General features: G+C 66.8%; 51 protein-coding genes (2 of these 51 cut by a window edge). 25 read left to right on the top strand and 26 right to left on the bottom strand.

The window, feature by feature from the left end:
- Window positions 1-1,786 carry the final stretch of a non-ribosomal peptide synthetase/type I polyketide synthase gene (locus tag GGQ64_RS11070; RefSeq protein ID WP_183803704.1) on the top strand. The gene continues 7,445 nt to the left of window position 1, outside the view, so only the last 1,786 of its 9,231 coding nucleotides appear in the window; the start codon falls outside the window, past its left edge; the stop codon is at window positions 1,784-1,786.
- Between the two features lie 25 nt (window positions 1,787-1,811).
- Here GGQ64_RS11070 and GGQ64_RS11065 read toward each other — a convergent pair whose 3' ends face one another.
- From GGQ64_RS11065 to GGQ64_RS11050, 4 genes are all read right to left on the bottom strand, one after another.
- Window positions 1,812-2,645 (bottom strand): alpha/beta hydrolase, encoded by an 834-nt coding sequence (locus GGQ64_RS11065; RefSeq protein ID WP_210300223.1) that lies wholly within the window; start codon window positions 2,643-2,645, stop codon window positions 1,812-1,814.
- Window positions 2,646-2,842: 197 nt separating this feature from the next.
- Window positions 2,843-4,189 carry an ATP-binding protein gene (locus GGQ64_RS28190; protein ID WP_183803699.1) on the bottom strand — a complete coding sequence of 449 codons (1,347 nt, stop codon included), beginning with the start codon at window positions 4,187-4,189 and terminating at the stop codon, window positions 2,843-2,845.
- Window positions 4,186-4,848: a response regulator gene (locus GGQ64_RS11055; RefSeq protein ID WP_183803694.1), complete on the bottom strand. Its 663-nt coding sequence runs from the start codon at window positions 4,846-4,848 to the stop codon at window positions 4,186-4,188. Before GGQ64_RS11055 ends, GGQ64_RS28190 begins: the two co-directional genes overlap by 4 nt.
- Window positions 4,845-5,204, bottom strand: coding sequence for a PepSY domain-containing protein (locus GGQ64_RS11050; RefSeq protein ID WP_183803690.1), 360 nt, complete (start codon window positions 5,202-5,204; stop codon window positions 4,845-4,847). Before GGQ64_RS11050 ends, GGQ64_RS11055 begins: the two co-directional genes overlap by 4 nt.
- Window positions 5,205-5,354: 150 nt before the next feature.
- On the opposite strand from GGQ64_RS11050, the gene GGQ64_RS11045 reads away from it, so the two are divergent.
- The 5 genes from GGQ64_RS11045 to GGQ64_RS11025 all read left to right on the top strand — a co-directional run bounded on the left by GGQ64_RS11045 (window position 5,355) and on the right by GGQ64_RS11025 (window position 10,846).
- Window positions 5,355-6,395 carry a calcium-binding protein gene (locus GGQ64_RS11045; protein ID WP_183803686.1) on the top strand — a complete coding sequence of 347 codons (1,041 nt, stop codon included), beginning with the start codon at window positions 5,355-5,357 and terminating at the stop codon, window positions 6,393-6,395.
- Window positions 6,396-6,582: 187 nt separating this feature from the next.
- Window positions 6,583-7,527 (top strand): AraC family transcriptional regulator, encoded by a 945-nt coding sequence (locus GGQ64_RS11040; RefSeq protein ID WP_183804258.1) that lies wholly within the window; start codon window positions 6,583-6,585, stop codon window positions 7,525-7,527.
- A gap of 222 nt (window positions 7,528-7,749) precedes the next feature.
- Window positions 7,750-8,208, top strand: a complete 459-nt coding sequence (locus tag GGQ64_RS11035) for a (2Fe-2S)-binding protein (protein ID WP_183803684.1) — start codon at window positions 7,750-7,752, stop codon at window positions 8,206-8,208.
- A 3-nt stretch (window positions 8,209-8,211) separates the two neighbouring features.
- Window positions 8,212-10,428, top strand: a complete 2,217-nt coding sequence (locus tag GGQ64_RS11030) for a xanthine dehydrogenase family protein molybdopterin-binding subunit (RefSeq protein ID WP_183803681.1) — start codon at window positions 8,212-8,214, stop codon at window positions 10,426-10,428.
- Between the two features lie 253 nt (window positions 10,429-10,681).
- Window positions 10,682-10,846 carry a hypothetical protein gene (locus GGQ64_RS11025; protein ID WP_183803678.1) on the top strand — a complete coding sequence of 55 codons (165 nt, stop codon included), beginning with the start codon at window positions 10,682-10,684 and terminating at the stop codon, window positions 10,844-10,846.
- Between the two features lie 45 nt (window positions 10,847-10,891).
- Here the strand turns inward: GGQ64_RS11025 and GGQ64_RS11020 are convergent, their stop codons facing one another.
- The 10 genes from GGQ64_RS11020 to GGQ64_RS10975 form a co-directional block, all read right to left on the bottom strand.
- A complete protein-coding gene (locus GGQ64_RS11020; protein WP_183803675.1) occupies window positions 10,892-11,662 on the bottom strand; it encodes an enoyl-CoA hydratase in 771 nt (256 codons plus the stop codon).
- Window positions 11,663-11,694: 32 nt separating this feature from the next.
- On the bottom strand, window positions 11,695-12,588 hold the full coding sequence (gene mmsB, locus GGQ64_RS11015; RefSeq protein ID WP_183803672.1) for a 3-hydroxyisobutyrate dehydrogenase: 894 nt from the start codon (window positions 12,586-12,588) through the stop codon (window positions 11,695-11,697).
- A complete protein-coding gene (locus GGQ64_RS11010; protein ID WP_183803670.1) occupies window positions 12,585-13,703 on the bottom strand; it encodes an enoyl-CoA hydratase/isomerase family protein in 1,119 nt (372 codons plus the stop codon). The genes mmsB and GGQ64_RS11010 overlap by 4 nt, the downstream gene beginning before the upstream one ends.
- Window positions 13,687-15,084, bottom strand: a complete 1,398-nt coding sequence (lpdA, locus tag GGQ64_RS11005; RefSeq protein ID WP_183803666.1) for a dihydrolipoyl dehydrogenase — start codon at window positions 15,082-15,084, stop codon at window positions 13,687-13,689. The genes GGQ64_RS11010 and lpdA overlap by 17 nt, the downstream gene beginning before the upstream one ends.
- A 4-nt stretch (window positions 15,085-15,088) precedes the next feature.
- Window positions 15,089-16,396 (bottom strand): dihydrolipoamide acetyltransferase family protein, encoded by a 1,308-nt coding sequence (locus GGQ64_RS11000; protein ID WP_183803663.1) that lies wholly within the window; start codon window positions 16,394-16,396, stop codon window positions 15,089-15,091.
- 3 nt (window positions 16,397-16,399) lie between these two features.
- Window positions 16,400-17,413, bottom strand: coding sequence for an alpha-ketoacid dehydrogenase subunit beta (locus GGQ64_RS10995; protein ID WP_183803660.1), 1,014 nt, complete (start codon window positions 17,411-17,413; stop codon window positions 16,400-16,402).
- Between the two features lies 1 nt (window position 17,414).
- Window positions 17,415-18,647 carry a 3-methyl-2-oxobutanoate dehydrogenase (2-methylpropanoyl-transferring) subunit alpha gene (locus GGQ64_RS10990; RefSeq protein WP_183803655.1) on the bottom strand — a complete coding sequence of 411 codons (1,233 nt, stop codon included), beginning with the start codon at window positions 18,645-18,647 and terminating at the stop codon, window positions 17,415-17,417.
- Window positions 18,648-18,890: 243 nt separating this feature from the next.
- A complete protein-coding gene (locus GGQ64_RS10985; protein WP_183803652.1) occupies window positions 18,891-20,018 on the bottom strand; it encodes an acyl-CoA dehydrogenase family protein in 1,128 nt (375 codons plus the stop codon).
- A gap of 38 nt (window positions 20,019-20,056) precedes the next feature.
- Window positions 20,057-21,244 carry an acetyl-CoA C-acyltransferase gene (locus GGQ64_RS10980; protein WP_183803649.1) on the bottom strand — a complete coding sequence of 396 codons (1,188 nt, stop codon included), beginning with the start codon at window positions 21,242-21,244 and terminating at the stop codon, window positions 20,057-20,059.
- Between the two features lie 45 nt (window positions 21,245-21,289).
- On the bottom strand, window positions 21,290-22,057 hold the full coding sequence (locus GGQ64_RS10975) for an SDR family NAD(P)-dependent oxidoreductase (protein ID WP_183803645.1): 768 nt from the start codon (window positions 22,055-22,057) through the stop codon (window positions 21,290-21,292).
- A gap of 192 nt (window positions 22,058-22,249) precedes the next feature.
- Between GGQ64_RS10975 and GGQ64_RS10970 the strand changes: the two genes are divergently transcribed.
- Window positions 22,250-23,293: an AraC family transcriptional regulator gene (locus tag GGQ64_RS10970; RefSeq protein ID WP_183804255.1), complete on the top strand. Its 1,044-nt coding sequence runs from the start codon at window positions 22,250-22,252 to the stop codon at window positions 23,291-23,293.
- Between the two features lie 23 nt (window positions 23,294-23,316).
- Here the strand turns inward: GGQ64_RS10970 and GGQ64_RS10965 are convergent, their stop codons facing one another.
- Window positions 23,317-23,904, bottom strand: a complete 588-nt coding sequence (locus tag GGQ64_RS10965) for a YigZ family protein (protein WP_183803642.1) — start codon at window positions 23,902-23,904, stop codon at window positions 23,317-23,319.
- 243 nt (window positions 23,905-24,147) lie between these two features.
- Here GGQ64_RS10965 and purU point away from each other — a divergent pair, with 243 nt between their 5' ends.
- Window positions 24,148-25,032: a formyltetrahydrofolate deformylase gene (gene purU, locus GGQ64_RS10960; protein ID WP_183803639.1), complete on the top strand. Its 885-nt coding sequence runs from the start codon at window positions 24,148-24,150 to the stop codon at window positions 25,030-25,032.
- A 97-nt stretch (window positions 25,033-25,129) separates the two neighbouring features.
- On the opposite strand, the gene GGQ64_RS10955 is transcribed toward purU, so the two are convergent.
- On the bottom strand, window positions 25,130-26,452 hold the full coding sequence (locus GGQ64_RS10955) for an NAD(P)/FAD-dependent oxidoreductase (protein ID WP_210300222.1): 1,323 nt from the start codon (window positions 26,450-26,452) through the stop codon (window positions 25,130-25,132).
- Window positions 26,452-27,801: a glutamine synthetase family protein gene (locus GGQ64_RS10950; protein ID WP_183803636.1), complete on the bottom strand. Its 1,350-nt coding sequence runs from the start codon at window positions 27,799-27,801 to the stop codon at window positions 26,452-26,454. Before GGQ64_RS10950 ends, GGQ64_RS10955 begins: the two co-directional genes overlap by 1 nt.
- Window positions 27,802-28,009: 208 nt before the next feature.
- Between GGQ64_RS10950 and GGQ64_RS10945 the strand changes: the two genes are divergently transcribed.
- Entirely contained in the window at window positions 28,010-28,663 is a 654-nt protein-coding gene (locus tag GGQ64_RS10945) for a GntR family transcriptional regulator (protein WP_183804249.1), read from the top strand.
- Between the two features lie 18 nt (window positions 28,664-28,681).
- On the opposite strand, the gene GGQ64_RS10940 is transcribed toward GGQ64_RS10945, so the two are convergent.
- Complete coding sequence (locus GGQ64_RS10940) at window positions 28,682-29,398, bottom strand: MOSC domain-containing protein (protein ID WP_183803633.1); 717 nt, start codon at window positions 29,396-29,398, stop codon at window positions 28,682-28,684.
- 158 nt (window positions 29,399-29,556) lie between these two features.
- On the opposite strand from GGQ64_RS10940, the gene GGQ64_RS10935 reads away from it, so the two are divergent.
- Complete coding sequence (locus tag GGQ64_RS10935) at window positions 29,557-30,324, top strand: SDR family oxidoreductase (protein WP_183803630.1); 768 nt, start codon at window positions 29,557-29,559, stop codon at window positions 30,322-30,324.
- Window positions 30,325-30,405: 81 nt separating this feature from the next.
- Window positions 30,406-31,659: an NAD(P)/FAD-dependent oxidoreductase gene (locus GGQ64_RS10930; RefSeq protein ID WP_183803627.1), complete on the top strand. Its 1,254-nt coding sequence runs from the start codon at window positions 30,406-30,408 to the stop codon at window positions 31,657-31,659.
- Window positions 31,660-31,689: 30 nt separating this feature from the next.
- Here the strand turns inward: GGQ64_RS10930 and GGQ64_RS10925 are convergent, their stop codons facing one another.
- The gene (locus GGQ64_RS10925) at window positions 31,690-32,130 is read right to left on the bottom strand and encodes an Lrp/AsnC family transcriptional regulator (RefSeq protein ID WP_246422573.1); all 441 of its coding nucleotides are present in this window, start codon (window positions 32,128-32,130) and stop codon (window positions 31,690-31,692) included.
- Window positions 32,131-32,244: 114 nt separating this feature from the next.
- Here GGQ64_RS10925 and GGQ64_RS10920 point away from each other — a divergent pair, with 114 nt between their 5' ends.
- The 4 genes from GGQ64_RS10920 to GGQ64_RS10905 all read left to right on the top strand — a co-directional run bounded on the left by GGQ64_RS10920 (window position 32,245) and on the right by GGQ64_RS10905 (window position 34,665).
- On the top strand, window positions 32,245-33,348 hold the full coding sequence (locus GGQ64_RS10920; protein WP_183803620.1) for a saccharopine dehydrogenase family protein: 1,104 nt from the start codon (window positions 32,245-32,247) through the stop codon (window positions 33,346-33,348).
- A 333-nt stretch (window positions 33,349-33,681) separates the two neighbouring features.
- The gene (locus GGQ64_RS10915) at window positions 33,682-33,891 is read left to right on the top strand and encodes a cold-shock protein (protein WP_183803617.1); all 210 of its coding nucleotides are present in this window, start codon (window positions 33,682-33,684) and stop codon (window positions 33,889-33,891) included.
- Window positions 33,892-34,023: 132 nt separating this feature from the next.
- Window positions 34,024-34,245 (top strand): hypothetical protein, encoded by a 222-nt coding sequence (locus tag GGQ64_RS10910; protein WP_183803614.1) that lies wholly within the window; start codon window positions 34,024-34,026, stop codon window positions 34,243-34,245.
- Between the two features lie 36 nt (window positions 34,246-34,281).
- Complete coding sequence (locus tag GGQ64_RS10905; RefSeq protein WP_183803611.1) at window positions 34,282-34,665, top strand: DUF6481 family protein; 384 nt, start codon at window positions 34,282-34,284, stop codon at window positions 34,663-34,665.
- A gap of 252 nt (window positions 34,666-34,917) precedes the next feature.
- On the opposite strand, the gene GGQ64_RS10900 is transcribed toward GGQ64_RS10905, so the two are convergent.
- The 4 genes from GGQ64_RS10900 to hglS are packed head-to-tail and all read right to left on the bottom strand — an operon-like array spanning window position 34,918 to window position 40,585.
- A complete protein-coding gene (locus GGQ64_RS10900) occupies window positions 34,918-36,150 on the bottom strand; it encodes a pyridoxal phosphate-dependent aminotransferase (protein WP_183803608.1) in 1,233 nt (410 codons plus the stop codon).
- Between the two features lie 18 nt (window positions 36,151-36,168).
- A complete protein-coding gene (gene amaB, locus GGQ64_RS10895) occupies window positions 36,169-37,707 on the bottom strand; it encodes an L-piperidine-6-carboxylate dehydrogenase (RefSeq protein WP_183803604.1) in 1,539 nt (512 codons plus the stop codon).
- Between the two features lie 39 nt (window positions 37,708-37,746).
- Window positions 37,747-39,165 (bottom strand): FAD-binding oxidoreductase, encoded by a 1,419-nt coding sequence (locus GGQ64_RS10890; protein WP_183803601.1) that lies wholly within the window; start codon window positions 39,163-39,165, stop codon window positions 37,747-37,749.
- A gap of 10 nt (window positions 39,166-39,175) precedes the next feature.
- Window positions 39,176-40,585, bottom strand: coding sequence for a 2-oxoadipate dioxygenase/decarboxylase HglS (hglS, locus tag GGQ64_RS10885; RefSeq protein ID WP_183803598.1), 1,410 nt, complete (start codon window positions 40,583-40,585; stop codon window positions 39,176-39,178).
- A gap of 170 nt (window positions 40,586-40,755) precedes the next feature.
- Here hglS and GGQ64_RS10880 point away from each other — a divergent pair, with 170 nt between their 5' ends.
- The gene (locus tag GGQ64_RS10880) at window positions 40,756-41,649 is read left to right on the top strand and encodes a LysR family transcriptional regulator (protein ID WP_183803595.1); all 894 of its coding nucleotides are present in this window, start codon (window positions 40,756-40,758) and stop codon (window positions 41,647-41,649) included.
- A gap of 128 nt (window positions 41,650-41,777) precedes the next feature.
- Entirely contained in the window at window positions 41,778-43,061 is a 1,284-nt protein-coding gene (locus tag GGQ64_RS10875; protein WP_183803592.1) for an NAD(P)/FAD-dependent oxidoreductase, read from the top strand.
- A gap of 180 nt (window positions 43,062-43,241) precedes the next feature.
- Here GGQ64_RS10875 and GGQ64_RS10870 read toward each other — a convergent pair whose 3' ends face one another.
- Window positions 43,242-44,438 carry an MFS transporter gene (locus GGQ64_RS10870; RefSeq protein ID WP_183803589.1) on the bottom strand — a complete coding sequence of 399 codons (1,197 nt, stop codon included), beginning with the start codon at window positions 44,436-44,438 and terminating at the stop codon, window positions 43,242-43,244.
- A gap of 121 nt (window positions 44,439-44,559) precedes the next feature.
- On the opposite strand from GGQ64_RS10870, the gene GGQ64_RS10865 reads away from it, so the two are divergent.
- The 6 genes from GGQ64_RS10865 (at window position 44,560) to GGQ64_RS10840 (ending at window position 49,812) form a co-directional block, all read left to right on the top strand.
- A complete protein-coding gene (locus GGQ64_RS10865) occupies window positions 44,560-45,384 on the top strand; it encodes an AraC family transcriptional regulator (RefSeq protein ID WP_183803586.1) in 825 nt (274 codons plus the stop codon).
- A 133-nt stretch (window positions 45,385-45,517) separates the two neighbouring features.
- Window positions 45,518-46,300, top strand: a complete 783-nt coding sequence (gene cobF, locus GGQ64_RS10860) for a precorrin-6A synthase (deacetylating) (protein ID WP_343059456.1) — start codon at window positions 45,518-45,520, stop codon at window positions 46,298-46,300.
- On the top strand, window positions 46,297-47,688 hold the full coding sequence (gene cobG / locus GGQ64_RS10855) for a precorrin-3B synthase (RefSeq protein ID WP_183803580.1): 1,392 nt from the start codon (window positions 46,297-46,299) through the stop codon (window positions 47,686-47,688). The genes cobF and cobG overlap by 4 nt, the downstream gene beginning before the upstream one ends.
- Window positions 47,685-48,317, top strand: coding sequence for a precorrin-8X methylmutase (locus GGQ64_RS10850; RefSeq protein ID WP_183803577.1), 633 nt, complete (start codon window positions 47,685-47,687; stop codon window positions 48,315-48,317). Before cobG ends, GGQ64_RS10850 begins: the two co-directional genes overlap by 4 nt.
- Window positions 48,314-49,051, top strand: a complete 738-nt coding sequence (locus GGQ64_RS10845; RefSeq protein ID WP_183803574.1) for a precorrin-2 C(20)-methyltransferase — start codon at window positions 48,314-48,316, stop codon at window positions 49,049-49,051. The genes GGQ64_RS10850 and GGQ64_RS10845 overlap by 4 nt, the downstream gene beginning before the upstream one ends.
- A complete protein-coding gene (locus GGQ64_RS10840; protein ID WP_183803571.1) occupies window positions 49,048-49,812 on the top strand; it encodes a precorrin-3B C(17)-methyltransferase in 765 nt (254 codons plus the stop codon). The genes GGQ64_RS10845 and GGQ64_RS10840 overlap by 4 nt, the downstream gene beginning before the upstream one ends.
- Here GGQ64_RS10840 and GGQ64_RS10835 read toward each other — a convergent pair.
- Window positions 49,776-50,546: a cobalt-precorrin-6A reductase gene (locus GGQ64_RS10835; RefSeq protein WP_183803568.1), complete on the bottom strand. Its 771-nt coding sequence runs from the start codon at window positions 50,544-50,546 to the stop codon at window positions 49,776-49,778. The genes GGQ64_RS10840 and GGQ64_RS10835 overlap by 37 nt on opposite strands.
- On the opposite strand from GGQ64_RS10835, the gene cbiE reads away from it, so the two are divergent.
- Window positions 50,530-51,789 (top strand): precorrin-6y C5,15-methyltransferase (decarboxylating) subunit CbiE, encoded by a 1,260-nt coding sequence (gene cbiE, locus GGQ64_RS10830; RefSeq protein WP_183803566.1) that lies wholly within the window; start codon window positions 50,530-50,532, stop codon window positions 51,787-51,789. The two genes, GGQ64_RS10835 and cbiE, sit on opposite strands and share 17 nt — an antisense overlap.
- A gap of 85 nt (window positions 51,790-51,874) precedes the next feature.
- Complete coding sequence (gene cobM / locus GGQ64_RS10825; protein ID WP_183803563.1) at window positions 51,875-52,636, top strand: precorrin-4 C(11)-methyltransferase; 762 nt, start codon at window positions 51,875-51,877, stop codon at window positions 52,634-52,636.
- A 91-nt stretch (window positions 52,637-52,727) separates the two neighbouring features.
- Here cobM and metH read toward each other — a convergent pair whose 3' ends face one another.
- Window positions 52,728-55,659: the 3' portion of a methionine synthase gene (metH, locus tag GGQ64_RS10820; RefSeq protein ID WP_183803560.1), read on the bottom strand. Its footprint extends 860 nt past the window's final position; 2,932 of the gene's 3,792 nt are visible here — the last part of the coding sequence; its start codon lies off the right edge, out of view — the gene reads right to left on this strand; the stop codon is at window positions 52,728-52,730.

Raw genomic sequence — 55,659 nt, 5'->3', positions numbered from 1 at the left:
CGTGGTGTCGCCAACGCATGTGGCGCAAGTGATGACGGCCTGCCCGGGGCTGACGGTGATCAACGGCTACGGGCCGACCGAAAGCAACGTCACCAACGCCCACGCCGTGACGGCGGCCGATCTCGAACGCGGGCTGCCGCTGCCGATCGGCAAGGCCATCCCCGGAACGCAGATCTACATCGTCGATGATGCGCTTCAGCCGGTGCCGACCGGGATGATCGGCGAATTGTGCATCGCCGGCCGCGGCCTGGCGCTCGGCTACTGGAACCGGCCGGAGTTGACCCACCAGAAGTTCGTGACCGCGCCGTGGAATGCGGAGCTGCGGCTCTACCGCTCCGGCGATCTCGCGATGGATCCGGGCGACGGCGTGCTACGCTTCTTCGGGCGCGCCGACACCCAGGTCAAGGTGCGCGGATTCCGCGTCGAGCTGACGGAAATCGAGGGTGCGCTCGAGAGCCATCCCGCGATCCGCCAGGCCGTCGTGGTGGCGAAGGTGCCGGAGGGCCAGGCCGACAAGATCCTCGTGGCCTATTTCATCGCCGACGGAACGGCACCCTCCTCCGACGAACTTTCCGAGCATGTGGCGACGATCCTTCCGGAATTCGCCCGCCCGGCCTTCTTCGTGGCGGTGGACGAGATCCCCCTCAACCAGAACGGCAAGGTCGACCGCGGCCGCCTGCCGGCGGTGCGGATCGAGGCGCTGGCGGACCCGGCGGCGGAAATGCCGCGCGGCGAGGTCGAGACGCGGGTGGCGGAGATCTGGTGCGAGGTGCTGGGCGTCGACCGGATCGGCGCCAATGCGAACTTCTTCGCGCTCGGCGGCCACTCGCTGCTGGCGGTGCGGCTGTTCGATCGCATCCGGCGCGAATTCGGCCACGACCTGCCGATCTCGACGCTGTTCGGCAACCAGACGGTCCGGGAACTCGCGGCACTCCTGGAGCGCGATGCCGCATCCATGGAGGGGCCGGACGCGCCCTGGGACACGAGCACCGTCGTCGATCCCGGTCCGGATGCCGGCGGCATGCCCTTCTTCGTCGTCGGCGGCGTCGGCGGCAACGTCAACAACCTCTTCGAGCTCGGCACCCTTCTCGGGCGCAAGCGCCCGGCGATCGGCTTCCAGACCCGCGGGGTCCAGGGGCATACGCCGCATTCGAGCATCGAGGCGATGGCGGCGGAGAACATCCGCTACCTGCGCCGACACCAGCCGCAAGGGCCCTATATCCTCGCCGGCTATTCCGGCGGCGCCTATACGGCGCTGGAGATGACGCGGCAACTGGAGGCCATGGGCGCCAGGGTGGAGCGGCTGTTCGTGCTCGATACCTATGCCCCTGCCTTCGCCAGGGACTTCCAGCCGCTCGTCCGGCTGACCCCGCGCCAGCGGCTGGACAACGAGATCGCGCTCATGCGCGACGAGGGGCTGACCTACTTCTGGAGGCGGCTGTCGGTGAAGGTGCGCAAGTTCGTCCAGCGCGGCCCCGTGCTGGAGCTGATCCGGCGGACGAACCTGCCGCTCTACCGCCAGCGGCAGGTCGAACGGCTATGGATGGCGGCGGCCCGGCAATATGAGGGTGGCCCCATCGCCGCACCGGTGACGCTGTTCAGGACCCGACCGTTGCACCTCGTCCAGAAGCTGACGCTCGAGGCCGACCCGACGCTCGGATGGAAGGCTTTCGTCGAGCCGGAGCGGCTGGAAATCCCCTGGGTCCCGGGCGACCACCTGACCATGCTGCGGGAAGAGAACGCGCGCAATCTCGCCGCTCTGATCGAGGAAAGGCTGTCGTCGTGAGGGGCTGCTGCAGGATGTCGCCTCGTCACTGAACGGCGAGGCGCAACTGTTCCTTGAGGAAGGTTTCGATTGCCGGAATCAGGCCGTATTCGTGCAGATCGGCGTGGCCGCCGCCCGACAGCTCGACATATTTCTTCGGTTCCGGGGCCTCCTGGAACAGGCGGCGCGCGCGTTCCACCGGCAGGGACCGATCGAGCCTGCCGTGAACCAGGAGCTTCGGCGCCTTGATGTTGCGAAGGTGATCGACGATGTCGTAGCGCTCGGACCACATCAGGCGGCAAAGCGGAATGCCGAAGTAGCGGTCCTCGTAGAAGAGGCAGGTCCTGTAGGGGGCTGCCTCGAAGATCACGGCGCCGAAATTGCGTTCCCCGGCAAGCTGGCTGGCGACGCCCGCGCCCAGGCTGAAGCCGTAGAGCGCCCGGCGATCGGGGTGAATGGCCTGGCCCAGCAGCGTATCTATCTGATCGTAGAGAGCGCGCGCGTCCCGCGCGAAATTTGCGGCACTCGGCTTGCCCGCAGTTCCGCCGGATCCGCGATACTCCATCATGACGATGCCGTAGCCGGCCTCCATCAGGCTGCTGAGCCGTCCCATCGAGCCGCCGATGCTCGATTGGTTGCCGTAGAAGCTGAGGATCACGGGCAATCCGGCCGCGGGGTCGGCGATCCAGGCATGGATGGGGGCTCCGTCCTCCGAGGTGTATGTGACGACCCTCACCGTGGATGGCAGTCCGAATTCGGCGGGGCTGTTTGGCTCGGGGTCGAAACGATACATGCCGTAGTTCTGGAAGGCCCAGATACCGCCGGCGATGGTGACGGCGGCGAAGGCGAGTACGCCAAGGACAATCTGCACCACGCCCATGCAATCTCCCCGCTGCCGGCTGCCATCCTGGCTGCGACCAAGACGAGAGCAAGCCGGCGCAGGTTACCCGCGCCGCGAGCCGCCGCCACTCGCATTACGAGTAGCGTAACGGCTGCTTCTCAAGGCTGCAATCTGGCCAAAGGGGGAAGCCCGGACAGGGTATTGCGCATGGGCGACAGCATTTGCGTTGCCGTCCCCTACGCCTCCGCCATCGGCAGGCGTATCGAGACGCATAGGCCAGGCCCACCGTTTTCGAGCTGGATATCACCGCCCACGGTCTGGATGATGCTTTCGGCTATGGCGAGACCGAGCCCGGCCCCGCCGCTGCTGGTATCGAGCCGCTCGCCCCTTCTGAGCACGTGCCCCAGCTTCTCCTCCGGTATGCCGGGGCCGTCGTCGCGGATTTCCAGCAGGATGGAACTGCCGTCCCGCGCAGCCGTGATCGAGACCTGCGAGCGCCCGTAGCGGACCGCGTTTTCCGTCAGGTTGCCGAGCAGCTCGGAGAGATCGTCCGCATCGATGCGGGCGAACAGGCCGTCGGGTATGTCTATGTTCCACTCGATGGACGCGGCGGCCGGGGTCCGGCAGACGACGGCGACGACGCTCGATGCGACGCGGGCCACCTCCGAGCGCGCCGAAGGTCCCTGGCCGGCAATGCGCGCGCGCGCCATCTCGTGATCCACCAGCCGGCGCATGACGACGATAAGAGCCTCGATTTCGTCGGCGGCGCCGGCCTCGCCGCGCTGCCTGAGCTGCAGGACGTCGCCGGAGAGTGCCTGGAGGGGAGTCTTGAACGCATGCGCCAGTTCGGACGCGCGCTCGCGTGCCTTGCGCAGCTGTTCCTCGCGCGAGGCCAGCAGCGCATCCACCTCCATCGTCAGCGGCTGCACCTCGTCGGGGAAGGCGACGCCCAGGCGCTGCGCGCCGCCGCTGCGGATCCTTGCGATCCGGGTGCGGAGATCGGCCAGGGGGCGCAGGCCGATGACGATCTGGGCGAAGCTCGCGGCCATCAGCACCGCGGCCAGAAGGGCGAGGAAGGGCGCGAGATCGCGGCGGAAGTTTGCCGTTGCCCTCGTGATGTCGGATCGATCTATGCCGACCGCTGCGACGACCGGCCGATCGCCAAGCTGATGCTTGGTGATGACTTCTCGTGCGAGCACCAGCAGGTCGGCGCCCGCCGGTCCCTTCAGGGAAAATTCGCGGGGAGCCGAGGGCGACAGCCGGGGAAGATCGAGCGCCTCGTCCCACAGCGAACGCGAGCGGCGTTCCAGGCCTTCGCCTTCGATCTGCCAGTAGAGGCCGGAGAGCGGCGTCTGGAACCGCGGATCGACCGGGGGACGGACGACGTCGACGTTTCCCGAACCATCCCGCCCGAGGCCGGCGATCGTCTGGTCGAGATGCAGGCGCAACTCCTCGACCACGCGGCGCTCGACATGCCGCTCGAACAGGAAGGACAGGCCGAAGAAGGCGACGACCAACGCAACGCCGATCGACGCCGCGCCCGCGAGAGCGAGCCTGAGCCGCAGGGAACGCCGCGAGATCACCCGTCCTCGCCCATGAGGTAGCCGAAGCCGCGCCGCGTGGCGATCATGTCGCTGCCGAGCTTCTTGCGCAGGCGGGCGATCATGGCCTCCAGCGCATTTGCGTCCCGCGAGTAGTCGTCGCCATAGACGTGGTCCTGCAGTTCGGATGCGGGCACGACGCGGCCGCGGTGATGGGCGAGATAGCTGACCAGCCGGAATTCGAAGGGTGTGAGGCTGAGCGGCATGCCGTCGACGGCGACCCGCATGGTGCGGGTATCGACGACCAGCCGCCCGATCTCGATGGTGGCCGCGCCGTGGCCGACCGAGCGGCGGATCAGCGCGCGGACGCGGGCGAGCAGTTCCTCGAACTGGAAGGGCTTGGGCAGGTAGTCGTCGGCGCCGGCGTCGATGCCCTCCACCCGCTCGGCCCAGCTTCCGCGCGCCGTCAGGACGAGGACCGGCGTGTGCCGGCCGTTCATGCGCCACTGCTTGAGGATGCTGATACCGTCCATTCCCGGCAGTCCGAGATCGAGGACGATGAGGCCGTAGTCCTCCGTGTCGCCTTTGAACCAGGCCTCCTCGCCATGCTGCACGAGGTCGACGGCATAACCCGCCGAGGCCAGCACGGTTCGGATGTCTTCGGCGATGCGCTTGTCGTCTTCCGCAACGAGCAGCCTCACTCGTCCTCCTCGCGCTCCAGTATCTCGGCCGTCCTGGCGTCGACTTCGACTTCGACGACCCGGCCCGACGGATCGATGATCTCGAGTTCGTACACGTAGCGCCCGTCGTTGCGCTCGAATTCGATCTCGATGATATCGCCCGCGATCTCCTTGCGCACTGCCTCGATGATCTTGTCCAGCGGAAGGATCTGCCCGAGCCTCAGTGCCTCGCGGGCCTCGTAGTGCTCGCGGGCGTCGTTTGCGTCGTCGTTGTCATCATCCTGCGCGGTTTCGCTCAACGCAACCACCGGATAGAGGACGAGACATGCTGCCAGCACCCGAAGGCTGACGCGTGTGGATTTTCGATTTGTGAACATGCTCTTGCATATCCGGGCGAAGCTGACAACTCGCTGACAGCCGCTGTCAGGACGGCAAAAGGTGGTGTCGTCCAGTGTCCGCCCATTCGCCATGGCGCCGGTTGGGTCTTTCCGACGGTGCCGCCACTCAGAACTGAAAGGATGCTGGACATGGCCAGATTGAACGGAACGACGAAAGCCGATCTGCTGAAGGGAACGGGCAGGGACGACGACATTTTCGGACGCGACGGCAACGACAAGCTCTACGGTTATGCCGGCAATGACGACCTCGAAGGCGGCACGGGCAACGACCGGCTGGACGGCGGCGCCGGGCATGACGAGCTCGAGGGCGGCAGCGGCAACGACACGCTGATCGGCGGGGCCGGCAACGACGAGCTCGAGGGCGGCGCGGGCAAGGATCTGTTCGTCTATCATTCCGGCCGCGACGAGATCGACGATTTCAGCATCCGCGACGACAAGATCAGCCTTTCCAGTTCGCTGGGCATCGATTCCTTCGCCGAACTGATGGGCAAGGCACGCCAGGTCGATGACGGCGAGGACGTGCTGTTCAATTTCGGCGGCGGCAACACGCTGCGCCTCGAGGACGTGAAGCTTTCGAGCCTGAAGGCGTCCCATTTCGGCTTCTCCGCCTCCGACCCCTTGGATCCCACGCCTTCCGCGGATGGGCAGCACAGGGGGACCGGGAAGGCCGATACGATCAATGCCGGCGCCGGCAACGACGATATCTGGGGTTATGGGGGTAACGATACGCTCCGGGGTGGCACCGGCAGCGACGACATTCGTGGCGGTGACGGCAAGGACAAGCTGTACGGTGGCACCGGCCACGACGAGCTTGAGGGCGGCAAGGGCAACGACCGGCTCCATGGCGAGGGGGGCAATGACGATCTCGAAGGCGGTGCCGGTAACGACTGGCTCGACGGCGGCAGCGGCCGCAACGAGCTGCACGGCGGCAGCGGCGCCGACACGTTCGTCTTCACCCGCGGTTACACGGAGATCGAGGACTACCGTGCCGGCACCGATACGGTCCGGATCGGCAAGTCCCTCGGTGTGTCGGACTTCGACGACCTGGTGGCGCTGGCGCGTCCAGTCGATGGCGGCGACGACCTGCGCTTCGACTTCGGCGGCGCGCGGCTGACGCTGGAGGACACCACGGTCGCCGAGCTGCGCGAAAGCGACTTCCTCTTCGTCTGATCTTCCCCCGTCCGATGCCTCGCCCTGCAACAAGGGGCGAGGCATCGGCGCACACCGGCTTAGCGCCGGTTCACAGCATTGCCCGATCCTCTCGCGTGCGGAAGCGATCGGCAATTTTCGCGCGACAATCGCCCGCCGATCGTGTAGGTATGGATGCACGATAGCATGGAGACGGCAGCGGTTGAACATGGTGACGGACCTGGACCTGCGCGCGGAAACCGCCGGCATTCGCGAGCGGATTCTGGAGGTCCTGTCGCGGCTGCCGTGGGACGGACGTTCCTTCGAACACGGCGTGCCCGGTCTTTCCCTCTTCCGCGTCGTCGAGCCCGCGGGTCCCTTCTCCACCGTCTACGAGCCGTCCCTTTCGGTGATCATCAAGGGAAGCAAGCGCGTGCATGTGGGCGGGGAGACCTTCGTCTACGACGAGCGGTGCTTCTTCCTGACCGCGATCGGCCTGCCGATGACGGGGCAGATCTGCGAGGCGAGCGAAGGGGAGCCCTACGTTGCGGCGTCGCTCCGGCTCGATCTGGAGAAGCTGCGGCGCCTGATCGCCGACTTCGATCTCAACGGCACGGAGGCGAACGGCCGCGATCTCGACGTTGCGGTGGGGGTGGCGACGCCGGAATTGCTCGATGCTTTCTACAGATTGATTTCGCTTGCGAATTCCCCGGAGGATATCCCGTTCATGGCCGGTCATGTCCATGGAGAGATCCTCTACCGGCTGCTCACGGGCGAGCAGGGCGCGCGGCTGCGGCGGATCGCGCTCAGCGGCACCAGCAGCAATCGCGTGGCCAAGGCTGTGGCCTGGCTGAAGGAGAACTATACGCGGCCGCTGCGCGTCGAGGAACTCGCCGAAGTCGCCAACATGGGCGTTTCCACGCTGCACCATCATTTTCGCGCGATGACGGCCATGAGCCCGCTGCAGTTCCAGAAGCAGCTTCGGCTCCATCACGCGCGCGATCTCATGCTTGCCGAACCGCTGGACGCGGCCACCGTGGCGCTACGCGTCGGCTACGAGAGCCCTACCCAGTTCAGCCGCGAATACCGCAGGATGTTCGGCCATCCGCCGGTCCGGGACATCAAGGTGATCCTCAATTCGGACGATTCCACGCGCCGGGGATCGGTGGGCTAGCACGTCCTCCCGCCGCACCGGGTCGCGGAAATGTTACCGGCCGATCGGCAGCGGCTGGCCCTTCCGACAGGATCGGGCAATAATCCGGCAGGATCGTTTCTATCCCCTGCAGCCGCCTTCTCCTATCGTGCACCCGCTCGCATGGCTCGCTGCCGTGGCGGCTCGTCTGGGCATTTGCATGCCGGCCGCCCCAGCTTCATGCCTCAACGCAAGGAGACAATCATGGTGACTGTAACCATCAACGGCACCGCACACAGCGTGGACGCCGAGCCGGACATGCCCCTGCTCTGGGTCATTCGCGATCTCGTCGGGCTGACGGGAACGAAGTTCGGGTGCGGCATGGCCCAGTGCGGCGCCTGCACGGTTCATGTCGACGGCGTCCCGGTCCGGTCCTGCCAGACCTTCGTCGGCGACATCGAGGGCGCACAGGTGACGACGATCGAAGGCATCAGCGGCAAGGTCGCCGAAACGGTGCAGGCGGTCTGGGCCGACCTCGACGTGCCGCAATGCGGATACTGTCAGTCCGGCCAGATCATGTCGGCGACCGACCTGCTGGCCAACAATCCGAAGCCCACCGACGACGACATTGACGCCGCCATGTCCGGAAACCTCTGTCGGTGCGCCACTTATCACCGCATCCGGGCCGGTATCCACGATGCTGCAAAACGCCTGGAGGCCTGACCGATGATTCCCAAGATGATGCAATCGATGACATTGCCGGCAAAGTCGGTGCAGGCTTCCCGCCGCCAGTTCCTGCTCGGTGCGCTTGCTGCCGGCGGCGGCCTTGCGGTGGGCTTCAACATTGCCGCCATGGCGCCGGCGCTCGCAAGCGAGACGGCGGCCGGTGACGGGCAGCACAGTTTCTCGCCCTATGTCGTCATCGACGGCGACGGCAAGGTGACGGTCCTGTCGTCGCAGTTCGAGATGGGTCAGGGCTCCTATAACGGCCTTGCCACGCTGGTGGCCGAGGAACTCGGTGCCGATTGGGCGACGATCGACGTGGTCGGTGCTGCCGGAAACGTCAAGGTCTATGGCAACATCGCCTTCGGCGGGGCGATCCAGGGGACCGGCGGCTCCACCTCGATGGTGACGTCGTGGGAGCGCTATCGCAAGGCGGGTGCCGCCGCCCGCACCATGCTGGTCGCGGCAGCCGCCGCCGAGTGGGGTGTGAACGCGGCGGAGATCACCGTCGAGAACGGCGTCCTGTCGCATCCGTCCGGCAAGAGCGGGCACTTCGGGGTCTTCGCCGCGAAGGCCGCGACCCTGCCGGTGCCGGCCGAGGTGACGCTGAAGCAGCCGGCCGAGTGGACCTTGATCGGCAACGAGAAGCTGAAGCGCTTCGATAGCGCCCGCAAGGCCAACGGGACGCAGCAGTACACGATCGACGTGAAGCTGCCCGGCCTGCTGACGGCGGTGATGATCCATCCGCCGCTGTTCGGCGCGAAGGTGAAGTCGTTCAACGCCGAGGAGGCGAAGAAGGTCAAGGGCGTGGTCGACGTCGTCGAGACGCCCCGCGGCGTCGCCGTGGTCGGCGACACCATGTGGGCCGCCATCAAGGGCCGTGATGCCGTGACCGTCGAGTGGGACGACACCGGCGCAGAAAAGCGCAGCACGACCGACCTGATGGCGATGTATCGCGATCTTGCCGGCAAGGCGCCCGTCGCCACGGCCCGCAACGACGGCAACGTCGAGACGGGCTTTGCCTCGGCCGCCAAGGTGCTCGAGGCGAACTTCGAGTTCCCCTATCTGGCGCATGCGCCGATGGAGCCTCTCAACGCGGTTGCGCGCATGAACGAGGACGGCACGCTGGAGGTCTGGGGCGGGCTGCAGTTCCCGGATGTCCAGCAGCAGATCGCAAGCCAGATCGCCGGGGTCGCCGTGGACAAGGTGCACCTCCACGTCATGAAGGCGGGCGGCAGCTTCGGCCGCCGGGCCACGTTCGACGGCGACATCGTGGCCGAGGCCGTTCATGTGGCCAAGGCGATCGGCTTCCGGGCGCCGGTGAAGGTGCAGTGGACCCGCGAGAACGACATGCGCGCCGGTCGCTACCGGCCGGCCTATGTGCATAGCGTCAAGGCCGGTCTCGATGCGGACGGCAAGCTTGTCGCGTGGGAGAACCATGTGGTGGGCCAGTCGATCATGGCGAAGACGGCCTTCGAGGGCTCGATCCAGAACGGCGTCGACCCGACCTCGGTGGAAGGGGCGAACAACCTGCCCTATGCCATCCCCAACCAGAAGGTGGGCCTGACGACGACCGAGGTCGGCGTTCCGGTTCTCTGGTGGCGTTCGGTCGGCTCGACCCACACGGCCTTCGCAGCCGAGGTCTTCCTTGACGAGGTGGCCGAGGCGGCGGGACGCGATCCGGTCGAGTTCCGCCTGTCGATGCTGGAGCCGGATTCGCGCCATGCTGTCGTGCTCAAGCTCGTGGCCGAGAAGGCCGGCTGGGACAAGCCGCTGCCGGAGGGTCGCTTCCGCGGGGTCTCCGTGGCCGAGAGCTTCGGCTCGGTGGTTGCGCAGGTGGCCGAGGTCACGGCGGACGGAAGCGGCGGGATCAAGGTCGAGCGCATCGTCGCCGCGGTTGACTGCGGCCTGGCGGTCAATCCCGACCAGGTTCGTTCCCAGGTGGAAGGGGGCATCGGCTTCGGCCTCGGCTCGATCCTCGGCGAGGAGATCACTCTAACCGGGGGCCAGGTCGACCAGGGCAACTTCGACACCTACACGCCGCTCAGGATCGATGCGATGCCGACGGTGGAGGTCCATATCCTGGCGTCCGCCAATGCGCCTTCCGGCATCGGCGAGCCCGGCGTTCCGCCGACCGGCCCGGCAGTGGCCAATGCCGCCTACCGCGCACTCGGCAAGCGGATCCGCGTCATGCCCTTTGCAAAGGCGCTGAACGCCTGATCGACGAAGCCCGGCCGGCCGCCGCTGCCGGCCGGGCTTTCGCCACATCCGCCGGCCATGGTCCCGAGCGACCAGCGGCCCGGATCTGCTTCGCCCGCTTGTCCCGTTGGACAGCCCAGCGCAAGCCTCGCTTCCTATCTCCCTTCGATACGGTACTGCCACGGTTGCGTCTCCGATGACGCCCCGGATGCAGGCCGGCCATTGAAATGACCCGCGACTGGCCTAGGTGCCGCGGGAAGAGGGGGAGAACGACATGACGTCGGACGATGGACAGCGGAACGGGGAAATCAGCGAGGAGACGATCGCCCGGTTTCTCGAAGGCGGCAACGGCGACGTCCTGACCGACATGCTGGTCAGCGCGCTGAACGAAGCCGGCCGCTTTCTGCGCGAGGAGATGCCGGCCGAGACCCGGCACTGACCGTACGACCCACTGAAAACCGGGCTCGACCTGCCTGCCGGGGCGCTATTTGCCCTCGAAGTTCGGGCTCCGCTTCTCGACGAAGGCCGCCATGCCTTCCTTCTGATCCGCCGTGGCGAAGAGCGCGTGGAACAGCCGGCGCTCGAACAGGATGCCCTCGCGCTGGCCCACTTCAAGTGCCCGGTCGACAGCTTCACGAGCCGCCGTCGTCGCGGCCTTTCCATAGCCGGCTATGGTTTCGGCCGCTTGGAACGCTTCCGCCATCAGCCTCTCGGCGGGAACGATGCGGGCGACCAGGCCGCAACGCTCGGCTTCGGTGGCATCCATCATCCGGCCGGTGAGGATCAGGTCCATTGCCTTGGCCTTGCCGACGAGTCTCGTCAGGCGTTGCGAGCCGCCCATGCCGGGGATGACGCCCAGCTTGATCTCGGGCTGGCCGAACATGGCCGTGTCGGCGGCGAAGATTATGTCGCACATCATCGCAAGCTCGCAGCCGCCACCGAGCGCATAGCCGGAGACGGCCGCGATCTTCGGCGTGCGCAGCGCCGCAAAACGGTCCCAGCCGGCGAAGAAGTCGTCGTTATACATTTCCGAAAACGACTTTTCGGCCATCTCCTTGATATCGGCGCCGGCGGCGAAGGCCTTGTCCGAGCCGGTGATGACGAAGCAACCGACGCCGGGATCGCGGTCGAGCGGCGCAAGCTCGTTCCCTAAGGCCAGCATGATCTCGGAATTGAGCGCGTTGCGTGCCGCCGGCCGGTTCAGCCTGACGATGACGACGCGGCCCTGACGTTCGACGATGATCGGCTTTTCCAACGACGTTTCTCCTGTTTTCTGGTTCGGGCCCGTCAGGCGCCCGAAACGGATTTATCGCGCAACATGTTGATGATGCCAGAGAAATCCTTCTCGCCGAAACCCTCGTCGGCAAAGAGCTGATAGAGGCGTGCGGCCTTGGCGCCGAGCGGCGTCATGGCGCCCGCGTCCTCGGCGGCCGCCTGCGACAGCTTCAGGTCCTTCAGCATCAAGGCTGCTGCGAAACCCGGCTCGTAGTTGCGATTGGCGGGCGATGTCGGCACGGGGCCGGGCACCGGGCAATAGGTCGTCAGCGACCAGCACTGGCCGGAGGAGACGGAGGCGACGTCGTAGAGCGCCTGGTGGGTGAGGCCTAGCTTTTCGCCGAGCACGAAAGCCTCGCCGACGGCGATCATGCTGATGCCGAGGATCATGTTATTGCAGATCTTGGCCGCCTGGCCGGCCGAGGCGTCGCCGCAGTGTATGATCCTGCTGCCCATCGCCTTGAAGACGGGCTCTGCGCCGGCAAAGACCTCGACTGCGCCGCCGATCATGAAGGTGAGCGTGCCCGCCGCAGCCCCGCCGGTGCCTCCCGAGACGGGGGCGTCGAGCGCCGGGCAACCTTTTGCAGCCGCAAGCGCATGGGCCTTGCCGGCGCTGTCGATGTCGATCGTCGAGCAGTCGATGAGGAGCGTGCCGGCCGGAACCGCCTCCACCAGTTCCTGCCAGACCGCGAGCACGTGCTTTCCGGCCGGGAGCATGGTGATGACCGTGCCCGCCCCGGAAACCGTCTCGGCAAGGGAGGGGAATGTGGCGATGCCGTTCTGCCGGGCGAGCTCGAGCGACGGGCCCGCCAGATCGAAGCCGCGGACGTCGTGCCCCGCCCCCACCAGGTTCGCGGCCATGGGGCCGCCCATGTGACCGAGGCCGATGAATGCGATGGAGGTCATGTGCGCTCTCCTTTCCCAGGGGCTGCCGGAAACAGCGGGTCGACCGAGGGCTCAAAGAACGCAGAGACGTCCGTGTCGGTGACATCGGCGAGCCGTGCCGGGCGCCATTGCGGATTGCGATCCTTGTCGATCACCGCGGCGCGCACGCCCTCGTAGAAATCATGGCTCTTCAGGACGGCCGCGGTTGCAGCGAACTCGTTTTCGAGGCAGGCCTCCAGCGAGGGTGCGTCGCGGCCGAGGCGCAGCAACCGCAGCGTGACCTTCAGGCTCAGCGGCGACCTTGCCTGCAGGGCGGCAAGCGTTTCCATCGCAAAGGGCGTGCCGTCGTCCTGCAGCGCCCGGATGATCTCGTCCATCGTGTCGAAGGCGAAGAGCCGGTCTATGGCGGGCTTCTGCTGTGCCACGGCTGTATCCGGCGGGGCGACGGCCAATGCGGCAACGGTCGCCGACACGTCGGCGCGTGTGGCCTGGGCCGGAAGGTTCGCCAGCGCGTCCACCAGCGCCGGAAGCCCGGCGGAGGGGAGGCAGTGGTCGGCAAGGCCGAATGCGATCGCGTCGCCGGCCAGGAGCTGTGTGCCGGTCAGCGCCGCATAGGTGCCGAGTTCGCCCTTCATGCGCGTCAGGAACCACGAGGCGCCGACATCGGGGAAGAAGCCGATGCCAGTTTCGGGCATGGCGAGCCGGGTGCGCTCGGTGACGATGCGGTGGCTGCCGTGGACGGAGACGCCGGCGCCGCCGCCCATGACGATCCCGTCCATGAACGCCACATAGGGCTTACGCAGGCGCGCGAGCCGGGCGTTCATGCGGTACTCCTCGCGCCAGAAGGTCGCTGGAGCGTCCGAGCCGGCCCTGCCGCCGTCGTAGATCATGCGGATGTCGCCGCCGGCGCAGAGCCCGCGCTCGCCTTCGCCGGTGACAAGGACGGCTGCGACCTGCGGATCGTCCTCGAAGTCGTCCAGCGCCCGTTCGATGTCGCGCACCATCGCCAGGGTCAGGCTGTTCAGCGCCTTCGGCCTGTTGAGCCGGATTCGGCCGAGCGCGCCGGTCCGCTCGACGAGCGTCTGGATTTCCGCCGCAGCCGCGGCCGTGGTTGCGGGGTCAGATGTGGAGGGCATGGCCGAGGGCTTTCAATGCGGCTTCCTGCAAGCCTTCGCTGCGGGTCGGGTGGGCATGGATGGTGCCGGCGATATCCTCCAACCGGGCGCCCATTTCGAGCGCCAGCGAAAACGCGCTGGAGAGTTCGGAGATGCCGGCGCCGACCGCCTGCAGGCCGAGCACCAGATTGGTGTCGGCGCGGGCGACGACGCGCACGAAGCCGTCCTCCGACTGGGTGGTCATGGCGCGGCCGTTGGCGCTGAAGGGGAACTGGCCGATACGGACCTCATAGCCCTGGGCGCGAGCCTCGTCGGGCGACAGGCCGGCCGAGACGATTTCCGGATCGGTGAAACAGACGGCGGGGATGGAGCGCTTGTCCCACGAACGCTTGCGCCCAGCGACGATCTCGGCGACCATCTCGCCCTGCGCCATCGCCCGGTGGGCGAGCATCGGTTCGCCGGTGACGTCGCCGATCGCATGAATGCCGCGCATGGAGGTGCGGCAGCGGTCGTCGACGCGGATGAACCGTCCGGAGCGGTCGAGGTCGAGTTCCTCGAGCCCCCAGCCCTCGGTGCGCGGCTTGCGCCCCACTGTGACGAGGATCCGGTCGGCGGGCAGCGATTGCTCCTTGCCGTCGGCGGTCTCGATCAGGAGGCCGTCGCCCTGCCCGGAGAGCCCCTTTGCCTTGGTATCGGTCATGACCTGCACGCCGAGCTCGGCAAGCCGCTTGGCCACGGGCTTGACCAGTTCGGCGTCGTATTGCGGCAGGATCTGCGGCGTCGCCTCGACCACGGTCACCGCGGCGCCCATCTTGGCGAAGGCGGTGCCGAGCTCCAGGCCGATATAGCCGCCGCCGACGACCACGAGCCGCTTCGGCACGGTGGCCAGCGACAGGGCCTCGGTGGACGAGATGATCGGTCCGCCGAAGGGCAGGAACGGCAGTTCGACCGGTTCGGAACCGGTGGCGATCACCACGGTCTCGGCGCGGATGACCTGCGTGCCGGTTTCCGTCTCGACCTCGACCGTCTTGCCGTCGCGGAAGCGCGCGGGGCCGTGCACGATCTTGACCTTGGCCTTGCGCAGCAGCCCGAGCACGCCGCTGTTGAGCCGGCCGACGATGCCGTCCTTCCAGCGGACGGTCTGGGCCAGGTCGAGCTTCGGCTGCTCGACGGAGATGCCCAGTATGTCCGTGGCAAGGCTCATGTGGCGAACCTTGTCGAACTCGTCGGCGGCATGGATCAGCGCCTTGGAGGGGATGCAGCCGATATTGAGGCAGGTGCCGCCGGCCTTGACGGCCTCGACGATGACTGTGTCGACGCCGAGCTGTCCGGCGCGAATGGCGCAGATATAGCCGCCGGGGCCGGCGCCGATGACGAGAAGCTTGCAGACGATCTCTTTCATTCGATCAGCCTTCGATGAAGATCAAAGCAGGGGTTTCGAGCAGCGTCTTGATCCGCTGGACGAAGATCGCCGCGTTCCATCCGTCGACGATCCGGTGGTCGAAGCTGGACGAGAGGTTCATGATCTTGCGCGGAATGAACTGCGTCCCGTCCCAGACGGGTCGGGTCGCGATCTTGTTGACGCCGACGATCGCCACTTCCGGGTGGTTGATGATCGGCGTCGTGACGATGCCGCCGAGCGCGCCGAGCGAGGTGATGGTGATGGTCGAGCCGGACAGTTCCTCGCGCGCGGCCGTGCCGTTCCTGGCCGCCTCGGCGAGACGCGTCAGCTCAGTGGCGCTGTCCCAGATCGAGCGCGCTTCGGCATGGCGTACGACCGGGACGATCAGCCCCGCCGGCGTCTGGGTGGCGATGCCGATGTGGACGGCACCGTAGCGGGTGACGATGCCGGCATCGTCGTCGAAGGTGGCGTTGACATCCGGCTGCTCGGCGAGCGTCCTGACCATCGCCCGCATCAGGAAGGGCAGGATCGTCAGCTTGGCCTGGTCGGGCTTGCGGCCGTTGTTCATCGTCGTCCGCAGGTCCTCCAGGTCGGTGACGTCCACCTCCTCGACATAGGTGATGTGGGGGATGCGCGAGGCCGAAAGCCGCATCTTCTCGGCGATCCGGCGGCGCATGCCGGTGACTTTGATCTCCTCGGTCGCCGTCTTCCGGGCGAGGCCGGCGGGGACTGCGGCGGGCTGGACGCCGCGGGCCAGAAACTGGTCGAGGTCGTCGTGGCCGATGCGGCCCGCAGGCCCCGTGCCCGTCACCTGACGCAGGTCGATGCCGGCCTCCTGGGCGCGGAGCCGGACGGCGGGCGAGGCGAGCGGCCTTTCCGCGGGCTCGCGCGGGACGGGACGCTCTGCGTGTTTCGGCTCTGCCGCGGCCGGTTCCGCAGGGGGCGCCCGGTTCTGTCGAACCTGTGCCGGCTGTTGCTGCACGGGCTCTGCCCTTGTCGGCTCCACGGCCTCGGCTTTCGGGGCAGGCTCAGCCGCAGCCTCGTCGTCACCGGTCACCTGCCCACTTTCGCCGGCAATCTGGATGCGCAGGAGCGGCGCCTTGACCGCGACCGTGTCGCCGACCTCTGCACCGAGCCAGAGCACGGTGCCGTCGACCGGCGAGGGGATCTCGACGGTGGCCTTGTCGGTCATGACGGCGGCGAGCACCATGTCTTCGCGCACCGGATCGCCCGGCTTGACGTGCCATTCCACCAGTTCGGCCTCGGCGACGCCTTCGCCCACGTCCGGCATCTTGATGACGAATTCGCCCATCCCTCAGCCCTCCATCACTTCTTTCAGCGCCCGGCCGACGCGGGCGGGGCCGGGGAAATAGTCCCATTCCTGCGCGTGCGGATAGGGCGTATCCCAGCCGGTGACGCGCACGATCGGCGCCTCGAGGTGATAGAAGCAATGCTCCTGCACCAGCGCTGCCACCTCGCCGCCGAAGCCGGAGGTCAGCGTCGCCTCGTGCACGACGACGCAGCGGCCGGTCTTCTTCACGGACTGGACGATCGTGTCCAGGTCGAGCGGCAGCAGGCTGCGCAGGTCGATCACCTCGGCGTCGATCCCGGTTTCCTCGGCCGCGGCGAGCGCGACGTGGACCATGGTCCCGTAGGCGACCACGGTAACGGCCTCGCCCGGCCTGCGCACTTCCGCCTTGCCGATCGGAATGGTGTAGTGGCCTTCGGGAACCTCGCCGAGGTCGTGCTTCGACCAGGGGGTGACGGGCTTTTCGTGATGGCCGTCGAAGGGGCCGTTGTAGAGCCGCTTCGGCTCGAGGAACATCACCGGGTCCGGATCCTCGATCGCGGCGATCAAGAGGCCCTTGGCGTCATAGGGATTGGAGGGGACGATTACCTTCAGGCCGCAGACATGGGTGAACAGCGCCTCGGGGCTCTGGCTGTGCGTCTGGCCGCCGAAGATGCCGCCGCCGGTCGGCATCCGCACGACGATCGGGCAGGTGAAGTCGCCGTTGGAGCGGTAGCGGATGCGGGCTGCTTCCTGGGTGATCTGGTCGTAGGCCGGATACATGTAGTCGGCGAATTGGATCTCGATGCAGGGCTTCAGGCCGTAGGCGGCCATGCCGATCGCCGTTCCGAGGATGCCGGATTCGTTGATCGGCGCATCAAAGCAGCGGGTCTTGCCGTATTTCGCCTGCAAGCCCTGGGTGCAGCGGAAGACGCCGCCGAAATAGCCGACGTCCTCACCGAAGACGACGACGTCATCGTCGCGCCCCATCGATACGTCCATGGCGCTGCGGACGGCCTCGATCATTGTCATTCTTGCCATGTCAGTATCCTGCCTTCTGCCGCTGGCGGCGGATATGGGCGGGCATTTCCGCATAGACGCCCTCGAAGATGTCGCGCACGGACGGCTTGCCGCCCGCATGCAGCGTGCCGTGGCTCTCGGCTTCCTTCTGCGCCTGGATCACCTCGTCGAGGATCTCGGCCTCCGACTGAACGTGACGCTCCTCCGACCAGATGCCGCGCATGATCAGATGGTTCTTCAGCCGCAGAACCGGATCGCCCAGCGGCCAGGCTTCCGATTCGGTCTTGGGGCGGTAGGCGCTTGGATCGTCCGAGGTCGAATGCGCGCCTACCCGGTAGGTGACGTATTCGATCAGCGTCGGCCCGAGGTTCTGCCGCGCGCGCTCGGCCGCCCATTTCGCCACCGCATAGACGGCGAGGTAATCGTTGCCGTCGACGCGCAAGGCGGGGATGCCGAAGCCGAGGCCACGGGCGGCGAACGTGCCCGATCCGCCGCGGGCGATCCCCTGGAAGGTGGAGATGGCCCACTGGTTGTTGACGATGTTGAGGATGACAGGTGCCTTGTAGGTGGAGGCGAAGACGAGGGCGGAATGGAAATCGGATTCGGCGGTCGAGCCGTCGCCGATCCAGGCGGCAGCGATCTTCGTGTCGTTTTTGATCGCCGATGCCATAGCCCATCCGACGGCCTGCACATACTGCGTGGCGAGGTTGCCCGAAATGGTGAAGAAGCCGTGCTCCTTGGAGGAATACATGATCGGCAGCTGCCGGCCGCGCAGCGGGTCGGCCTCGTTCGAGTAGATCTGGTTCATCATCTCGACCATCGGATAGTCGTCGGCGATCAGGAGCCCTGCCTGCCGGTAGGTGGGGAAGTTCATGTCGCCCTTCACCAGCGCCTTGCGGAAGGCGCAACTGACGGCTTCCTCGCCCAGATGCTGCATGTAGAACGAGGTCTTGCCCTGCCGCTGTGCCATCAGCATGCGCGCGTCGAAGGCCCGCAGCTTCATCATGTTGCGCAGGCCCGCCAGCAGTTCCTCGTCGGAGAGCAGCCCGGCCCATGGCCCCACCGCCTCGCCGTCGCGGTTCAGCACGCGGATGATCGAGTAGGCGAGGTCGCGGACGTCCTCCGGGGCCACGTCGACGGGAGGCCGCGGCACGGAGCCCGCCTTCGGTATCTTCACGGTGGAAAAGTCCGGCTGGCCGCCCGGCCGGACGGCGGGCTCGGGCACATGCAGGCTTAGATGCGGGACATCGGTCATGTACGCTCCGTTCGTGTCTGGATTGCCCCCTCATCCGCCCTTCGGGCACCTTCTCCCCGAGGGGGAGAAGAGGCAGGGAGCGGCTCCGTCCGTCTATTGCCGCTGACCGCGCAGTGCGCGGAAACGATGTTGCTTTTCGCCAGGTCGGGCCGAATATTCCCTCTTCTCCCCGGCGGGGAGAAGGTGCCCGAAGGGCGGATGAGGGGGCCTTTCCGGCTTGTCAGGAGGATCATTCCATTCCCCTCACAGGTTCCGGGCGATGACGATGCGCTGGACGTCGCTCGTTCCCTCGTAGATCTGGCAGATCCTGACGTCGCGGTAGATGCGCTCGACCGGGTAGTCGGCCATGTAGCCGTAGCCGCCGTGGATCTGGATCGCGTCCGAGCAGACCTTCTCGGCCATTTCGGAGGCGAAGAGCTTCGCCATCGAGGCCTCGGTGAGGCAGGGCTGCCCCTCCTCCTTCAACTGGGCCGCATGCAGGACCATCTGGCGCGCCACCTCGATCCGGGTCGCCATGTCGGCGAGGCGGAAGGCGACTGCCTGGTGCTCGATGATCGGCGTCCCGAAGGCCGTACGCTCGCGGGCATAGTCGCGCGCCGCCTCGAAGGCCGAACGCGCCATGCCGACGGACTGCGCGGCAATGCCGATGCGCCCGCCCTCCAGGTTGGACAGCGCGATCCGGTAGCCCTCGCCCTCGCCACCGAGGCGGAGATCGGCGGGGATCCGCATCGCGTTGAAGGCGATCTGGCAGGTGTCGGAGGAATGGAGCCCGAGCTTCTGCTCCACCCGCACCACCTCGTAGCCCGGCGTGTCGGTCGGGACGATGAAGGCGGAGATGCCCTTCTTGCCGGCGTCCGGATCGGTGACGGCGAAGACGATGACGACGTTGCCGTTCTTGCCCGAGGTGATGAACTGCTTGGCGCCGTCGATAACGTAGTGATCGCCGTCGCGACGGGCGCGCGTCTTCAGATTCGAGGCGTCGGAGCCGGCCTGCGGCTCGGTCAGGGCGAAGCCGCCGATCCATTCGCCGGATGCCAGTTTCGGCAGGAAGCGCTGTTTCTGTTCCTCGGTGCCGTATTTCAGGATCGGCACGCAGCCGACCGAGCTGTGCACGCTCATGATGGTCGAGCAGGGTCCGTCGCCGGCGGCGATCTCCTCCAGGGCCACGGCATAGGCGACCGTTCCGGTCTCCGAGCCGCCATAGGCTTCCGGCACCAGCATGCCGAGGAAGCCGAGTTCGCCCATCTCCCGCAGTTCCTCGCGGGGAAAGCGGCTCTCGGCATCGCGCTCGGCCGCGCCCGGCACGAGCCGCTCGCGGGCGAAGTCGCGCGCCATGTCGCGGATCTGGATCTGCTCTTCGTTCAGGATCATGCGCCGGTCTCCTCCCCGAAACCGTTCAGTATAACCGTTCAGTGCATTTCGACTGCGAGCGCGGTCGCCTCGCCGCCGCCGATGCACAGGGTCGCCATGCCACGTTTCATGCCGTAGCGCTCGAGCGCCGACAGCAGGGTGACTATGACGCGGGCGCCGGATGCGCCGATCGGGTGGCCGAGCGCGCAGGCGCCGCCGTGGACGTTGACCTTGTCGTGCGGCAGGTCGAGGTCGCGCATCGCCGCCATGGCGACGACGGCAAAGGCCTCGTTGATCTCGAACAGGTCGATATCCTTCAGGTTCCAGCCGGTCCGTTCCGAAAGCCGGCGCAGCGCGCCGATCGGGGCTGTGGCGAAGAGGTTCGGCTCCTGCGAATGGGTGGCGTGGCCGATAATGGTCGCCAGCGGATCGATGCCTTCCCGCTCGGCCTGCGAGCGCCGCATCAACACCAGCGCCGCGGCGCCGTCCGAGATGGACGAGGAATTGGCGGCCGTCACCGTCCCGTTTTCGCGGAAGGCCGGCTTCAGCGTCGGGATCTTCTCCAGCCTCGCCTTGCCCGGCTGCTCGTCGCGGCCGACCACCTGCTCGCCCTTGCCGTCCCGCACCGTGACCGGCGCGATCTCGGCGTCGAAGGCGCCCTTCTCGATCGCAGCTTGCGCGCGGGTTAGCGAGGTCACGGCGTAGTCGTCCTGCGCGGGGCGGGTGAACTGGTAGGCCTCGGCGCAGTCTTCGGCAAACGTTCCCATCAGGCGGCCCCTGTCATAGGCGTCCTCCAGCCCGTCGAGGAACATGTGGTCGACGATCCGGCCGTGCCCGAGACGGTAGCCGCTGCGGGCACGCTCCAGCAGATAGGGCGCATTCGTCATGCTTTCCATGCCCCCGGCCACAGCAATCGAGGCGCTGCCCGCGGCGATGAGGTCATGGGCGAGCATCACCGCCTTCATGCCGGAGCCGCACATCTTGTTGACGGTCGTAGCACCGGTGCCGAAGGGCAGCCCGGCGCCGAGCGCGGCCTGGCGGGCGGGCGCTTGTCCCTGGCCGGCCGGGAGCACGCAGCCGAACAGCACCTCGTCGACCGTTTCGGGGTTCACGCCGCTGCGATCGAGCGCTGCGCGGATCGCGGTCGCACCGAGGTGTGGCGCGGTGGCGCCCTTCAGGTCGCCCTGAAAGCCGCCCATGGGGGTCCGTGCCATGCCGACGATGACAACCGGGTCTTCCATTGCCATTTCATTTCCTCCCGAAACGTGGTTTGGCCGAAGTGCCGATCGGCATCAGCGCGGCGGCATGCGCAGCGCGCCGTCGAGGCGGATGACCTCGCCGTTGAGCATCGCATTCTCGCAGATATGGCGAACGAGTGCCGCAAATTCCGGCGGCCGGCCGAGACGCGAGGGGAAGGGCACGCTCTTTCCCAGCGCATCCTGCACCTCCTGCGGCATTCCCGCCATCATCGGCGTCTCGAAGATGCCGGGCGCGATGGTGACCACACGGATGCCGTGGCGGGCGAGCTCGCGGGCGATCGGCAGGGTCATCGCCGCCACGCCGCCCTTCGACGCCGCATAGGCCGCCTGGCCGATCTGGCCGTCGAAGGCTGCGACGGAGGCCGTGCTGACGATGACGCCGCGCTCGCCGTCCTGGCCGGGCGCCTCGTTTGCGATCGCCGCGGCGGCGACCCGGATCATGTTGAAGGTGCCGGTCAGATTGATGGCGATGGTGCGGGCGAAGTTGTCCAGCCGATGCGGGCCGTCGCGGCCGAGCACCTTTTCGCCCGGGGCGACGCCGGCGCAGTTCACCAGCCCGTGCAGGTGGCCGAAGCGGGCGATCGCCGCGTCCACGGCTGCTTGCGCGTCCTGCTCCTGCGTCACGTCGGTGCGCAGGAAGATGGCGGCATCGCCGAGTTCGGCCGCCGTCTGCGCACCGGCCTGCGCGTTGACGTCGGCTATGAGGACGTTGGCGCCCTCGCCGGCCAGCATGCGGGCGACCGCAGCGCCGAGGCCCGATCCGCCGCCGGTGACGATGAATGACTTGCCGCCGATCAGCATGGCTTCGCTCCCACGAGGCCGACGAGATCCGCGAGGCGGTCGCGATATGCCATGCAGTCCTCCCAGCGCTGCATTGCCGCCAGGCGCACATGCCCGACGTTTGCCGGATCCTATTCCGGCGGAATATTGCAAGCGATGACCGAAGTATCTCGATTTTTCGGCCGATTTTACCATATGCTTGCGGCCATGACGATGACGGAAACCGGGCGGCGGATGATATCGCCCTCCTTCGTGGAGGAAGCGCTCGATTGCCTGCGCCGCCACGGCAAGCCGGTGGAGCCGTTGCTTGCGGCGATAGGCCTGCCCGCGGTGATCGACGCGCCGGTCTCGGCGGAGAGCTACGGCCGTCTCTGGCTTGCGATCGCTGCCGAGGTGGACGACGAGTTTTTTGGCATGGGCGGGCGGGCGATGCGGCGCGGCAGCTTCACCCTGCTCTGCCACTGCGTGCTGCATGCCGGCACGCTGGAGCAGGCCCTGCGGCGGGCGCTGCGCTTCCTCGACGTGGTGCTGGAGGATCCGGCCGGCCGGCTGGATCTTGCCGACGGGCTGGCGCAGGTCACGCTGTCGGATCGTGACGGGCCGCGTTCGGCGTTCGCCTACCGGACCTACTGGATCCTGCTGCACGGGATCGCCTGCTGGCTGGTGGGGCGCCGCATCCCGATCCGCTCGGTGGATTTCCGCTGTCCTGAGCCGCGTCAGGCGGCGGACTACCGCCTGTTCTTCGGCGCGCCGGTGCGCTTCTCCCAGCCTGCGAGCCGGCTTTCGTTCGACGCCAGCGTACTGAAGCTGCCGATCGCCCGCAGCGAGCAGGCGCTGAAACAGTTCCTGCGCGGCGCGCCGGCCAATATCCTCGTTCGCTATCGTTATGATGCCGGGCTTGCATCGGGTGTGCGCAGGCGCCTGCGGCAGGTGCCGCCGGCATCGTGGACGGGTTTCGACGCGCTTGCCGCGCAGATGCGCATCGCGCCTTCGACATTGCGGCACAGGCTGCAGGCGGAGGGGCAGAGCTATGGCGGCATCAAGGACGAGATCCGCCGGGAGATGGCGATCGAGATGCTGCAGACGAGCGCGCTCGGGATCGGGGAGATCGCGGTGCAGCTCGGCTTTTCCGAGCCCAGCGCCTTCCACCGCGCCTTCCGGAAATGGACCTCGAAGAGCCCGGCCGCCTACCGGCGCGAAACGACACCCAGCAGGCCCGAAGCAGACGGAACCGGGAGCGAGTCTGCGCGACCCTAGATCACGTCACGGCTCGCAGCCGTTCACGCGTCGAAATCGACAGTCGCCCTGCCTGCAGTGATATCGATCAGCATGCGGGCGATCGCGTCCGCTGCGGATTCCGGAAGTGCCACGGCAAGTTCGGCACCGGTCTCGAAGAACCTCTCATTGTCCAAGCGCACGCCGGGTGCTGTTGCGAGGCGGGCCTTGACGAGGGCCAAGTCGGAGAAGATGCAGGTGACGCGCGCCTCGACGCGGACGACGAGCTCGATCTTGTCCGTCGCCCGCAGGCAGGCGGCAGCGGTGCCGCCATAGGCGCGGACCAGGCCGCCGCTGCCGAGCAGGATGCCGCCGAACCAGCGAGTCACCACGACGGCGACGCCGTCGAGTGTCTGGCCATCGATCGCCTGCAGGATCGGCTTTCCGCCGGTGCCGGAGGGCTCGCCGTCGTCGCTGAAGCGATAGACCTGTCCAATGCGCCAGGCAAAGCAGTTGTGGTTCGCCGCCGCATCCGAATGGGCCGCGACGAAGTCTTTTGCCGCCTGCTCGCCGGTTATCGGACCCGCCGTGGCGCGGAACCGGCCCTTCTTGATCTCCTGTTCGAAGGTCGCGGTGGCTTGCAGGGTGAACACGGGCTCTCACCGTTGGACGGGCTGCGGCATGCGGACTTGTCGTAGAACCTGGACGATCTTGCCAGCCCTTGCCTCTTTCCTGCCACTGGATGTCGCGAACCGATGCGCCCGCACCACCGGGCCGACTTAGCTTGCGCTCACATGCGGGCCTTGCCAAATCCGTCGGCGATTGAGATATCGTCAACCGCCGAACAGCGGAGGCCAGGGCCGCGGCGGGGCGTATCGACAGCGAGAGTGGAACCGATGAAGAGCTATGTACTGACCGTATCTTGCGTTTCAACCCGCGGCATCGTGGCCGCGATCACCACTTATCTTGCCGACAGAGGTGGCTACATCTCGGACAGCTCGCAGTTCGACGATCTCGAGACCGGCATGTTCTTCATGCGGCTGACCTTCATCAGCCAGGAAGGCGCCACCGAAGCCGACATCAAGGAGGGCTTCGAGCCGGTCGCCAAGAAGTTCGGCATGACCTGGCAGCTGCACGATTCCGTAGCGCGCATGAAGGTGCTGCTGATGGTCTCGCGCTTCGGCCACTGCCTGAACGACCTGCTCTACCGCTGGAAGATCGGGGCGCTGCCGATCGACATCGTCGGTGTCGTCTCCAACCACTTCGACTACCAGAAGGTCATCGTCAATCACGACATCCCCTTCCACCACGTCAAGGTGACGAAGGAGAACAAGCCGCAGGCCGAGGCCCGGCTGATGGAGATCGTCGAGCAGTCGGATGCCGACCTGATCGTGCTGGCCCGCTACATGCAGGTTCTCTCCGATGCGGTCTGCAAGAAGATGTCGGGACGGATCATCAACATCCACCATTCGTTCTTGCCGTCGTTCAAGGGCGCAAACCCCTACAAGCAGGCGTTCGAGCGCGGCGTGAAGCTGATCGGCGCCACCGCGCACTACGTCACCGAGGATCTGGACGAAGGTCCGATCATCGAGCAGGACGTCGCCCGGATTACCCATGCCCAGAGCGCCGAGGACTACGTCTCGATCGGCCGCGATGTGGAGAGCCAGGTGCTGGCCCGTGCCGTGCACGCCCATATCCACCACCGCGTATTCATGAACGGCAACAAGACGATCGTCTTCCCGGCGAGCCCGGGCTCCTACAAGTCCGAGCGCATGGGCTGAGGACGGCAGCAGACCGAACGGGCGAAAGGCCGGCGGAGGGTTTCCGCCGGCCTTTCGCTTTCAGGCCCGATGCGCGGTCGCGCCATCGCCGCCGGCTTCAGAGGCCGAAGGCGTCCTTGAACTGGTACCACCAGGAGCCGATGGTCGAATACTGGGCGCGGAAGGTGCGGCCGCCGGGGAAGGGAATCCAGGGCAGCCTTTCGAACTGGCTGAACCGGCTGAGGTCGCCGTGGATCGCCTCGCTCAGGATCTTGCCGAAGAGGTGCGATCCGGTGACGCCGTGACCGCTGTAGCCATGGGCGAAATAGGTGTTTTTGCCGATCTTGCCCATCTGCGGCACGCGCGAGAAGGACAGCGCGAAGTTGCCGCTCCAGGCGTAGTCGATCTTCACGCCCTTCAGCGACGGAAACACCTTTTCCAGGTTCGGCTTCAGCTTGGCGCGCACGTCGGCCGGGTCGGTGCCGCCGTAGACGGTGCCGCCGCCGAAGATCATGCGCTTGTCCGCCGACAGGCGGAAATAGTCGAGAATGTAGCGCACGTCCTCGACGCACATGTCGCTCGGGATCAACGCGTCGGCGCGTTCAGTGCCGAGTGGTTCGGTGGCGATCATCTGGGTGGAGACCGGCATGACGCGGGAGACGAGCTTGGGGACCACGTCGCCGAGATAGGCGTTGCCGCAAAGGACGGCGACATTCGCCGTCACCCGGCCCTTCGCGGTGTGGATCACCGGCCGCTCGGCCTCGTGTTCGACTCTCGTCACGGGGGACTGCTCGTAGATCACGCCGCCGAGCGTCTCCAATGCCGCGGCCTCGCCGAGGACGAGATTGAGCGGATGCATGTGGCCGCCGGTGCGGTCGAGCATGCCGCCGACATAGGCGTCGGTGTTGACGAGCTTGCGGATGGCCTCCCGGTCGAGGAGTTCGTGGTCGTCCATGCCGTAGCCCTTCCACAGGGCCTTCTTGTGCTCGAGGTCTTTCATGTGCGCTGCCGTGTAGGCGGCGTAGATATTGCCGTCCTTCAGGTCGCATTCGATGCCGTACTGGCCGACGATGCGGCGGATGATGCGGCCGCCCTCCTGCACGAGAGCGCCGACGAAGGCGCCGGCCTCCTCGCCGTAGCGGCGCCTGATCGTTTCGAGGCTGGCGTTCAGGCCGTTGACGACCTGGCCGCCGTTGCGCCCGGAAGCGCCCCAGCCGACCCCGGCCCCCTCGACGACGACGACCTTGTAGCCCTTCTCGGCGAGGTGGATGGCCGTCGACAGGCCGGAATAGCCGGCACCGAGCACGGCGACGTCCGCCTCGACATCGCCCTCGAGCACCTTCGGCGTGCGGATGATGTTGCGGGAGGCGGCATAGTAGCTGCCGGGGTAGCTGCCGTCGCCGGCGTAGGATCGTGCGGACTTGGAGGCAATGTCGAGCATCAGACGATTTCCAGGTAGGCGCTGAATTCGAAATCGGTCACCTGTTCGGCGAAGCCGGCGATCTCCTGCCGTTTGCAGGCGATCAGCATGGAACGGAAATCGGGATCGAAGATCTCCGAGACGATCGGGCCGTTCTCGAAGGCGGTGACCGCCGAGCCCCATTCGCTGGGAATGCGCGCGGCCTTGGCCTGGTAGGCGCGGCCGGTGACGGGTGCCGGCGGATCCCACTTGTTGCGGATGCCGGTCAGGGCCGCTCCCAGGATGCCCGCCATGACGAGGTAGGGGTTGGCGTCGGCGCCGGCGACGCGGTGCTCGATGCGTCGCGCGGCGGTGTTGCCGCCGGGAATGCGGATGGCTGCCGTGCGGTTCTCGTAACCCCAGGTGATCGATGTGGGGGCGTGCGTGTCCGGCCGCAGGCGGCGGTAGGAATTGTAGTGGGGGGCGAAGAGCAGCGTCGTCTCGGCCATGCCGCGGGTGAGCCCGGCAACCGCATGGCGCATGATGTCGGACCCGAGTTCGGTACCGTCGTCGAAGACGTTGCGGTCGTTCTCGTCGATGAGGCTGAAATGGACGTGCATGCCGCTGCCTGAACGCAGGCCGTAGGGCTTGGCCATGAAGGTGGCGGCAAAGCCGTGCTTGCGCGCCACGCCCTTGATGATGCGCTTGAAGAACAGCGCGTCGTCGGCCGCCTTGAGTGGGTCGTCGGTGTGCATCAGGTTGATCTCGAACTGGCCGATGCCGTTTTCGGCGACGGCGGAGTCCGCCGGCACGTTCTGGCGCTCGCACTCGGCGTAGACGTCGGAGAAGAACTGGCCGAAGTCGTCGAGTTCGTCGATCGACAGGATCGCGTCGGAATCGAGCCGCTTGCCGGTATAGGGCGAGATCGGCGGCTCGGCGTGGTCTGGCTCCGAATCGATCAGGTAGAACTCCATCTCGGAGGCGACGACGGGCCTGAGGCCGAGCTCGTGGTACTGGCGGACGATATGGGCGAGCGCCTGGCGCGGATCGGCCAGGAAGGGCTCGCCCGTCTCCTTGAACAGCCAGAGCGGCACGACTGCGCTGGGTTTGAGCGTCCAGGTGACCGGCAGGGCGCCGCGCCCGGTCGGACTGCAGATGCCGTCCATGTCGCCGCTGGCGAAGACCTGCGACGAGCCGACGATGTCCTCGCCCCAGACGTCGACGCCGACGATGGACAGCGGCATGCGGATGCCGCCTTCGAGCACCTTCTTGGCCTGCCCGATCGGCACGCGCTTGCCGCGAAGGATACCGTTCAGATCGCAGACAACGGCCTGGATGCTCTCGACGGAATCGGCGTTTGCCAGCCAGTCGTGCGCCTCGGAATCAGACATGAACCCCTCGAATTCTTCTCAAAATTATTCAGTATCACATATTGATTTTTGTGATCACATTTTGAAAATATGCACACTTTCTTGTTTCCGGTCAAGCTGGTAAGAGCGGAGCGGAGTGGGGACTCGAATCGGCATCGGCCGCGTTCTGGCCGGCCAGGAGGGGACTTTGGCAGTTTTGAAACTGGAGCCGCTCGACCGGCCCGAAGGCATGACGACCCATGAATACGCGCACCGCCGGCTGCGGCAGGCGATCATGGTCGGTTCCATTCGCCCCGGGGAATCGCTGACCATTCGCGGCATCGCCGAGGCAATGGAGAGCAGTCCCACGCCGGTGCGCGAGGCGCTGCGCCGGCTCTCCTCCGAGGGCGCGCTGAAGGTGCTGGACAACCGGCGCATCATGGTGCCGAAGATGACCGCCGAGAGGTTCGGCGAATTGATCGCGCTCCGCTCCACGCTCGAGCAGCATGCCGCGCGCCGTGCCGTCGGCCATATCACCGAGAAGCAGATCGACCGGCTGGTGGCGATCGACAAGGCGCAGGACGAGGCGATCGCGCAGAAGGACAACGCCACGGCGCTGCTGCTGAACCAGGAATTCCATCGCACGCTCTACACCGCCAATCCCGACCAGATCATCATGCCGATGGTGGAAAGCGTGTGGCTGCAACTCGGTCCCTTCCTCGGCATCGCCATGGCGCATGTGGCGCAGCTCTATTTTGTCGACCGGCACCAGGAGGCGATCGCCGCCTTGCGCAAGCGCGACGAGGATGCGGTGGCGTCCGCGATCAATGCCGACATCTGCGAGGGGATCGGCGGTTTCGAGCGGGCGGCGATCGAAAACCTGCTTCGGCTGGCCGGGCAGTAAGCTCCGGGCGGGCCTGCGTCAGACGATCCTCACCGCATCGGCAAGCGCGATCGGCGCGGGCTCCAGCACCTTCGCCAGCACGCCGAAACCGCCGTCGCCATGGCGGGCGATCGCATGCAGCACATCCTTGTCGAAGGGCAGGTCTGGCTGTCCGAGGGCGGTGAAGGCGCAGCGCTTGCACGGCTCGATGACGGCGATGCGTGCGCCTCCTATCGACAGCATGCGGCCGATCAGTTCCTGCTCGGCAAAGCCAGTATGTTCCGCGCCCGTCTCGATGACGATGTTAGGCCGGAACCGTGGGGTGTCGATGATCGCTGCGGGCAGGATCTCGCGCAGGCGGGCCATCGAGGCGGTGGTGAGGATATGCAGCGGGCTACGCTCGTAGCGGGGCGCACCTGCCTGCTCGACAGGCACGCCCGGACGGAACGGCTGGAAACGGACGGGGAAGCCCAGGTGACGGCTGGCGAGGGCATCGGCTTCGCTGGAGGGAAGGCTGTGCCAGATATCACCCTGGCCGACCGCGATCGTCTTGCCTTCCAGCCGCGCGCGCAATGCCGGGACGGGTCGCCAGCGCTTCTCGCTCTCCGGGCCGGCGACGGCTTCGTCCGCATCGAACACGCCCCAGAGCCGGTCCCGCACGATGCCGGTCTCGTCGAGCTCCGCCGCCTCTAGCCTCTCGCCGGCCAGCGAACTGACCGGGTAGCGCCAGAGTTCGCTGACCTTGCCGAACAGCATGCTCGTCCTCCTGTCCCTCGTTGCGGTCGCATCGGATGCATATGACGGCAGCGTACTGGTAATTTCGTCTGCCGCGTGATCCATTCGGCAGCGCACGGTTCCGATTTTGGCAAGCTGCCGTCGGGATCGGCCGGAATGCATCGGGGGGAATGAACAGCATGGCATTTCCATTGTTTGATCTTGCGGGCCGCCGGGCGCTGGTGACCGGCTCGGGGCAGGGCATCGGCTTCGCGATCGCCGAGGGCCTTGCGGCTCATGGCGCCAGCGTGCTCGTCAACGGCCGCTCGGCGGAGAAGCTCGCGGGCGCGGTGCGTGCGCTGCGCGACAAGGGGTACAGCGCGCAGGCGGCTCCCTTCGACGTCACCGACGGTGCGGCAGCGGCGCAGATGGTCGCCGTCATCGAGGCGGAGACCGGGCCGATCGACATCCTGGTCAACAATGCCGGCATGCAGTTCCGCGCGCCGCTGGAGGATTATCCGACCGAAAAGTGGGACGAACTGCTGAGGACCAACGTTTCCAGCGTCTTCCATGTTTCCCGAGCCGTGGCCCGTCCAATGATCGCGCGCGGGCGCGGCAAGATCATCAACATTGCTTCGGTGCAGAGCGAACTCGCGCGCACCGGGATCGCGCCCTATACGGCGACGAAGGGGGCGGTGCGCAACCTCACCCGCGGCATGAGCGCCGACTGGGCGAAATACGGGCTGCAGATCAACGCGATCGCGCCGGGCTATTTCAAGACGCCGCTGAACCAGGCGCTGGTCGAGGACCCAGACTTCACCGCCTGGCTGGAAAAGCGAACGCCGGCCGGCCGCTGGGGCGAGGTCGGCGAACTCGTCGGGGCCGCCGTCTTCCTCGCCGGCGACGCGTCTTCCTTCGTCAACGGCCACACGCTCTATGTCGATGGCGGCATGAGCACATCCGTCTGACGATGCGAAGCCTGCGCCTTGCCTCGGGCCGCGGGGCATGCATTGATCGCGGCATGCAAGCGTGAATTCGGGGCCTTTTCCATGAAAACGGATGTCATCGTTCTGGGCGCGGGCGTCGTCGGCATCTCGACGGCGATCCATCTGGCGCGGCGGGGGAAGTCGGTCGTGCTCGTCGATCGCCGCGGGCCGGCCGAGGAGACGTCCTACGGCAATGCCGGGCTGATCCAGCGCGAAGGCGTCTTTCCCTACGGCTTCCCGCATGATTTCGGGGCGCTGTTCCGCTATGCCCTGAACAACACGATCGATGCGCACTACCATCTGTCGGCGCTTCCGGGGCTGGTTCCGTTCCTTCTGCGCTACTGGTGGCATTCGGGGTTCACGCAGCACCAGCGGATCGCCCATCTCTATGCGCCGCTGATCGAGAATTCGGTCACCGAGCACGCGGACCTCATCAAGGCCTCGGGCGCCGAGGCGCTGATCCGCAAGGACGGCTGGATGAAGGTGTTCCGCACTGAGAAGGTGCGTGACGCGGCTTACGCCGAGGCCGAACAGCTTTCGGCGAAGTTCGGCGTCAACCACCAGAAATTCACCACCGAAGAGATGAAGCGGCTGGAGCCGCATATCCGCGCCGAGTTGACGGGCGGCCTGCGCTGGACCGATCCCTGGTCGATCCTCGATCCGGGCGGTCTGCTGAAGGCCTACGTGCAGTATTTCCAGTCGCTGGGCGGGACGCTGAAGGCCGGCGACGCGGCGACCATCGAGCATGTGCTGGAGGGCGAAGGCTGGCGGATCGCGACGCCCGAGGGGCCGCTCGAAGCGACCGACGTCGTCGTCGCCCTCGGGCCCTGGGCCGATACCGTGACGCGCAAGTTCGGCTATCACTTCCCGCTCGCGGTCAAGCGCGGCTACCACATGCACTATGGCGCGGCAGAGGGCGCGCGACTCAACAACTGGGTGCTCGACGCCGAACGCGGCTACTTCCTGGCGCCGATGAACCGCGGCATCCGCCTGACGACGGGTGCGGAATTCGCCAAGCGCGATGCGCGCAAGACGCCGGTGCAGCTTCGCCGGGCGGAACGGGTGGCGCGCGAGTTCTTTCCGCTCGCCGAACGTCGCGACGAGGAGCCGTGGATGGGCGCGCGGCCCTGCACGCCGGACATGATGCCGATTATCGGCAAGGCGCCGCGCCATGCCGGGCTGTGGTTCGCCTTCGGCCACGCCCATCACGGCATGACGCTCGGGCCGGTGACGGGACGGGCGCTGGCGGAAAGCATGCTCGGCGAGAAGACGATCGTGGACCTTGCCCCGTATCGCGCGGACCGGTTCCTGGCATAGGGCAGCTAAGCCCGCCATTTCATTGTGCGGCTAACGGCTGATGCGCGTCGACAGGATGATGGAGGAGAGGGTGCGCTCGACGCCGTCGATTTCCCCGATCCGGTCGATCAGATGGTCGAGTTCGGCGATCGAGGCTGCGGCGACGATCGCAATCAGGTCGAACGATCCCGAGACCGAATGCAGGGCGCGCACCTCGGAGATCGCGTGGAGTTCGCCGGTGATGCGCGAAAGCGTCTTCGGCGCGATGGTGATGAGGACGTGCGCCTTCACCATGCCGCCTTCGTATTCGTCCGACACCCGCACGCCGTAGCCGGTGATCACGCCGTCGCGTTCCAGCCGCTCGATCCTGGCCTGCACCGTCGTGCGCGACAGGCCAAGGCGGCGGGCGATCGCCGACGTCTGCTCCCGGGCGTTCTCGCTGAGGATGGCCAGCAGTTCCCGATCCTTGGGGCTCAACGTCGTTGTGACCATTTCTCTCGTCATTCCGCCGATATCGATGTTGCAATATGCCACATCCGCAGCTGTGAATCGACAGGAATCACGCGCAGAATCGAAGGGAAATTTCAGCCTGCGGGGAAAAACAAAATGAAAGATATCGTCGTCATCGGTGCGGGAAAGATCGGCTCCACCATTACGCGCCTGCTGGCGCACAGCGGAGATTACAGGGTCACGGTGGCCGACCGTTCCGCCGAACAGCTTCTGTCCATCGAGGAGCACAAGGCCGTCACCACCGCCGTGGTCGACATCGGCGATGCAAAGGCACTGGTCGCGCTGCTCACCGGCCGCTTCGCGGTCCTCAGTGCTGCGCCCTATCATCTGACGGTCGCCATCGCCGAGGCGGCGGCGGCTGCCGGCATCCACTATCTCGACCTGACCGAAGACGTCGAATCGACCCGGCAGGTCAAGCGCATCGCCGAGACGGCAAAGACCGCCTTCATCCCGCAATGCGGACTGGCGCCGGGCTTCATCTCGATCGTCGCCAACGATCTGGCCAGCCGTTTCGACACGCTGGAGAGCGTGCGCATGCGCGTCGGCGCGCTGCCGCAGTATCCCTCGAACGCGTTGAACTACAATCTCACCTGGAGCACGGACGGCGTCATCAACGAGTACATCGAGCCGTGCGAGGCGATCGTCGAGGGCGCGCTCATCGAGGTGCCGGCGCTGGAGGAGCGCGAGGAATTCTCGCTCGACGGCGTCACCTACGAAGCCTTCAATACCTCCGGCGGCCTCGGGACGCTGTGCGAGACGCTGAAGGGCAAGGTGCGGACGCTCAACTACCGGACGATCCGCTATCCCGGCCATGCGGCGATCATGAAGGCGCTGCTCAACGACCTCGGCCTGCGCCACCGCCGCGAGGTACTGAAGGATATCTTCGAGAACGCCCTGCCGGCGACGACCCAGGACGTCGTCATCGTCTTCGTCACCGTCTCCGGCCGCAAGGACGGGCGCCTGATCCAGGAAACCTACGCCAACAAGATCTACAGCGCCGTCATTGCCGGGCGCATGCATTCGGCGATCCAGATCACCACGGCCGGCTCGATCTGCGCCGTGCTCGACATGCTGGCCGACGGGTCGCTGCGGGCCAAGGGTTTCGTCAAGCAGGAGGAGATCTCGCTCGACACGTTCCTCGCCAACCGCTTCGGGCACTACTATGCGCAGGAGCACCACGGCCACCGCGCCGCAAGCTGAGTTCGGGGCATCGTCAGATGCCCCAAAACTGCCGCGCGGAATGAATTTCCGCGCGGGATTCCTTATTGGCGGGATGTAATTTGGGGTCTTGTGAAGTATTTCTGCGTGCGCTCCGAGATTTATCGGCTTGGAGTCCGCCGGCGTTCAAAAAAATCAAAAGCTTGACATTCGGGTGGATCGGCCTTATCTACAGTCCACCGATATTTGCTTGCTGAGCTTTGCTCCTTGCGCAACTAGCAACTGCGCCCTGGTCGAACCTTTCTCTCAAAAATCGCTACATTATCCGCAGCGCTTCGGCGCGCGGTCGTTCAATATGCTATGAAAGGGTCCATCATGATCACTGGCACTGTAAAATGGTTCAATTCCACCAAGGGCTTCGGCTTCATCCAGCCTGACAACGGCGGTCCAGACGCATTCGTCCACATCTCCGCCGTCGAGCGCGCCGGCATGCGCGAAATCGTCGAAGGCCAGAAACTCTCCTACGACATGGAGCGCGACAACAAGTCGGGCAAGATGTCCGCCTGCAACCTCCAGGCTGCCTAATTCGGTCTCTGCTTTCCCTTGACCACGGATGTACTGGCACTGTCGAAAGCGGAACCAAAGCGAGGTCAGGCAAATTGCCTGGCCTTTTTTTTAAGCTCGCCCAGTCGAGCCATTTGAAATCGAGACAGGAACATGTCATCACACAGCAAATCACGGCAGCAGGCCGAACTCGCCTTCGGCAAGGAGCAATCGCAGTTCTTTGCCCGAAATCGCGCAGTCGACGAGCACGATTCGATCGTCCAGGCGCGTGACGAGAAGACCCTGCGGCTGCGGGAAGCCCGCCTTGCCAAGGAGCAGGAGGATCGCGCAAAGGCGACCGCCGCTCTCCTTTCGAAGCGCGCCGTAAGACCCTGAACTTCGTGCCGTAACCCCATCAACCGGAACACAGATTTGAAAAACACCAGAGACAAAGAACACCTCGACCGCCGCAGCACCGCTGCGGAAGCAAAGGCTGCCCAGCTTCAGGCCTATCGTGCCGCGAAGGAAGCAGGAGAACCCGCCCGGCTCGCACGGCAGGCGGAGCGCATTGCGCTGGCGGCAGCGCGGGAAGAACGGCGCGCCAACCGCGAGCGGGCGAAGATCGAGGAGCGCGAGCGCCTGCAGGCCGAAGCGCTCGAGCGCGAGGCTGCGATCAAGGCTGCGGCAAACGCTGAAGCCGAGGCGCGCGAAGCTGCCGAGAACAATCGGATTTCGCGCGTGCTCGAGGACGAAGCCGCCCGCAAGGCGGAGCGCGACAGGCGTTACGCCAACCGCAAGGCCCGGCAGGCTCGCTGACGCGCAGCGCGTTGCCGGAAATCGGCTTCGCCTGGTCCAATTCCATCCATCGACGACGATCCGACGATCGCGCTCCTCGTCGGCGGCCTCCGCCAGGCCGTCCGCGAGGTGCTGGCGTCGGCATCGGCGGGCGTGATCTGAGCGGCGTGCCTGTGTGCAGGCACCGCTGTCACGCGCTTGCGGCAAACAAGCCCCACCAGATTGACAGAAGTTGTGGCAGGCGGATGAGGGTGGCCTCGTCCGCCTGATGCGTCATGCGAGCCTGGCGCAGGCTTGCGCGATCCGCTGCAGTGCTTCCTTCAGTTCCGCTTCCGACGTCGCGTAGGAGATGCGGAAGAACGGAGACAGGCCGAAGGCCGATCCCGGCACGACGGCGACATGGGCTTCCTGCAGCAGGTAGTCGGTGAAGTCGGCGTCGGTCTCGATGACCTTGCCCGACGGCGTCTTCTTGCCGATCAGACCGGCGCAGCCGGCGAAGGTATAGAAAGCGCCTTCGGGGGTGCGGCAATCGATGCCGGGGATGGCGTTGAGTGCGGCGACGACGAGGTCGCGACGCTGCCTGAAGCTCTCCTGTCGTTCCTTGAGAAAACCCTGCGGCCCGTTCAGCGCCTCGACGGAAGCCGCCTGGCTGACGGAGGAGGGGCAGGAGGTCGCCTGGCTCTGGATCACCGCCATCGCCTTGATCACCGCCTTCGGGCCGCCTGCGTAACCGATACGCCAGCCGGTCATGGCATAGGCCTTCGACACGCCGTTGATCGTCAGCGTCCGTTCCCTCAGCCGTGGCTCGATCGCGGCGGGGGTGACGAAGCGAAAGCCGTCATAGACGATGTGCTCGTACATGTCGTCAACCATCAGCCAGACATGCGGATGGCGCAGCAGCACGTCCAGTAGCGGACGGTAGTCGGCCTCGCCGTAGGCGGTGCCGGACGGGTTCGAGGGCGAGTTCAGCAGTAGCCAGCGCGTCCTCGGCGTGATCGCCTTTTCCAGTTGCTCCGCCTTCAGACGGAAGCCGGCGGCGGCGGCGCAGGGGACCAGCACCGGCACGCCGCCGCAGATCTCGACGATATCGGAATAGGAGGTCCAGTAGGGCGTCGGGATGATCACCTCGTCGCCCGGATCGATGCTCGCCATGAAAGCGTTGAACAGGATCTGCTTGGCGCCGGTGGCGATCGTGATCTCGTCCAGCGCATAGTCGACGCCGTTTTCGCGGCGGAATTTTTCCGCGACCGCCTTCTTGAGTTCCGGCGTGCCGTCGAGCGCGGTGTACTTGGTTTCGCCGCGATCGATCGCGGCCTTGGCCGCTTCCTTGATGTTGTCCGGCGTGTCGAAGTCCGGCTCGCCGGCGCCGAGGATGATGACGGGATGGCCCTCGCGCTTCATCTGATTGGCGCGGGCGCCGATCTGCAGGATCTTCGAGACGCCGATCGCGGCGATCCGCGAGGCGGGCCTGAAGCCCGCCTCCTCCACCTTGGTTGCCATGGTCATGGACGCTTCCTTCGCAGCCTATTCGATGTCGAAGGAGACGCCCTGCGCCAGCGGCAGGGCCTTGGAGTAGTTCACCGTGTTGGTGGCACGACGCATGTAGGCCTTCCAGGCGTCCGAGCCGGATTCGCGGCCGCCGCCGGTTTCCTTCTCGCCGCCGAAAGCGCCGCCGATCTCCGCGCCGGAGGTGCCGATGTTGACATTGGCGATGCCGCAGTCGGAGCCGTCGGCGGACAGGAAACGCTCGGATTCCTGCATGTCCAGCGTGAAGATCGATGAGGAGAGGCCGGCGGCGACGGCGTTATGGTCGTCCAGCGCCTTGTCGAAGTCGGAATACTTCATGACGTAGAGGATCGGCGCGAATGTCTCTTCGAGCACCGGCCCGGCCTGCTTCGGCATTTCGACGATTGCCGGCTTGACGTAGTAGGCGCTGTCCTTGCCGGCGTCCGCGACACGGTTGCCGCCGGTGACCTTGCCGCCCTCGACTTTGGCCGCCTCCAGCGCCTTTTGCATGTTGTCGAAGGCCTGCCTGTCGACCAACGGGCCGACGAGGGCGGTGGTTTCCAGCGGGTTGCCGACGGAGACGCTCTCATAGGCCTTCCTCAGGCGCGGGACGAGCTGGTCGTAGACGCTGTCGTGCACGAAGAGGCGGCGAAGCGTGGTGCAGCGCTGGCCGGCGGTGCCCATGGCGCCGAAGGCGATTGCGCGCAGCGCCATGTCGAGGTCGGCAGACGGGCAGACGATGCCGGCATTGTTGCCGCCGAGCTCGAGGATCGAGCGGGCGAAGCGCTTCGCCAGACGCGGGCCGACTTCCTTGCCCATGCGGGTGGAGCCGGTGGCGGAGACGAGCGCGACCTTCGGATTGTCGACGAGGGCTTCACCGGTGGCGCGGTCGCCGATCAGGACCTGGGAGAGGTTCTTCGGCGCGTCGCCGAAGCGGGCGAGGGCGCGCTCGAGGATAGCCTGGCTGGCAAGGGCGGTCAGCGGGGTCTTCTCCGAGGGCTTCCAGACGACCGGGTTGCCGCAGACGAGCGCGAGTGCTGCGTTCCACGACCAGACGGCGACGGGGAAGTTGAAGGCGGAGATGATGCCGACGACGCCGAGCGGGTGCCAGGTTTCCATCATGCGGTGGCCGGGGCGCTCGGTGGCGATCGTCAGGCCGTAGAGCTGGCGGGAGAGACCGACGGCGAAATCGCAGATGTCGATCATTTCCTGCACCTCGCCGAGGCCCTCGGAGGTGATCTTGCCGGCTTCGATGGAGACGAGGCGGCCGAGGTCGGCCTTGGCGGCGCGCAGTTCCTCGCCGAGCAGGCGGACGAGTTCGCCGCGCCTGGGCGCCGGCACGAGGCGCCAGACCTTGAAGGCTTCATGGGCGGCGTCGATCGCCTTTGCGGCATCGGCTGCGGAATGGGTCTTCAGCCTGGCGATCTCCTCGCCGGAAACCGGGCTGAAGGAGGCCATGTCGCCGTTCTGCCAGGCAGAGGCCGGCACGCCGAGCTTGTCGAGAAGCTTCGCGGTTTCCTGTTTCACATCGACCTTGGTCATCGTCCTGTTCTCCATTGTGACTGTGTTTCGCAGGCGGCGGAGCCGCCGATATTCTCAGAAGGTGACGCTGCCGAGTGGGCCGGGCGAGGTGATCGCCTTCAGCCCTGCAGCCAGCCGGCGGATCTCGTCCGGCGTGTATCGGTCGTAGAAGACCTGGTTCTTGCGGCCGATCGCATGTTCGGCGCTGTAGCTTCCGCCGAAGTCCTCGACCGCGACCTTGAACACCCATTCGCGCAACGCCGCCTCGAAGCCGGGATTGGCAAGGCGCGGGTCGTCGGTGGGCACCACAAGGTTGAAGTGCACGCCGCCGTCGCCGATATGGCCGAAGTCACAGATCGTGACGCCGTAAAACTGCTCTGGCATCCCCGCCTTCATATGGTCGAGGAAGCGCATGATATCACCCCGGCGGAAGGAAAGATCGAAGGCGATCAATCGCCCGCTATGCTTCACGCCTTCCGACAGCGCATGGCGCAGCGCCCACATCTCGTGCGGCGGGCCGACGAAGGCATCGGCGAGCGGTGCGTCCTCGCCCTCCCAGATGGCCGACAGCACCTCCTCCAGCACTTCGTCGAGCGGCTGCTCGCCCGCGCGCGGCGGTGAGGTGCGCGAGATCTCGGCGAGGATGACGAAGTCCGGGACGAGGCCGCCCTGGAAGGGGTTGCGCAGCGCGGGGACATGGGCGAGTGCGGCCGACACGGCGTTCCTCGACATGCCCTCGAAGGCGGAGAGATAGCTGCCAAGCGCGTCTTCCATGGCCACCAGCAGATCAGGCACACGGTCGGTCGAGGACGGAACGAGGAAGGCGGTGGCGGTCTGGCGCGGCAGGGGCTCGAGGTTCAGCACGCATTCGGTGACGATGCCGAAGGCGCCGGAGGTGCCGATGAAGAGCTGCTTCCAGTCGACGCCGGTGTTGTTCTTGCGCAGGCCCGAGGAAAGGTCGAGAACGGTGCCGGCCTCGTCGGCGAGAACCACGGTCAGGCCCAGTACGTTGCGGCGAACGTCGCCGTAGCGCAGGAAGCGCGAGCCGCCGGTGTTCGTTGCGATCATGCCGCCGAGGCGGGGATCGGCGCCGAGGTCGATCGGGAAGAACAGGCCGGCCTGTTCGAGCCGCCGGTTGACGTCGGATAGGCATAGGCCCGCTCCGGCCGAAACCGTCCGGTTGACCTGGTCGAGGTCGAAGGGGGTGGCCAGACGGTCGAGGCTGAGGATGCCCTGGCTGCCGGTGACATCGGGGGTCGAGCCGGAGACGAGGCCGGTATTGCCGGATTGGGGCACCAGCGCGATGCCGTTCTTCACGCAATAGGCAACGACGGCGGAGGTCTCCGCGGTCGAGGCCGGACGGGCGACGAAGGCTGCGCGGCCCTTGTCGTAGCGCGCGCCCGTCTCATAGCCGGCCATGTCGGCGGGCGCGGTGAGGAGGCCCTTCCCGCCGAGCAACTGCCGCAGCGCCTCGATGTGCTTGCTCTCGATCATCGGCCGACCGTCACTCCGCGGCGTCCGCCATGCTGGCTGCGCCGAGGCACTCTTCCATAGAGGCCTTTTCGATGCCCGCATAGTGGGCGAATTCGTCGAGCACGGTCGCGCCGAGGTCCCGCTCGAACATTACCTGGTTGGGGCTGGCTGCGAATTCCTGCGCTGCGTCGTCGCCAAGGTTGGACTGGAAGATACCGGCGGCGGAGACGGGCAGGAAGTCCTCGTAGACGATGGGGTCGAACTGGACATGGCCGGAGGCGATCAACGCCTCGATGTCCCAGCCGGCAGCCTGGCCATATGCCTTGGCGATGCGCCCCTTTTCCGTCAGCGAATAGGCGAAGTAGCCGAGGCCGGCCTTGCGGATCTCGTTCCAGTCATCGGGGAAGGCTTCGAAGACCCTGGCCAGTGCCGCCTCGTACTCTGCAGCGTTGGAGCCATCGGCGGCGGGCCGGGTGATGGCGCGCGTGTCGCCCAGGAGCTTGTCGTAGAGGGCGCGGCCCTTCGGCGTTAGCGCGATGCCGCGCTGCTCGATCTCGCCGAAGCGCGCGGTGTGCGATCCGGACTTCCACGCGCCGTCCTCGCCGATGAAGGAGACCGGCTCATCCAGCGCCTTGAACGAGGTCTGGCGCAGGAGGATTGCGCACTTGCGGGTCGGCGGCCCCTCGACGACGGCCTTGGGCGCGATGCCTTCTTCCGGCATCAGCGCCTGCACCTTGTCGATGTCGAGCGTGCGCGGCGTGAGGTGGTTGATGTGCGGGCCCTTGAAGGAGACGACATCGGCGATCAGGCGGTGGGCGTCGTGCAGGCGCTGGTACATGCCGGCGCTGACGATCGCACGGTCGTGCCAGCGGAAGGTCTCCAGCACTTCGCCGACGAAGGCTTTTGCATCGGCGGCGTCGAGGCCGCCGTCCCGCTCCGCCTTGCCGACCAGTTCCACGGCGCGATCGGTGAAGATCCTGCGGGCGGCCAGAACCTCTGCTGCCTCGTTGCGCAGCGCCTCGTCGGCGATCAGGTCGAGGCGGAGCAGCGAGGTGAAGACGCGGAAGGGGTTGCGTTTCAGCGCCGCGTCGCCGACCGGCCGGAAGGCGGTGGAATGGACCGGCACGCCGGCAGTCGACAGATCGTAGTAGCCGACCGGATACATGCCCATGACCGAAAAGACGCGGCGCATCATCGAGAGCTCTTCCGCCGTACCCAGGCGGATCGCGCCGTGGCGCTCCTCGGAGATGCGCTCCAGCGAATCGGTGGCTTCCAGCCGGGTCAGCAGCTGCGGGTCGGCTGCGAGCGTCTCGCCGTTGACGCGGGCGACGAGCGCCATCAGCGTGCCGTAGGCGGGTACTTCGTCACGATACATGGCCGACATGGCGGCGGAGAAATCCGAGCGGATCGCGTCGGCGGAAACGTAGGATCTGTCTTTCATGGCGGCCCGTCCCGTCTCGATATTGCGCAATCCCCGGCGGAAAACTGCTTCACACTCTTCCCGGAATTGCTCTACAAGGGGCAAGGCCCCGATCATTCTCAAAACGGATCATAGCGGATCGGATTGCCGATTGATCGCGCGTGTTCTGAACAGGTTGATGCGAGAGCCGAATGAAGTTAAGCCGCAGGCTGATCCCCGATGTGACCACGCTGCAGGCGTTCGAGTGTGCTGCGCGCCATGGCAGCTTCACCCAGGCCGCCAACGAGCTGAACCTCACCCAGAGTGCCGTCAGCCGCCAGATCAAGGATCTGGAGGAGCAACTCGGCGTGCTTCTGTTCGAGCGCGTGCGCCAGCGCGTGGTGCTTTCGGAAGATGGCCGCCGGTTCCTGCCGGAAGTGCGCAAGCTGCTGCACCAGACGGAGGAGACGATGCTGCGCGCCATGTCGGCGGCGCGTTCCGACCACAGCCTGACGATCGCGACGCTGCCGACCTTCGGCAGCCGCTGGCTGACGCCGCGCCTGCCGGCCTTCCTGGCGCAATATCCGGGCACGGTCATCAACGTCGCCTCGCGCTCCGCCCCCTTCGACTTCGACGAGGAGAGCTTCGATCTCGCCATCCACTACGGCCAGCCGGTCTGGGCGCGCGCCAGTTGCTCCTATCTCTGCAGCGAGGTGATCCTGCCGGCGGCGAGCCCCGAGCTTCTGCAGCAGTGGCAGTTGGAGGAACCGAAGGACCTGGAGAGCGCGCCGCTGATGCACCTGGCGACCCGGCCGAAGCTCTGGGCGCAATGGTTCGAGATGAATGGCGGGGCGACGGAGACGGCCTATCGCGGCCACCGCTTCGACCAGTTCTCCATGGTGATCGAGGCGGCGGTGGCCGGGCTCGGATTCGCGCTGCTGCCGCGCTACCTCATCGAGCAGGAACTGGCGAGCGGGCGGCTCGCCGTCGTCTTCGACCGGCCGATGCAGACCGACAACAGCTACTATCTCGTCGTGCCGGAAGGAAAGCTGGAGAACTCGCTGAGCCAGGCCTTCCGGGCCTGGATCGGGACGCAGGTCGATTGAGGCTTCGGGACCGGCTCATTCGCGTCCAGAATGACCCGGTGCGGAAACAGCATTTTCCTCCTTGCGGGCAATGGCGGAATGTGGCGCCATCCGGAAATGCCTTTTACGCAGATTGAAGAAGAAACCCGATGCAGAACGATCCCCGCTCCCACGGCCTCTGGGAACTGACCGCCCCGCCCGCGTCTGAAACCCATGCCCTTGCCGGCTCGGTCGAGGCCGACGTGGTGGTGGTCGGCGGCGGGTTCACCGGCTTTTCCGCAGCGCTGCACCTGGCCGAGCGCGGGAGCCGCGTGGTGCTTCTGGAAGGCAAAGAGATCGGGTTCGGCGGTTCGGGACGCAATGTCGGGCTCGTCAATGCCGGCATGTGGACCATGCCGGACGAGCTGCCGGGCGTGCTGGGACAGCTCTACGGCGACCGCCTGCTCGACCTGCTCGGCAATGCGCCGAAGCTCGTCTTCGAACTGGTCGAAAAGCATGCGATCAATTGCGAGATCAATCCGGCCGGCACGCTGCATTGTGCGGTCGGCAGGTCCGGGCTGGAGGAGCTCGAAACGCGCGCCGAGCAATGGGCGCGCCGCGGCGCGCCGGTGACATTGCTCGATGCCGCCGAGACGGCGCGGCGGGTCGGCACCGACGCTTACGCCGGTGCCCTGCTCGACATGCGCGCCGGCACGATCCAGCCGCTCGCCTATGTGCGCGGGCTGGCGAAGGCGGCGATCGCGGCGGGCGTTCAGGTCCATACCGCAAGCCCCGTCGTCGGCGCCGAGCGAACGGGAAAGCGGTGGACGGTCAAGACCGACCGGGGTTCGGTGTCGGCGGACTGGGTGATCGTCGCCACCAATGCCTATACGGTCGCGCCCTGGGCAGAGGTGCGCGCCGAACTCGTCCACCTGCCCTATTTCAATTTCGCGACGAAGCCGCTGTCGCCGGAGCTGCAGAGGAAGATCCTGCCTGGCCGCGAGGGGGCGTGGGACACGGCGGAAATACTGTCTTCGTTCCGCTTCGACAAGCTCGGTCGTCTCGTCTTCGGCAGTGTCGGTGCACTGCGCGGAACCGGGGCTGCGATCCACAAGGCCTGGGCACGGCGATCGCTGAAGAAGCTGTTTCCCGAGATCGACGGCGTCGAATTCGAGGCCGAATGGTACGGGATGATCGGAATGACGGTCGACAACCTGCCGCGGTTCCATCGCCTTGCGGAAAACGTCATCGGCTTTTCCGGCTATAACGGCCGCGGCATTGCGCCCGGAACGGTATTCGGCAAGGTGCTGGCGCGCCATATCGCCGGCGAGATCGTCGAGGGCGACCTGCCGCTGCCGGTCACCGAGCCGATGGCGCAGTCCTTCCGCCCGATCCGCGAAGGCTACTACGAGGTCGGGGCGCAGCTCGCGCATCTGGTGCAGGCGCGCATCTGAGCCGGCTAAAGCGCGTCACGAACCTTCGGATTCGCTTTTGGCGCTTTAGGCTCTTTAGCGCATGTCTTTATCCCGAAACCGGTCACCACTTTCGGGAGATATGCTCTATCCACTCCAGGCGAAAAAGGCCCGCGTGTCCTACGACAAGCGGGCCTTTCCTTTTCGGTGCTTCCCTTGTCCTCAGCGTGCCGGGATACGCGGCAGGAAGACGGTGAGGATGCCGAGCAGCGGCAGGTAGGAGCAGATCCGGTAGACGAATGCGATGCCGTGGCTGTCGGCGAAGACGCCGAGGGCTGCAGCCCCCAGGCCGCCTGCGCCGAAGGCGAAGCCGAAGAACACCCCGGCGATCAGGCCGACGCGACCGGGGACGAGCTCCTGCGCGAAGACGACGATGGCGGAGAAGGCCGACGAGAAGATCAGGCCGATGACGACGGTCAGCACGCCAGTCCAGAACAGGTCCGCATAGGGCAGGAGCATCGCGAACGGGATAACGCCGAGGATCGAGAACCAGATGACGAAGCGCGCGCCGAAGCGGTCGCCGATCGGTCCGCCGAGAAAGACGCCGGCGGCGGACGCGCCGAGGAAGAGGAACAGCATCAACTGGGCTTCCTGCACCGACAGGCCGAAGCGCTCGATGGTGTAGAAGGTGAAGTAGCTGCCGATCGAAGACATGTAGACGTTCTTCGTCGTCGTCAGCAGCACCAGGATGAACAAGGCCCAGGCGACACGGCCACCCGGCAGGGGCAATGTTCGGCTGACGGGGCCGTGATGGGCCGTGCGGATGCGTTCGCCGGCATACCAGCGGCCGACCCAGACCAGGATCACCATGCCGAGCAGGGCGATCACCGAGAACCAGGCGACGCTCGACTGGCCGAAGGGCAGGACGATGAAGGCGGCGAGCAGCGGGCCGATGGCCGTTCCGGTGTTGCCGCCGACCTGGAACAGCGACTGCGCCAGGCCATGGCGGCCACCGGAAGCGGCCCGCGCGACGCGCGAGGATTCCGGATGGAACACCGCCGAGCCGAAGCCGATCAGGCAGGCGCCCAGCACCAAGACCGGGAAGGAGTGGGCGTAGGCGAGGAAAATCAGCCCGAAGAAGGTGCTGCCCATGCCGAGCGGCAGCGAGAGCGGCATCGGCCACCGGTCCGTCACCAGGCCCACGACCGGCTGCAGCAGCGAGGCAGTGACCTGGAAGGCCATGGTCAGGAGGCCGATCTGGACGAAGTCCAGGGCGTAGTTGTCCTTCAGGAGCGGATAGAGCGACGTCAGCAGCGACTGCATGATGTCGTTCAGCATGTGGCAGACGCTGACCGCGACGATGATGGAGAAGCTGGTCTGTGCGGCGCGCATCGGCGCGGTGGGAACTGCCGTCGACATACGACCTCGATCGATACTGGTGTTGACTGGATTGTTGCGTGTTGGCTCAAGCGTCCCTTAGCGCGGTTGCGCTCTGCCTGCTTTTGTGCTGTGGTCCATTTCTTTCGCAAGTGGGCCAAACATGCAGAAGCTCGACCCTGCGGTGCTGTCCGTCCTGGACGAGACGCACACCCGCAATCTCCTGTCGATGGAGCAGTCCAATGCGGATGTGCTGGTGCACAGCAGCGAGGTTCCGAGTGGCTACGTCGTGCCCCTGCACAGCCACCGGCGCACGCAGGTCCTTTGCGTCTTTGCCGGCGTCGTGGTGGTTTCGACCGAGCGCGGGCGCTGGATGATCCCTCCGGGCCATGCGCTCCTGATCCCGCGGGGGCTCGAGCACTCGGTTGAGATGTACAGCGACGTCAGCATGCGCTCGATCTACGTTCTTTCGCCGGTCGGCCGGGCCGCGGCCGCGGCACCGACGGTGCTGGAGGTCTCCGCGCTCGCCCACCATCTGCTGGCGGAGGCCATCCGGCTGAAGGGGCAGGAGGACGACGGCCGCCGGGAGGATCTGGTGATGGCGCTGCTCGTCGACGAAATCGGCCGGCTGCCGGAGCAGCCGCTGGGCCTGCCGTTCCCGGCCAGCGGCCGGCTGGCCGCGCTGTGCCGCGAATTTCTCGACCGCCCGATTCCCGGCGCCAAGATCGACGACTGGGCGGGGCGGCTGAACATGAGCCGGCGCTCGTTCACCCGCCTGTTTCGCGAGGAGACCGGGGTCAGCTTCGCCACATGGCGGCAGCAGGCCTGCATCTTCGCCTGCATGCCGCGGCTTGCGCGCGGCGAGCCGGTAACGACGGTGGCGCTCGATGCCGGCTATGAGAGCGTTGCGGCCTTCATCACCATGTTCAAGCGCATGCTCGGGGCCTCGCCGCGCACCTATTTCACCGCTCGCCAGGCGGCCGCCTGAGACGATGCGTCTCAAAAAGACCGGCAGACGCCGTCCCTGGGGCACTGTTCCTCGCGCCGCTTTGGGATTAGGAAGGATGTGCGGGACCCAAGTCGGGACGCAACCGGGAGCGCTGGCCGCACGGGGAGTGGACGTGTCGAGGACAATTCTGATCATCGGGATAGGCGCTGGCAATCCCGAGCACATGACCGTTCAGGCGATCAACGCGCTGAACCGCGCGGACGTGCTGCTGATCCCGACCAAGGGAGAGGAGAAGGCCTTCCTCGCAGACATGCGCCGCGACATCTGCGAGCGCTACCTCACCAATCCGAACACTCGCATCCACGATTACGCCGTGCCCCGGCGGCGCGCGGACGGCAACTACGGCGACGGCGTCGACGACTGGCACCATGCGATCGCGCGGATCTACGAAGACCTGATCCTCGAACAGTCAGGCCCGGAGGAGACGATCGGCTTGCTCGTGTGGGGCGACCCGATGCTCTACGACAGCACGATCCGCATCGTCGAGCACGTGCGTGGCGGCGGCCGCGTGGCCTTCGACCTCGAGGTGATCCCCGGCATCACCAGCATCCAGGCGTTATGCGCCAGCCGGAAGATCGCGTTGAACCGCATCGGCCTGCCGGTGGAGATCACTACCGGGCGCCGGCTCTCGCAGGGCTGGCCGGAGGGTGCTGACGACGTCGTCGTCATGCTCGACGGCGTCGAGGCGTTCCGCTCGGTGGCCGATCCCGAGGCGGAGATCCATTGGGGCGCCTATCTCGGCACGCCGCTGGAGATCACGGTCTCCGGCCGGCTCGGCGACGTCGCGGAGACGATTTCCGACATGCGCGGCCGGGCGCGGCAGGAACACGGCTGGATCATGGATACCTACCTGATCCGCCGGGCGCCAGGGCACGCCGGGGAGGGCGAGTCATGATGACGCCCCTGTCCATGCCGACTGAAAAAGGCCTGGCCACTGCGACACAGCCGGTTCCGACCCTGCGCCGCGGCGCCTGCCCGTCGCTTACGACCCCGATGCAGACCGGCGACGGACTGCTGGTGCGGCTGCGCCCGGCGCGCCCGGGGCTTGCCCCTGCCGGCTACATTTCGATTGCGCGGTTGGCCGCAGAGCACGGCAACGGCCTGCTGGAGGTCACCGCCCGCGGCAACCTGCAGCTTCGCGGCCTGAAGGACGAGACGGTTGCGCCCCTTGCCGCCGGACTCGCCGCTGCCGGCATCGATCTCAATCGCGGCGTTGCGGTGGAGACGCCGGCCCTCTCCGGGCTCGACCCGGACGAGATCGCCGATGCGACACAGCTTTCGGCTGCGATCCGACAAGCGATCGCCGGGCCGCTTTCGATGCTGCGACTGGCGCCGAAGCTCTCGATCGTCGTCGACGGCGGCGGACGGCTGAACCTTGCCGACATGGTGGGGGACATCCGCCTCGACGCCGTTCGTCGGGGAGAGAGCCTGTTCTGGCGGCTTTCGGTCGGTGGCGACGTGCGTTCGGGGCGGCCGGTGGCAGCCGTGGCGGACAGGGATGCGCTTCCGGCGCTTGCGGTCTTGCTTCGAGTGCTGAGCGGAATGGGGACGGCGGCGCGCGGTCGCGATCTGGATGCCGGGGCGTTGCGGGTCGCACTTGGCGCCATGGCAGTTGATGTAGATTTTCCTGCCCAGCCGGCATTTCCGCCGTCGCCGATCGGCCGTCACGCGATCGGTACGCGGTCGGTGCTGGGTGTCGGCCTGCCCTATGGCGCGACGGATGCCGTCACGCTCGAACGCCTGATGCGCGGGCTTGCCGGTCTCGGCGCGACCGAGATCCGGCTGTCGCCGCATCGGGTACTGCTGGTCCTCGGCCTGTCCGCCGGGGCGGTGGATGCCGCGGCATCGCTGGCGGAGCGGGCGGGTTTCTGGACGCGCGCGGACGCGCCCGGCAACGCGATCGCCGTTTGCGCCGGTGCTGTCGGCTGTGCCTCGGGGACCTTCGACACGAAGGCCGTCGCCGACCAGCTGGTCTTGCGCGCGCCGGGCCTGCTGGACGGGTCGATGATCGTCCACATCTCCGGATGTGCGAAGGGTTGCGCGCATCCGATGCCGGCGGTGCTCGCGCTGTGCGGGCGGATGGACGGGATCGGGGTCGTGTTCGGCGGCCGGAGCGAAGACTCGGAACTGGCGACGCTATCGCCGGAAACCGCCGGCAGGGCCATGGAAAAGCTTGCGACGCTGGTCCGCGAACAGAGATTGAAGGGAGAGACGGTGCGGCAGGCGATCGAACGGCTCGGAGCCGGGGCGATCGCCGACATCGTTCGGCAAGGCAGACAATGACAGATTACGACTACATCAAGGACGGCAACGCCATCTACGAGAAATCCTTTGCGATCATCCGCGCCGAGGCCGACCTCGCCCGGTTTTCGGAGGACGAGGCGGACGTGGCGGTGCGGATGATCCATGCCTGCGGGCTGGTCGAGGCCGCAGCGCACATCGAATTCTCGGCGGACCTGGTTTCGGCCGGCCGCGCGGCCCTTAGGGACGGTGCGCCGATCTTCTGCGATGCGGAGATGGTTGCCCGCGGGGTGACGGCGGCACGGCTGCCGGCGGGCAACGAGGTGATCTGCACGCTGCGCGACCCGCTTACGCCGGAGATCGCCGGCGAGATTGGCAATTCGCGCTCTGCCGCCGCCATCCGGCTGTGGCTGGAGCGGCTGGCCGGCTCGGTGGTTGCCATCGGCAATGCGCCGACGGCGCTGTTCTACCTGCTCGAACTCCTGCGCGATGGTGCGCCGAGGCCGGCTGCGATCCTCGGCATGCCGGTCGGCTTCGTCGGCGCGGCGGAATCGAAGGCGGCGCTGGCGGAAAATTCCTACGGCGTGCCCTATGCCATCGTCCGCGGCCGCATGGGCGGCAGCGCGATGACGGCGGCCGCGCTCAATTCGCTTGCGAGGGCAGGACTATGAGCCGGCTTTCGACAGGACGCCTCTATGGCGTGGGAACGGGGCCGGGCGATCCCGAACTGCTGACGCTGAAGGCCGTGCGGGCGATCGGCGAGGCCGACGTGCTCGCATACTTCGCCAAGGCCGGCCGGTCCGGCAACGGCCGGGCGATCGTCGAGGGGCTCCTGAAGCCCGGCATGGTCGAGTTGCCGCTCTACTATCCGGTCACGGTCGAGATCGACAAGGAGCACGACGACTACAAGACCCAGATCACCGCCTTCTACGACGCGTCGGCTGCGGCGGTCGCCGAGCATCTGGCGGCCGGTCGCACGGTCGCCGTCCTCTCGGAAGGCGATCCGATGTTCTACGGCTCCTACATGCACCTGCACGTGCGCCTTTCGGATCGCTTTCCGACCGAGGTGATCCCCGGGATCACGGCGATGTCGGGCTGCTGGTCGCTCTCCGGCCTGCCGATCGTGCAGGGCGACGACGTCCTGTCGGTGCTGCCCGGGACCATGGGCGAAGGCGAGATGTCGCGCCGGCTGGCGGACACGCAGGCGGCCGTCATCATGAAGGTCGGGCGCAACCTGCCGAAGATCCGCCGCGCGCTTTCGGCTTCCGGCCGGCTCGTCGAGGCGATCTATGTCGAGCGTGGCACTATGCCGGAAAGCCGGGCGGTGCGGCTGTCGGAGAAGCTCGATGACAGCGCGCCTTACTTCTCGCTGGTACTCGTCCCCGGCTGGAGCGGCAGGTCATGAGCGGCACGCTCTATGTGGTCGGCACGGGGCCCGGCAACCCGGACCAGATGACGCCGGAGGCGGCGCGGGCGGTCTCGGCCTCGATCGAGTTCTTCGGCTATTTCCCCTATATCGACCGGCTGTCGCTGCGGCCGGACCAGAGGAAGGTCGCCTCCGACAATCGCGAGGAACTGAACCGGGCGCAGGCTGCCCTGCGGCGGGCGGCGGAGGGCGTGAACGTCTGCGTCGTCTCCGGCGGGGATCCGGGCGTCTTTGCCATGGCGGCTGCCGTCTGCGAGGCGATCGATGCGGGACCTGCCGCATGGCGCGAGGTCGACCTCGTCGTCGTCCCCGGGGTGACCGCGATGCTTGCCGTCGCTGCCCGCATCGGCGCGCCGCTCGGCCACGATTTCTGCGCGATCTCGCTGTCGGACAACCTCAAGCCCTGGGCGGTGATCGAGAAGCGGCTGCGCCTCGTGGCCGAGGCCGGGCTGGTGACGGCGCTCTACAACCCGATCAGCAAGGCCCGTCCCTGGCAGCTCGGCAAGGCATTCGAGATCCTGCGCGCGGAACTGCCGGCGGAGACGCCGGTGGTGTTCGGTCGTGCCGCCGGCCGACCGGACGAGCAGATGCTGGTGATGCCGCTCGGCGAGGCGGATGCGGGGAGGGCGGACATGGCCACCTGCGTCATCATCGGATCAGCGCAGACGCGGGTGATCGCCCGCAACGGGCGGCCCGATCTCGTCTACACGCCGCGCTTCCTGCCGCCGGAGGCGACATGATCGATCAGCGGCAGTATCTCGTCCACCGTTTCCGCCGTGGTAACACTATGGCTTCCAGTGCGCTCGACCATGATGACGGGCAGACGCAGTGCACGGGCGGCGACGATCTTCGCATAGGTCGCCTCGCCGCCGCTGTTCTTGGAGACGAGCGCGTCGACGCGATGGTCGCGCAGCAGCACGATCTCGTCGTCGACGGCAAAGGGGCCGCGGGCGAGCAGGTAGGTGACATGCGGCACGGTCAGCGGCGGCTCGACAGGATCGACGCTACGGACGAGATAGGCATGCTGCGGGGCGGCGTTGAACTGGTGCGCCTCCTGCCGGCCGATCGCGAGGAACACCCGCATCGGCGCCTCGCCGAGCGCCGAGACCGCTTCTTCAAGCGTCGCCACGCGGGTCCAGCGGTCTCCGTCGACCTGCTGCCAGCCGGGGCGCTGCAGGCGGAGGATCGGCGTTGCCGTCCGTTCGGCCGCGCGCTCGGCATTGGCCGAGATCTGCCGCGCGAACGGGTGGGTGGCGTCCACCAGAAGGTCGATGCGCTGCGCGGCCAGATAGCCGGCCAGCCCGTCTGCGCCGCCGAAGCCGCCGGTGCGGACCGGGACGGGCTGCGGCGCGGGGTCGAGGGTACGGCCGGCGAGCGACAGCGTCACCTCGAAATCGCCGCGCGACGCCAGCCGGCCCGCAAGTTCGCGGGCTTCCGCGGTGCCGCCCAGAATGAGGATGCGTTTCTTGTCCACGCCTGACCCGTCCACATTGCCTGCCGCAGCCCCGTGGCTCACCATCGTCGGGATCGGCGAAGATGGTCTAGCCGGTCTTTCCGACGCGGCCAAGGCGGCAATTGCGAAGGCGGAGATCGTCTTCGGCGGGGCGCGGCACCTGGAGCTCGCATCCCCGGCGATCGCCGGCGATCGCCGGAGCTGGCTGAGCCCGTTCGAGCGCTCCGTCGAGGTGGTGTTGGCCGCGCGGAACCGGCCGGTCGTGGTGCTGGCTTCGGGCGACCCCTACTTCTTCGGCGTGGGCGTCACGCTGTCGCGCGCGATCCCGCGCGCAGAGATGACGGTGCTGCCGGCACCCTCCTCCTTCAGTCTCGCCGCCTCGCGCATGGGCTGGGCGCTGCAGGATACGGTCTGCGTTTCCCTGCACGGCCGGCCGGTCGACCTGATCCGGCCGCACCTGCATCCCGGCGCCCGCATCCTGGCCCTGACCTCCGACAGCGACGGGCCGAAGGCGCTCTCGACGCTGCTTTCGCAAGCCGGATTCGGCCGGTCGACATTGACGGTGCTGGAAGCGCTCGGCGGTCCGCGCGAGCGGGTGCGCACGCATCGGGCAGATAGTGCGGCGCTCGACGGCATCGACATGCTGAACGTTTGCGCGGTGGAGGTCGAGGCCGATGCGGGAGCCCATGTCCTGCCTTTCACGGCGGGGCGCGACGACGCGCTGTTCGAGCACGACGGCCAGATCACCAAGCGCGAGGTGCGGGCGCTGACGCTTTCGGCGCTGGCGCCGCGGCGCGGCGAACTGTTGTGGGACATCGGCGCGGGCTCCGGCTCGGTCGGCATCGAATGGATGCTGGCCGATCCGTCCCTGCGGGCCATCGCGATCGAGGCGTTGCCCGAACGGGCGGCGCGGATCGCCCGGAATGCCGGCCAGTTCGGCGTGCCCGGCCTGTCGGTGGTCGAGGGTGTGGCGCCCGGAGCGCTGGCCGACCTGCCGGAGCCCGACGCGATCTTCATCGGCGGCGGCGGCAGCGAGGACGGGGTGTTCGAGGCCGCGGTCGCGGCGCTGAAGCCGGGCGGCCGGCTGGTCGCCAATGCGGTGACGACGGAGATGGAGGCGGTGCTTTTGTCCGCCCATGCGCGGCTCGGCGGTTCGCTGACCAGGATCGACATCGCGCGCGCCGCACCCGTCGGACAGATGACCGGCTGGCGGCCGGCGATGCCGGTGACGCAATGGCGCTGGGCGAAGGCGGCAAAGGAATAACCGACGGCCGGCAGGGACCGGCCGTCCGAACAAGGCTGTGCGCGATCCGGCCGGGTCGGCATCGCAGAGGGATCGAGGAAACAGAATGACCGTCCACTTCATCGGCGCCGGGCCGGGCGCCGCCGACCTGATCACCGTCCGCGGGCGCGACCTGATCGGCCGCTGCCCGGTCTGTCTCTATGCCGGTTCGATCGTATCGCCGGACCTTCTGCAATACTGCCCGCCGGGCGGGCGCATCGTCGATACCGCGCCGATGTCGCTCGACGAGATCGAGGCGGAGTATGTGCGCGCTGCCGCGGCGGGCGAGGACGTGGCGCGGCTGCATTCGGGCGATCTTTCCGTCTGGAGCGCGGTCGCCGAACAGATCCGCCGGCTGGAGAGGCACGGCATCGACTATACGCTGACGCCCGGCGTGCCGTCGTTTGCAGCGGCCGCGGCGGCGCTGAAGCGCGAACTGACGATCCCCGCGGTGGCGCAGAGCCTGGTGCTGACGCGCGTGTCCGGCCGCGCCTCGCCGATGCCGAACCGGGAGACGCTGCAGGGCTTCGGCGCGACCGGAGCGACGCTTGCGATCCATCTCGCCATCCATGCGCTCGACCAGGTGGTGTCGGAACTGACGCCGCTCTATGGCGCCGACTGCCCCGTCGCGATCGTCGTCAAGGCCTCCTGGCCGGACGAGCGCGTGGTGCGCGGCACGCTCGCCGACATCGCGGCGAAGGTGGCCGAGGAGCCGATCGAGCGGACGGCGCTGATCTTCGTCGGAAGGTCGCTTGAGGCGGACGATTTCCGCGAGAGTTCGCTCTACGATCCGGCCTACCAGCGGCGGTTCCGCGGGCGCGGGGAATAGGCGCGATCCGCCGGACGGGCGGGACGGAAGGCCGTCCATAGGCGAAGTTCGTGCCAGTGGCGCGATTGCAGCCACCGGCTCTCGCGCGGCGTTACTCTGCCGCTTCCGCCAGTCCTCTGGGCACATAGTTCAGCACCGGCCCGAGCCAGCGCTCGACCTCGGTGACGTCCATGCCCTTGCGCGCCGCATAGTCCTCGACCTGGTCGCGCTCCACCTTGGCGACGCCGAAATAATAGCTTTCGGGGGAGGCGACGTAGAGGCCGGAGACGGAGGAGCCGGGCCACATGGCCATGCTCTCCGTCAGCTGGACACCGATCTGGCGATCCGCGTCGAGCAGGCGGAAGAGCGTGGTCTTCTCGGTGTGGTCGGGCTGGGCCGGGTAGCCGGGGGCGGGGCGGATGCCGGCATAGGGCTCGGCGACGAGCTCCTGCGGCGAATAGGTTTCCCCGGCGGCATAGCCCCAGAGCTCCTTGCGGACAAATTCGTGCATGCGCTCGGCGAAGGCCTCGGCGAAACGGTCGGCCAGCGCCTTGACCAGGATCGACGAATAATCGTCGTTGGCGCGCTCGAAGCGCTCGGCGATCGCGATCTCGCCGATGCCGGCGGTGACGACGAAGCCGCCGACATAGTCGGCAATGCCGCTCTCCTTGGGTGCCAGGAAATCGGCGAGCGCCAGGTTAGGGCGGCCGTCGCGCTTGGAGAGCTGCTGGCGCAGGGTGAAGAACGTCGCAAGCTCCCGGTTGCGGCTATCGTCCTGAAAGAGCCGGATGTCGTCGCCTATGGCGTTGGCCGGCCAGAAACCGACCACGGCTTTCGGGGTGAACCACTTCTCGGCGAGGATCTTCTCCAGCATGGCCTGCGCGTCGGAAAACAGCTGGCGAGCGGCCTCTCCCTGCTTCTCGTCGTCGAGGATCTTCGGATAGACGCCCTTCAGTTCCCAGGTCTGGAAGAACGGCGTCCAGTCGATGTAGCGGGCGAGTTCGGCGAGATCCCAGTCCTGCCAGGCGCGGGTGCCGAGGAAGGAGGGCGCCTTGGGGCGATAGGCGGACCAATCCGGCCTGAAGGCGTTTTCGCGGGCCCGAGCCAGCGGCAGGCGCTGCTTCTCGGCCTCGGCACGCCTGTGGGCATCGGCGACCTTGCGGTACTCCGCCTGCAGTGTCTCGACGTAACCCGGCTTCATTTCGGCGGACAGCAGGGTGGAGACGACGCCGACGGCGCGGCTGGCATCGGTGACATAGACCGCCTGGCCGCGGTCGTAGCGCGGGTGGATCTTGACGGCGGTGTGGACGCGGCTCGTCGTTGCGCCGCCGATCAGCAGCGGGATGTCGAAGCCCTCTCGCTCCATCTCGTTTGCTACATGCACCATCTCGTCGAGCGAGGGGGTGATGAGGCCGGAGAGGCCGATGATGTCGACGTTCTCGGCGCGCGCAGTCTCCAGGATCTTCGTCGCCGGCACCATCACGCCGAGGTCGATGATCTCGTAGTTGTTGCAGGCCAGCACGACGCCGACGATGTTCTTGCCGATGTCGTGGACATCGCCCTTCACCGTCGCCATCAGGATCTTGCCGGCGCTCTGGCGCCCGCCGCCGCCGCCATTGGCGAGCTTCTCTGCTTCCATGTAGGGCAGGAGCACGGCAACGGCCTGCTTCATCACGCGGGCGGACTTCACCACCTGCGGCAGGAACATCTTGCCGGCGCCGAACAGGTCGCCGACGACGTTCATGCCGGCCATCAGCGGGCCTTCGATCACGTGCAGCGGGCGGGCGGCGGCAAGGCGCGCCTCCTCGGTGTCAGCTTCCACGAATTCGGTGATGCCGTTGACGAGCGCGTGCTCCAGCCGTTTTTCGACCGGCCATTCGCGCCACTTGAGATCACGCTCCCTGGCCTCCTTGCCGGCGGTTCCCTTGAAGCGCTCTGCGATCTCGAGCATGCGCTCGGTCGCAGTCCCTCCGGCGGCGGGCACCCGGTTCAGCACCACGTCCTCGCAGGCCTCGCGCAGCTCCGGCTCGATCGTGTCGTAGACGGCGAGCTGCCCGGCATTGACGATGCCCATGTCCATGCCGGCCTGGATCGCGTGGTAGAGGAAGACTGCGTGCATCGCCTCGCGCACGGGCTCGTTGCCGCGGAAGGAGAAGGAGAGATTGGAGACGCCGCCGGAGATGTGGACATGCGGCAGCGTCTGAACGATCTCGCGGGTCGCCTCGATGAAGTCGACGCCGTAGTTGTCGTGCTCCTCGATGCCGGTGGCAACGGCGAAGATGTTCGGGTCGAAGATGATGTCCTCGGGCGGCACGCCGGCCACCTCCGTCAGCAACTTGTAGGCGCGGGCGCAGATCTCCACCTTGCGCTGCCTCGTGTCGGCCTGGCCCTTTTCGTCGAAGGCCATGACGACGACGGCGGCGCCATAGGCGCGCACGAGCCTGGCATGATGCAGGAAGGTCTCCTCGCCTTCCTTCAGCGAGATCGAATTGACCAGCGGCTTGCCCTGCACGCATTTCAGGCCCGCCTCGATCACTTCCCACTTGGAACTGTCGATCATGACAGGCACGCGGGCGATGTCCGGCTCGGCGGCGACGAGGTTGAGGAACTCCGTCATCGCCCTTTCCGAATCGATCAGGCCCTCGTCCATGTTGATGTCGATCACCTGCGCGCCGTTTGCGACCTGGTCGCGCGCGACGTCGAGGGCTGCCGCATAGTCGCCGGCGGTGATCAGCTTGCGGAATTTCGCCGAGCCGGTGACGTTGGTGCGCTCGCCGACATTGACGAAGGGGATGTCCTTGGTGAGCGTGAACGGCTCGAGGCCTGAAAGGCGCATGTGCCGGGGAATGTCCGGGATCGCGCGCGGTGCGTGACGGGCGGCGGCGTCGGCGATTGCCGCGATGTGGGCGGGCGTCGAGCCGCAACAGCCGCCGACGATATTGACGAGGCCGTCGCGCATGAAGCCTTCGATCTGCTCGGCCATCTGTTCGGGCGTCTCGTCGTAGCGGCCGAACGCGTTCGGCAGGCCGGCGTTCGGATAGGCG

Source organism: Mycoplana azooxidifex, from assembly GCF_014196765.1.
In the GTDB taxonomy this organism is placed as follows: domain Bacteria; phylum Pseudomonadota; class Alphaproteobacteria; order Rhizobiales; family Rhizobiaceae; genus Mycoplana; species Mycoplana azooxidifex.
Note: the sequence above shows the minus strand (reverse complement) of the source record. Positions and strands in the feature narration are given on the sequence as shown.

What these genes read in the sequence shown, in the direction of transcription:
- GGQ64_RS11045 (WP_183803686.1), top strand. Translation starts at nt 5,355, where the DNA reads ATGGCCAGATTGAACGGAACGACGAAAGCCGATCTGCTGAAGGGAACG.
- GGQ64_RS10865 (WP_183803586.1), top strand. Translation starts at nt 44,560, where the DNA reads ATGCAGAAGCTCGACCCTGCGGTGCTGTCCGTCCTGGACGAGACGCAC.
- GGQ64_RS10955 (WP_210300222.1), bottom strand. Translation starts at nt 26,452, where the DNA reads ATGCTCGACATTGCCTCCAAGTCCGCACGATCCTACGCCGGCGACGGC.
- GGQ64_RS10880 (WP_183803595.1), top strand. Translation starts at nt 40,756, where the DNA reads ATGAAGTTAAGCCGCAGGCTGATCCCCGATGTGACCACGCTGCAGGCG.
- GGQ64_RS10875 (WP_183803592.1), top strand. Translation starts at nt 41,778, where the DNA reads ATGCAGAACGATCCCCGCTCCCACGGCCTCTGGGAACTGACCGCCCCG.
- GGQ64_RS11010 (WP_183803670.1), bottom strand. Translation starts at nt 13,703, where the DNA reads ATGCCCTCCACATCTGACCCCGCAACCACGGCCGCGGCTGCGGCGGAA.
- lpdA (WP_183803666.1), bottom strand. Translation starts at nt 15,084, where the DNA reads ATGAAAGAGATCGTCTGCAAGCTTCTCGTCATCGGCGCCGGCCCCGGC.
- GGQ64_RS10995 (WP_183803660.1), bottom strand. Translation starts at nt 17,413, where the DNA reads ATGGCAAGAATGACAATGATCGAGGCCGTCCGCAGCGCCATGGACGTA.
- amaB (WP_183803604.1), bottom strand. Translation starts at nt 37,707, where the DNA reads ATGGAGAACAGGACGATGACCAAGGTCGATGTGAAACAGGAAACCGCG.
- GGQ64_RS10985 (WP_183803652.1), bottom strand. Translation starts at nt 20,018, where the DNA reads ATGATCCTGAACGAAGAGCAGATCCAGATCCGCGACATGGCGCGCGAC.
- GGQ64_RS10840 (WP_183803571.1), top strand. Translation starts at nt 49,048, where the DNA reads ATGAGCGGCACGCTCTATGTGGTCGGCACGGGGCCCGGCAACCCGGAC.
- GGQ64_RS10920 (WP_183803620.1), top strand. Translation starts at nt 32,245, where the DNA reads ATGAAAGATATCGTCGTCATCGGTGCGGGAAAGATCGGCTCCACCATT.
- GGQ64_RS11035 (WP_183803684.1), top strand. Translation starts at nt 7,750, where the DNA reads ATGGTGACTGTAACCATCAACGGCACCGCACACAGCGTGGACGCCGAG.
- GGQ64_RS10970 (WP_183804255.1), top strand. Translation starts at nt 22,250, where the DNA reads ATGACGGAAACCGGGCGGCGGATGATATCGCCCTCCTTCGTGGAGGAA.
- cobM (WP_183803563.1), top strand. Translation starts at nt 51,875, where the DNA reads ATGACCGTCCACTTCATCGGCGCCGGGCCGGGCGCCGCCGACCTGATC.
- cbiE (WP_183803566.1), top strand. Translation starts at nt 50,530, where the DNA reads ATGCGTTTCTTGTCCACGCCTGACCCGTCCACATTGCCTGCCGCAGCC.
- GGQ64_RS10915 (WP_183803617.1), top strand. Translation starts at nt 33,682, where the DNA reads ATGATCACTGGCACTGTAAAATGGTTCAATTCCACCAAGGGCTTCGGC.
- cobG (WP_183803580.1), top strand. Translation starts at nt 46,297, where the DNA reads ATGATGACGCCCCTGTCCATGCCGACTGAAAAAGGCCTGGCCACTGCG.
- hglS (WP_183803598.1), bottom strand. Translation starts at nt 40,585, where the DNA reads ATGAAAGACAGATCCTACGTTTCCGCCGACGCGATCCGCTCGGATTTC.
- GGQ64_RS10845 (WP_183803574.1), top strand. Translation starts at nt 48,314, where the DNA reads ATGAGCCGGCTTTCGACAGGACGCCTCTATGGCGTGGGAACGGGGCCG.
- GGQ64_RS10900 (WP_183803608.1), bottom strand. Translation starts at nt 36,150, where the DNA reads ATGACCATGGCAACCAAGGTGGAGGAGGCGGGCTTCAGGCCCGCCTCG.
- GGQ64_RS10930 (WP_183803627.1), top strand. Translation starts at nt 30,406, where the DNA reads ATGAAAACGGATGTCATCGTTCTGGGCGCGGGCGTCGTCGGCATCTCG.
- GGQ64_RS11025 (WP_183803678.1), top strand. Translation starts at nt 10,682, where the DNA reads ATGACGTCGGACGATGGACAGCGGAACGGGGAAATCAGCGAGGAGACG.
- GGQ64_RS10850 (WP_183803577.1), top strand. Translation starts at nt 47,685, where the DNA reads ATGACAGATTACGACTACATCAAGGACGGCAACGCCATCTACGAGAAA.
- GGQ64_RS11040 (WP_183804258.1), top strand. Translation starts at nt 6,583, where the DNA reads ATGGTGACGGACCTGGACCTGCGCGCGGAAACCGCCGGCATTCGCGAG.
- GGQ64_RS11000 (WP_183803663.1), bottom strand. Translation starts at nt 16,396, where the DNA reads ATGGGCGAATTCGTCATCAAGATGCCGGACGTGGGCGAAGGCGTCGCC.
- GGQ64_RS10910 (WP_183803614.1), top strand. Translation starts at nt 34,024, where the DNA reads ATGTCATCACACAGCAAATCACGGCAGCAGGCCGAACTCGCCTTCGGC.
- GGQ64_RS10940 (WP_183803633.1), bottom strand. Translation starts at nt 29,398, where the DNA reads ATGCTGTTCGGCAAGGTCAGCGAACTCTGGCGCTACCCGGTCAGTTCG.
- GGQ64_RS10925 (WP_246422573.1), bottom strand. Translation starts at nt 32,130, where the DNA reads ATGGTCACAACGACGTTGAGCCCCAAGGATCGGGAACTGCTGGCCATC.
- purU (WP_183803639.1), top strand. Translation starts at nt 24,148, where the DNA reads ATGAAGAGCTATGTACTGACCGTATCTTGCGTTTCAACCCGCGGCATC.
- GGQ64_RS10975 (WP_183803645.1), bottom strand. Translation starts at nt 22,057, where the DNA reads ATGCTGATCGGCGGCAAGTCATTCATCGTCACCGGCGGCGGATCGGGC.
- mmsB (WP_183803672.1), bottom strand. Translation starts at nt 12,588, where the DNA reads ATGACCTCCATCGCATTCATCGGCCTCGGTCACATGGGCGGCCCCATG.
- GGQ64_RS10945 (WP_183804249.1), top strand. Translation starts at nt 28,010, where the DNA reads ATGACGACCCATGAATACGCGCACCGCCGGCTGCGGCAGGCGATCATG.
- GGQ64_RS11065 (WP_210300223.1), bottom strand. Translation starts at nt 2,645, where the DNA reads ATGGGCGTGGTGCAGATTGTCCTTGGCGTACTCGCCTTCGCCGCCGTC.
- GGQ64_RS10870 (WP_183803589.1), bottom strand. Translation starts at nt 44,438, where the DNA reads ATGTCGACGGCAGTTCCCACCGCGCCGATGCGCGCCGCACAGACCAGC.
- GGQ64_RS10980 (WP_183803649.1), bottom strand. Translation starts at nt 21,244, where the DNA reads ATGGCAATGGAAGACCCGGTTGTCATCGTCGGCATGGCACGGACCCCC.
- GGQ64_RS10935 (WP_183803630.1), top strand. Translation starts at nt 29,557, where the DNA reads ATGGCATTTCCATTGTTTGATCTTGCGGGCCGCCGGGCGCTGGTGACC.
- GGQ64_RS11050 (WP_183803690.1), bottom strand. Translation starts at nt 5,204, where the DNA reads ATGTTCACAAATCGAAAATCCACACGCGTCAGCCTTCGGGTGCTGGCA.
- GGQ64_RS10890 (WP_183803601.1), bottom strand. Translation starts at nt 39,165, where the DNA reads ATGATCGAGAGCAAGCACATCGAGGCGCTGCGGCAGTTGCTCGGCGGG.
- GGQ64_RS10950 (WP_183803636.1), bottom strand. Translation starts at nt 27,801, where the DNA reads ATGTCTGATTCCGAGGCGCACGACTGGCTGGCAAACGCCGATTCCGTC.
- GGQ64_RS11030 (WP_183803681.1), top strand. Translation starts at nt 8,212, where the DNA reads ATGATTCCCAAGATGATGCAATCGATGACATTGCCGGCAAAGTCGGTG.
- GGQ64_RS10990 (WP_183803655.1), bottom strand. Translation starts at nt 18,647, where the DNA reads ATGACCGATGTCCCGCATCTAAGCCTGCATGTGCCCGAGCCCGCCGTC.